56 protein-coding genes and 1 pseudogene (2 of these 57 cut by a window edge) are annotated in these 54703 nt (G+C 68.2%); 27 read left to right on the top strand and 30 right to left on the bottom strand.

Translation table 11 applies throughout. The annotated features are described in order from the left end of the window. The 11 genes from ACQW02_RS19440 to ACQW02_RS19390 all read right to left on the bottom strand — a co-directional run. Positions 1 to 405: the start of a caspase family protein gene (locus ACQW02_RS19440; RefSeq protein ID WP_431281565.1), read on the bottom strand. Its footprint begins 861 nt before the window's first position; 405 of the gene's 1266 nt are visible here — the first part of the coding sequence; the start codon lies at positions 403 to 405; its stop codon lies off the left edge, out of view. A gap of 56 nt (positions 406 to 461) precedes the next feature. Beyond that, positions 462 to 1250: an ABC transporter ATP-binding protein gene (locus tag ACQW02_RS19435; protein ID WP_431281564.1), complete on the bottom strand. Its 789-nt coding sequence runs from the start codon at positions 1248 to 1250 to the stop codon at positions 462 to 464. After that, a complete protein-coding gene (locus ACQW02_RS19430; RefSeq protein WP_431281563.1) occupies positions 1250 to 2023 on the bottom strand; it encodes an ABC transporter permease in 774 nt (257 codons plus the stop codon). The genes ACQW02_RS19435 and ACQW02_RS19430 overlap by 1 nt, the downstream gene beginning before the upstream one ends. Next, positions 2023 to 2973: an ABC transporter substrate-binding protein gene (locus ACQW02_RS19425; protein WP_431281562.1), complete on the bottom strand. Its 951-nt coding sequence runs from the start codon at positions 2971 to 2973 to the stop codon at positions 2023 to 2025. The genes ACQW02_RS19430 and ACQW02_RS19425 overlap by 1 nt, the downstream gene beginning before the upstream one ends. Before the next feature lie 139 nt (positions 2974 to 3112). Further along, positions 3113 to 3322, bottom strand: a complete 210-nt coding sequence (locus ACQW02_RS19420) for a hypothetical protein (protein ID WP_431281561.1) — start codon at positions 3320 to 3322, stop codon at positions 3113 to 3115. 127 nt (positions 3323 to 3449) lie between these two features. Continuing rightward, positions 3450 to 5117: an MFS transporter gene (locus ACQW02_RS19415; RefSeq protein ID WP_431281560.1), complete on the bottom strand. Its 1668-nt coding sequence runs from the start codon at positions 5115 to 5117 to the stop codon at positions 3450 to 3452. A gap of 461 nt (positions 5118 to 5578) precedes the next feature. Then, on the bottom strand, positions 5579 to 5986 hold the full coding sequence (locus ACQW02_RS19410) for a MarR family transcriptional regulator (protein ID WP_431281559.1): 408 nt from the start codon (positions 5984 to 5986) through the stop codon (positions 5579 to 5581). Positions 5987 to 6114: 128 nt separating this feature from the next. Then, on the bottom strand, positions 6115 to 7491 hold the full coding sequence (locus tag ACQW02_RS19405) for a leucyl aminopeptidase family protein (protein WP_431281558.1): 1377 nt from the start codon (positions 7489 to 7491) through the stop codon (positions 6115 to 6117). A 193-nt stretch (positions 7492 to 7684) separates the two neighbouring features. Further along, positions 7685 to 8476 (bottom strand): SGNH/GDSL hydrolase family protein, encoded by a 792-nt coding sequence (locus tag ACQW02_RS19400; protein WP_431281557.1) that lies wholly within the window; start codon positions 8474 to 8476, stop codon positions 7685 to 7687. Positions 8477 to 8550: 74 nt separating this feature from the next. Beyond that, positions 8551 to 9006, bottom strand: a complete 456-nt coding sequence (locus ACQW02_RS19395; protein ID WP_431281556.1) for a MaoC/PaaZ C-terminal domain-containing protein — start codon at positions 9004 to 9006, stop codon at positions 8551 to 8553. Continuing rightward, positions 9003 to 9890 carry an alpha/beta fold hydrolase gene (locus ACQW02_RS19390; RefSeq protein ID WP_431281555.1) on the bottom strand — a complete coding sequence of 296 codons (888 nt, stop codon included), beginning with the start codon at positions 9888 to 9890 and terminating at the stop codon, positions 9003 to 9005. Before ACQW02_RS19390 ends, ACQW02_RS19395 begins: the two co-directional genes overlap by 4 nt. 149 nt (positions 9891 to 10039) lie before the next feature. Here ACQW02_RS19390 and ACQW02_RS19385 point away from each other — a divergent pair, with 149 nt between their 5' ends. The 9 genes from ACQW02_RS19385 to ACQW02_RS19345 all read left to right on the top strand — a co-directional run bounded on the left by ACQW02_RS19385 (position 10040) and on the right by ACQW02_RS19345 (position 18058). Continuing rightward, a complete protein-coding gene (locus ACQW02_RS19385; protein WP_431281554.1) occupies positions 10040 to 10495 on the top strand; it encodes an SUF system Fe-S cluster assembly regulator in 456 nt (151 codons plus the stop codon). Between the two features lie 12 nt (positions 10496 to 10507). Beyond that, positions 10508 to 12001 carry a Fe-S cluster assembly protein SufB gene (gene sufB / locus ACQW02_RS19380; protein WP_431281553.1) on the top strand — a complete coding sequence of 498 codons (1494 nt, stop codon included), beginning with the start codon at positions 10508 to 10510 and terminating at the stop codon, positions 11999 to 12001. A 1-nt stretch (position 12002) separates the two neighbouring features. Then, complete coding sequence (gene sufC / locus ACQW02_RS19375; protein WP_431281552.1) at positions 12003 to 12752, top strand: Fe-S cluster assembly ATPase SufC; 750 nt, start codon at positions 12003 to 12005, stop codon at positions 12750 to 12752. Continuing rightward, the gene (gene sufD, locus ACQW02_RS19370) at positions 12749 to 13996 is read left to right on the top strand and encodes a Fe-S cluster assembly protein SufD (protein WP_431281551.1); all 1248 of its coding nucleotides are present in this window, start codon (positions 12749 to 12751) and stop codon (positions 13994 to 13996) included. The genes sufC and sufD overlap by 4 nt, the downstream gene beginning before the upstream one ends. Next, entirely contained in the window at positions 13996 to 15243 is a 1248-nt protein-coding gene (locus tag ACQW02_RS19365; protein ID WP_431281550.1) for an aminotransferase class V-fold PLP-dependent enzyme, read from the top strand. The genes sufD and ACQW02_RS19365 overlap by 1 nt, the downstream gene beginning before the upstream one ends. Next, a complete protein-coding gene (gene sufU, locus ACQW02_RS19360) occupies positions 15243 to 15710 on the top strand; it encodes a Fe-S cluster assembly sulfur transfer protein SufU (protein WP_431281549.1) in 468 nt (155 codons plus the stop codon). The genes ACQW02_RS19365 and sufU overlap by 1 nt, the downstream gene beginning before the upstream one ends. Then, positions 15703 to 16071, top strand: a complete 369-nt coding sequence (locus ACQW02_RS19355; RefSeq protein WP_431281548.1) for an SUF system Fe-S cluster assembly protein — start codon at positions 15703 to 15705, stop codon at positions 16069 to 16071. Before sufU ends, ACQW02_RS19355 begins: the two co-directional genes overlap by 8 nt. 15 nt (positions 16072 to 16086) lie before the next feature. Beyond that, complete coding sequence (locus ACQW02_RS19350) at positions 16087 to 16455, top strand: HesB/IscA family protein (RefSeq protein ID WP_431281547.1); 369 nt, start codon at positions 16087 to 16089, stop codon at positions 16453 to 16455. A 112-nt stretch (positions 16456 to 16567) separates the two neighbouring features. Next, the gene (locus tag ACQW02_RS19345; protein WP_431281546.1) at positions 16568 to 18058 is read left to right on the top strand and encodes an MFS transporter; all 1491 of its coding nucleotides are present in this window, start codon (positions 16568 to 16570) and stop codon (positions 18056 to 18058) included. A gap of 6 nt (positions 18059 to 18064) precedes the next feature. Here the strand turns inward: ACQW02_RS19345 and ACQW02_RS19340 are convergent, their stop codons facing one another. Beyond that, positions 18065 to 18388, bottom strand: a complete 324-nt coding sequence (locus tag ACQW02_RS19340; RefSeq protein ID WP_431281545.1) for an NIPSNAP family protein — start codon at positions 18386 to 18388, stop codon at positions 18065 to 18067. Positions 18389 to 18495: 107 nt separating this feature from the next. On the opposite strand from ACQW02_RS19340, the gene ACQW02_RS19335 reads away from it, so the two are divergent. Genes ACQW02_RS19335 through ACQW02_RS19310 form a run of 6 tightly spaced genes read left to right on the top strand, consistent with a single transcriptional unit; the run spans position 18496 to position 24659 of the window. Further along, entirely contained in the window at positions 18496 to 19167 is a 672-nt protein-coding gene (locus tag ACQW02_RS19335) for a FadR/GntR family transcriptional regulator (protein WP_431281544.1), read from the top strand. A gap of 31 nt (positions 19168 to 19198) precedes the next feature. After that, entirely contained in the window at positions 19199 to 20338 is a 1140-nt protein-coding gene (locus tag ACQW02_RS19330; RefSeq protein ID WP_431281543.1) for a mandelate racemase/muconate lactonizing enzyme family protein, read from the top strand. Positions 20339 to 20340: 2 nt separating this feature from the next. Further along, on the top strand, positions 20341 to 21324 hold the full coding sequence (locus ACQW02_RS19325) for a hydroxyacid dehydrogenase (protein ID WP_431281542.1): 984 nt from the start codon (positions 20341 to 20343) through the stop codon (positions 21322 to 21324). Further along, positions 21321 to 22490, top strand: a complete 1170-nt coding sequence (locus ACQW02_RS19320) for a mandelate racemase/muconate lactonizing enzyme family protein (protein WP_431281541.1) — start codon at positions 21321 to 21323, stop codon at positions 22488 to 22490. The genes ACQW02_RS19325 and ACQW02_RS19320 overlap by 4 nt, the downstream gene beginning before the upstream one ends. After that, positions 22487 to 23629: a mandelate racemase/muconate lactonizing enzyme family protein gene (locus tag ACQW02_RS19315; RefSeq protein WP_431281540.1), complete on the top strand. Its 1143-nt coding sequence runs from the start codon at positions 22487 to 22489 to the stop codon at positions 23627 to 23629. The genes ACQW02_RS19320 and ACQW02_RS19315 overlap by 4 nt, the downstream gene beginning before the upstream one ends. Positions 23630 to 23678: 49 nt before the next feature. Next, on the top strand, positions 23679 to 24659 hold the full coding sequence (locus ACQW02_RS19310) for a Bug family tripartite tricarboxylate transporter substrate binding protein (protein WP_431281539.1): 981 nt from the start codon (positions 23679 to 23681) through the stop codon (positions 24657 to 24659). Here ACQW02_RS19310 and ACQW02_RS19305 read toward each other — a convergent pair whose 3' ends face one another. Together ACQW02_RS19305 and ACQW02_RS19300 are read right to left on the bottom strand one after the other, a co-directional pair. Next, on the bottom strand, positions 24660 to 26225 hold the full coding sequence (locus ACQW02_RS19305; protein ID WP_431281538.1) for an ABC transporter substrate-binding protein: 1566 nt from the start codon (positions 26223 to 26225) through the stop codon (positions 24660 to 24662). Next, the gene (locus ACQW02_RS19300) at positions 26222 to 27007 is read right to left on the bottom strand and encodes an alpha/beta fold hydrolase (protein ID WP_431281537.1); all 786 of its coding nucleotides are present in this window, start codon (positions 27005 to 27007) and stop codon (positions 26222 to 26224) included. The genes ACQW02_RS19305 and ACQW02_RS19300 overlap by 4 nt, the downstream gene beginning before the upstream one ends. Before the next feature lie 135 nt (positions 27008 to 27142). On the opposite strand from ACQW02_RS19300, the gene ACQW02_RS19295 reads away from it, so the two are divergent. The 8 genes and pseudogenes from ACQW02_RS19295 to ACQW02_RS19260 all read left to right on the top strand — a co-directional run bounded on the left by ACQW02_RS19295 (position 27143) and on the right by ACQW02_RS19260 (position 34224). Continuing rightward, positions 27143 to 28012 carry a helix-turn-helix domain-containing protein gene (locus ACQW02_RS19295; RefSeq protein ID WP_431281536.1) on the top strand — a complete coding sequence of 290 codons (870 nt, stop codon included), beginning with the start codon at positions 27143 to 27145 and terminating at the stop codon, positions 28010 to 28012. Between the two features lie 91 nt (positions 28013 to 28103). Then, positions 28104 to 29120 carry a branched-chain amino acid ABC transporter permease gene (locus ACQW02_RS19290; RefSeq protein WP_431281535.1) on the top strand — a complete coding sequence of 339 codons (1017 nt, stop codon included), beginning with the start codon at positions 28104 to 28106 and terminating at the stop codon, positions 29118 to 29120. Then, positions 29120 to 29959, top strand: a complete 840-nt coding sequence (locus ACQW02_RS19285) for a branched-chain amino acid ABC transporter permease (RefSeq protein ID WP_431281534.1) — start codon at positions 29120 to 29122, stop codon at positions 29957 to 29959. Before ACQW02_RS19290 ends, ACQW02_RS19285 begins: the two co-directional genes overlap by 1 nt. Then, positions 29949 to 30722, top strand: coding sequence for an ABC transporter ATP-binding protein (locus ACQW02_RS19280; RefSeq protein WP_431281533.1), 774 nt, complete (start codon positions 29949 to 29951; stop codon positions 30720 to 30722). The genes ACQW02_RS19285 and ACQW02_RS19280 overlap by 11 nt, the downstream gene beginning before the upstream one ends. Further along, positions 30712 to 31137: pseudogene (locus ACQW02_RS19275) on the top strand (ATP-binding cassette domain-containing protein); the annotation flags it as partial. The gene ACQW02_RS19280 and the pseudogene ACQW02_RS19275, both read left to right, overlap by 11 nt. A gap of 299 nt (positions 31138 to 31436) precedes the next feature. Next, the gene (locus tag ACQW02_RS19270) at positions 31437 to 32624 is read left to right on the top strand and encodes an ABC transporter substrate-binding protein (RefSeq protein ID WP_431281532.1); all 1188 of its coding nucleotides are present in this window, start codon (positions 31437 to 31439) and stop codon (positions 32622 to 32624) included. Continuing rightward, the gene (locus ACQW02_RS19265; RefSeq protein WP_431281531.1) at positions 32621 to 33355 is read left to right on the top strand and encodes an SDR family NAD(P)-dependent oxidoreductase; all 735 of its coding nucleotides are present in this window, start codon (positions 32621 to 32623) and stop codon (positions 33353 to 33355) included. Before ACQW02_RS19270 ends, ACQW02_RS19265 begins: the two co-directional genes overlap by 4 nt. Further along, the gene (locus ACQW02_RS19260; protein WP_431281530.1) at positions 33352 to 34224 is read left to right on the top strand and encodes an MBL fold metallo-hydrolase; all 873 of its coding nucleotides are present in this window, start codon (positions 33352 to 33354) and stop codon (positions 34222 to 34224) included. Before ACQW02_RS19265 ends, ACQW02_RS19260 begins: the two co-directional genes overlap by 4 nt. Here ACQW02_RS19260 and ACQW02_RS19255 read toward each other — a convergent pair. The 9 genes from ACQW02_RS19255 to ACQW02_RS19215 form a co-directional block, all read right to left on the bottom strand. Then, positions 34194 to 34928 (bottom strand): maleate cis-trans isomerase family protein, encoded by a 735-nt coding sequence (locus ACQW02_RS19255; RefSeq protein ID WP_431281529.1) that lies wholly within the window; start codon positions 34926 to 34928, stop codon positions 34194 to 34196. The genes ACQW02_RS19260 and ACQW02_RS19255 overlap by 31 nt on opposite strands. Continuing rightward, on the bottom strand, positions 34925 to 35893 hold the full coding sequence (locus ACQW02_RS19250) for a phosphoglycerate dehydrogenase (protein ID WP_431281528.1): 969 nt from the start codon (positions 35891 to 35893) through the stop codon (positions 34925 to 34927). Before ACQW02_RS19250 ends, ACQW02_RS19255 begins: the two co-directional genes overlap by 4 nt. After that, entirely contained in the window at positions 35883 to 36296 is a 414-nt protein-coding gene (locus ACQW02_RS19245; protein ID WP_431281527.1) for a VOC family protein, read from the bottom strand. The genes ACQW02_RS19250 and ACQW02_RS19245 overlap by 11 nt, the downstream gene beginning before the upstream one ends. Then, on the bottom strand, positions 36296 to 37264 hold the full coding sequence (locus tag ACQW02_RS19240) for a Bug family tripartite tricarboxylate transporter substrate binding protein (RefSeq protein ID WP_431281526.1): 969 nt from the start codon (positions 37262 to 37264) through the stop codon (positions 36296 to 36298). The genes ACQW02_RS19245 and ACQW02_RS19240 overlap by 1 nt, the downstream gene beginning before the upstream one ends. 11 nt (positions 37265 to 37275) lie before the next feature. Continuing rightward, a complete protein-coding gene (locus tag ACQW02_RS19235; RefSeq protein WP_431281525.1) occupies positions 37276 to 38181 on the bottom strand; it encodes a hypothetical protein in 906 nt (301 codons plus the stop codon). Positions 38182 to 38326: 145 nt separating this feature from the next. Next, the gene (locus ACQW02_RS19230) at positions 38327 to 39292 is read right to left on the bottom strand and encodes an MBL fold metallo-hydrolase (RefSeq protein ID WP_431281524.1); all 966 of its coding nucleotides are present in this window, start codon (positions 39290 to 39292) and stop codon (positions 38327 to 38329) included. A gap of 50 nt (positions 39293 to 39342) precedes the next feature. Continuing rightward, positions 39343 to 40623, bottom strand: coding sequence for a class I SAM-dependent RNA methyltransferase (locus ACQW02_RS19225; protein WP_431281523.1), 1281 nt, complete (start codon positions 40621 to 40623; stop codon positions 39343 to 39345). A gap of 5 nt (positions 40624 to 40628) precedes the next feature. Continuing rightward, positions 40629 to 41846, bottom strand: a complete 1218-nt coding sequence (locus ACQW02_RS19220) for an acyl-CoA dehydrogenase (protein WP_431281522.1) — start codon at positions 41844 to 41846, stop codon at positions 40629 to 40631. Positions 41847 to 41923: 77 nt separating this feature from the next. Beyond that, the gene (locus ACQW02_RS19215) at positions 41924 to 43846 is read right to left on the bottom strand and encodes a DEAD/DEAH box helicase (RefSeq protein WP_431281521.1); all 1923 of its coding nucleotides are present in this window, start codon (positions 43844 to 43846) and stop codon (positions 41924 to 41926) included. 336 nt (positions 43847 to 44182) lie between these two features. Here ACQW02_RS19215 and ACQW02_RS19210 point away from each other — a divergent pair, with 336 nt between their 5' ends. The 3 genes from ACQW02_RS19210 to ACQW02_RS19200 all read left to right on the top strand — a co-directional run bounded on the left by ACQW02_RS19210 (position 44183) and on the right by ACQW02_RS19200 (position 47400). Then, the gene (locus ACQW02_RS19210) at positions 44183 to 44902 is read left to right on the top strand and encodes an alpha/beta fold hydrolase (protein ID WP_431281520.1); all 720 of its coding nucleotides are present in this window, start codon (positions 44183 to 44185) and stop codon (positions 44900 to 44902) included. A gap of 66 nt (positions 44903 to 44968) precedes the next feature. Continuing rightward, a complete protein-coding gene (locus ACQW02_RS19205) occupies positions 44969 to 45358 on the top strand; it encodes a PH domain-containing protein (RefSeq protein WP_431281519.1) in 390 nt (129 codons plus the stop codon). 191 nt (positions 45359 to 45549) lie between these two features. Next, positions 45550 to 47400 carry a hybrid sensor histidine kinase/response regulator gene (locus ACQW02_RS19200; protein WP_431281518.1) on the top strand — a complete coding sequence of 617 codons (1851 nt, stop codon included), beginning with the start codon at positions 45550 to 45552 and terminating at the stop codon, positions 47398 to 47400. Positions 47401 to 47406: 6 nt separating this feature from the next. Here ACQW02_RS19200 and parE read toward each other — a convergent pair whose 3' ends face one another. Further along, complete coding sequence (gene parE, locus ACQW02_RS19195) at positions 47407 to 49374, bottom strand: DNA topoisomerase IV subunit B (RefSeq protein WP_431281517.1); 1968 nt, start codon at positions 49372 to 49374, stop codon at positions 47407 to 47409. A 141-nt stretch (positions 49375 to 49515) separates the two neighbouring features. On the opposite strand from parE, the gene ACQW02_RS19190 reads away from it, so the two are divergent. Next, complete coding sequence (locus ACQW02_RS19190; protein ID WP_431281516.1) at positions 49516 to 49842, top strand: NIPSNAP family protein; 327 nt, start codon at positions 49516 to 49518, stop codon at positions 49840 to 49842. Positions 49843 to 49864: 22 nt separating this feature from the next. Here ACQW02_RS19190 and argB read toward each other — a convergent pair whose 3' ends face one another. The 6 genes from argB to ACQW02_RS19160 all read right to left on the bottom strand — a co-directional run. Continuing rightward, positions 49865 to 50749, bottom strand: a complete 885-nt coding sequence (gene argB, locus ACQW02_RS19185) for an acetylglutamate kinase (RefSeq protein ID WP_431281515.1) — start codon at positions 50747 to 50749, stop codon at positions 49865 to 49867. Positions 50750 to 50876: 127 nt separating this feature from the next. Continuing rightward, entirely contained in the window at positions 50877 to 52064 is a 1188-nt protein-coding gene (locus ACQW02_RS19180) for a M20 family metallopeptidase (protein ID WP_431281514.1), read from the bottom strand. Positions 52065 to 52080: 16 nt separating this feature from the next. Beyond that, positions 52081 to 52995 (bottom strand): cysteine synthase A, encoded by a 915-nt coding sequence (cysK, locus tag ACQW02_RS19175; RefSeq protein WP_431281513.1) that lies wholly within the window; start codon positions 52993 to 52995, stop codon positions 52081 to 52083. A gap of 71 nt (positions 52996 to 53066) precedes the next feature. Beyond that, positions 53067 to 54116, bottom strand: a complete 1050-nt coding sequence (locus tag ACQW02_RS19170; RefSeq protein WP_431281512.1) for an extracellular catalytic domain type 1 short-chain-length polyhydroxyalkanoate depolymerase — start codon at positions 54114 to 54116, stop codon at positions 53067 to 53069. A 16-nt stretch (positions 54117 to 54132) separates the two neighbouring features. Next, entirely contained in the window at positions 54133 to 54294 is a 162-nt protein-coding gene (locus ACQW02_RS19165; protein ID WP_431281511.1) for a hypothetical protein, read from the bottom strand. A gap of 85 nt (positions 54295 to 54379) precedes the next feature. After that, positions 54380 to 54703, bottom strand: partial view of an MBL fold metallo-hydrolase RNA specificity domain-containing protein gene (locus ACQW02_RS19160; protein WP_431281510.1) — the 3' portion only. 1281 nt of this gene lie beyond the right edge of the window; 324 of the gene's 1605 nt are visible here — the last part of the coding sequence; its start codon lies off the right edge, out of view; its stop codon occupies positions 54380 to 54382.

Below are 54703 nucleotides of genomic sequence, written 5' to 3'. Positions count from 1 at the left end.
ACCCTGCATCGCCCGCAGCACCGATGTCACGGCGATGGCCTGGAAATCCAGGTCGTTGACGGAGCCGAGGCGTGCCTCGACCGGGATGAGGAAGTTCTCGCCCCGCGCCTCGATCCCATGTCCGGCGAAGAAGAAGGCTGCGATCTCAGCCCCGGCGGCGGCGCGGCTGAAGCGTTGTAGAGCGGCCTCCACGGTCGGACGGTCGGCGTGTTCCAGGATCTGGACGGAGAAATCGAGAGATCGCAGGACGCGCGCCACATCCTGCGCGTCGCGGCCGGGATTGGGCAGTCGGGGGACGGCCTGGTAGGCGCCGTTGCCGACCACGAGAGCGACGCGCCGGGCGGTCTGCGCGTTTGTGGGCAGCGCGATCATCGCCAGCAGGAGGACCAACAGGACGCGCCGCATGGGGCTTGCTCCGTTCCGGCACGGACCTAACCGCAGGCGCTGCGATGGCGCAACAACTACCCGGCGGCCGCCTTGCGCACTTCCTCCCTGATCTCCCCCATCAACCTTGCCTTCAGGCTGGCGAATTCCGGTGACGTCTTCACGGTCCAGTCGCGCGGATAGGGCAGGGGCACATCCACCACGGCCTTCACCCGGCCGGGGCGGGCCGACATGACCAGGACGCGGGTGGCGAGGAAGACCGCCTCGTCGATGTCATGTGTCACGAAGAGCACGGTCTTGCGGTCGCCCTGCCAGATTTCCAGCAGCAGTTCCTGCATCAATTCGCGGGTCTGGTGGTCGAGCGCGCCGAAGGGCTCGTCGAGCAGCAGCATCTCGGGGTCGTTGGCGAGGGCGCGGGCCAGGGCGGTGCGCTGCTGCATCCCGCCGGAGAGTTGCTTGGGCCAGTGCCGTTCGAAGCCGCGCAGCCCGGTGCGGGCGATCAGGCGGCCGGCGATCTCGGCCTGTTCGGCTTCCGGCACATCGCGTTCGCGCAGGCCGAAGCGGATGTTCTGTTCGACCGTCAGCCAGGGGAACAGGGTGTAGGACTGGAACACCATGCCACGGTCCGGCCCTGGGCCGGTGACGGGCACGCCATCCAGCGTGACCTGGCCCGCGGTCGGGCGGTCCAGCCCCGCGACGATGCGCAGCAGGGTGGATTTGCCGCAGCCGGAGGGGCCGAGGATGGCGACGAATTCGCCGGGGGTGATGGTCAGGTCGGTGGGCTGCAACGCCAGGGTCGGCGTGCCGCCGCCCTGGGCCGGAAAGGTGCGGGTGACGCCGGCGATGGAAAGGACCTTGTCCGACATCAGATCACCGCCCAGGGGAAGAGGCGGCGGTTCAGCGCCTTGACCAGGAAATCGGTGACGAGGCCGATGGCGCCGATGGTGACGATCCCAAAAATCATCTGGCCGGTGTCGAGCAGTCTTTGGCTGTCCATGATCATGTGGCCGATGCCGGATTGCGCGCCGATCAATTCGGCGACGATCACGTAGGTCCAGGCCCAGCCGAGGACGAGGCGCAGGGTCTCGGCCACCTGGGGGGCGGCGGAGGGGATGATGACCCGCAGCACGATGCCGCGGGAACGGGCGCCGAGGGTGCTGGCGGCTTCGACCAAATCGCGCCTTGTGGCTCCAGCGACGACGGCGACCATGATGATGATCTGAAAGACGCTGCCGATGAAGATGACGGCCAGTTTCTGAGCCTCATCCACCCCTGCCCAAAGGATCAGCAGCGGGATGAAGGCGGAGGCGGGCAGGTAGCGGGCGAAGGAGACGAAGGGTTCGAGCAGGGCCTCGATGGGTTTGAAAGCGCCCATGGCGAGGCCGAGCGGCACCGCGATCACGGCGGCCACGACAAATCCGCCGACGACGCGGAAAATGGTGATCGCGATGTCGCCCGCGAAACCGAACTGGGTGAAGAGCGCCCAGCCCGCCTCCAGGGTCTTGCCCGGCGAGGCCAGGAACAGCGGCGGCACCAGCCCGCCATAGGTCACCACCGACCAGGCCGCGAGGAAGGCGGCGAAGAAGGCGATGCCAAGGGCGATCCGGGTCGGCTGGCCGACCGGGCGAAGTGGCTGCATCAGGCCCGGATGAAACGGTCGTCGAAGAGCGCCGGCACGTTCACATCGGCGCGCAACACGTTCACCTCGCGCAGCACGGTATGCGCCTTGTTGGCGAAGGGCAGCAGCCCGCCGGACCAGTATTCGCGGTTCTTCGCCTGGTCCAGCCATTCGATATACTGGGCGGATGCGGCGAAGGCTTCCGGGGTCTGGTTGACGCGGCGGCCCATGATTTCATTCGACCGGGTGGGGTCGCGCTGGATCATGTCGAGCGCGGCGAACCAGGAGGCGACGACACGGCGCACGGCATCGGCATTGGCGGCGATGAAGGCGGGCTGGAAGGCCAGGGTATCGACGACGCAGGGGTAATCCAGCGTGGTCGCCAGGATTTTTCCGCTGGGGCCCATGCCGCGGACCTGGGAGAGGTAGGGCTCGTAGGTCGAGCAGCCATCGAACTGCCCGGCGACAAAGGCCTGGGCGGCGGGCTGCGGGGCCAGGGTGGGGGTCTGGACGTCGCGGATGCTCATGCCATTTTCGCGCAGCATATAGGCCAGCACGAAATACGGCGTGGTGCCGGCGCCATCGACCGCGATGGTCTTGCCGCGCATGTCGGCCCAGGTGTTGATCGCCGGGCGCACCGCGACGCCGTCGCCGCCGCGCGAACGGTCCAGCACCAGCACCTGCACCAGCGGGATGGCGCTGGACCACTGGATCATCGTGTCCACGGTGGTGACGACGCAGTTCAGCGCGCCGGAGGCAAGCGCCAGGTTGCGTTCGCGCTGGGGGACGAAGCGGGTGGTGACCTCGACGCCATTGGCTTTGAAGATCTCGGCGCCCTCGGCCAGGGTCAGGGGGGCGAAGCCGGTCCAGCCGCTCATGCCGATGGTGATGCGGGGCAGGGCCTGGGCGCCGACGAGGGCCGGGGTGGCGAGCACGCCGGCGGTGCTGGCGAGGATGGTGCGGCGAAGCATCGGTGGTCTCCTTCGGGCATGACCCGAGGAGGATCATGGGCGGTTGGCCGTATGACAAGCAAAAGCCGGACCGTTGCCGATCCGGCCTTGGCTGGTTCCGGACGTTACGCGCAGGACAGGCGCGCCGCCAAGCGGTGGTTCAGCGGGCGGTGACCGCGCCGATGGCCGCGCCGCCGGCGCCGCCGAGCAGGGCGCCGGTCAGCAGCGAGCCGCCGGTCAGCGCGCCGACGGCGGCACCGCCGGCCGCGCCGATCGCACCACCCGACAGGGCGCGTTGTTGCGTGCGGTTCATGTTGGAACAGCCGGCCAGGAGCAGGGCGGCGAGGGCGAGGCTGAGCGTGACGCGCATGAAAGCATCCCTTGATGTGACCCGGAGACGTTCGGCGGCGCATGTGGCGACCTTGCGGCGGGAACAAGACGCAAAACGGCGCCGGGGTTGCCCCCGGCGCCGCCGTGTTGGTCTGGTCGCGGTGGGATCAGTGGCGCGCGGGCGCCGGCTCCCCCGCCAGGGTGGTCACGTCATCGTTGAAGATGTCGCGCTTGTAGGTCTCGGGCACCATGAAGATGCCGATCACCACGGTGCCGAGCGCCACCACGATCGGATACCAAAGCCCGAAGTAGACGTCGCCCGTCTGCGCGATCATGGCGAAGGCCGTCGCCGGCATCAGCCCGCCGAACCAGCCATTGCCGATATGATAGGGCAGCGACATCGACGTGTAGCGGATGCGCGTGGGGAAGAGTTCCACCAGCGCCGCCGCGATCGGGCCGTAGACCATGGTCACGTAGATCACCATCAAGGTCATGATGGCGATCAGCACGGCCGGCTGTTCGCGGAAGATGTCGAAGGGCGAATTCATCTTCACGACAGTCGGGTTGGACGCCGCCGGATAGCCTGCGGCGGTGAGCGCCGACGCGAGTTCGGCGGCAAAGGTCGGCGTGCCGGCCACGATCGGCGCGCCGCCCGCGATGCGGATCGAGGCGACGGTGCCCTGCGGGACCGGTTCGACCCGGTAGTTCACCGAGGCCCGCGCCAGCGCCGCCTTGGCGACGTCGCAAGGCTTGGTGAAGGTCACCGTGCCGGTCGGGTTGAACTGGAACGAACAGTCGTTCGAGTTCGCGAGGACCCGCACTTCGATGTTCGCATGCGCCGCGGCGAGGGCGGGGTTCGCCTCCGCGCTGAGCAGCTTGAACAGTGGGAAGTAGGTCAGGGCGGCGATCAGGCAGCCGCCGAGGATGATCGGCTTGCGGCCGATCTTGTCGGACAGCCAGCCGAAGAAGACGAAGCCGCCCGAACCGAGCACCAGCGACCAGGCGACCAGCATGTTCTGGGTGAAGGGATCGACCTTCAGCACCTGGCCGATGAAGAACAGCACGTAGAACTGGCCCGTGTACCAGACCACGGCCTGGCCGGCGACGAGGCCGAGCAGGGCGAAGAGCGCGATCTTGGCGTTCTTCCACTGACCGAAGGCCTCGCTGATCGGCGCCTTGGAGCCGGTGCCCTCTTCCTTCATCTTCTTGAAGGCGGGGCTTTCCTGCATCTGCAAGCGGATCCAGACCGAGACGCCGAGCAGCACGATCGACAGCAGGAAGGGCACGCGCCAGCCCCAGGCGCGGAAGTTGTCGGGACCGACGGCGATCTGGGTGAACAGGATCACGATCAGCGACAGGAAGAGGCCGGCCGTCGCGGTGATCTGGATGAAGCTGGTGTAGAAGCCGCGCCTTCCATTGGGCGCGTGTTCCGCGACATAGGTCGCGGCCCCGCCGTATTCACCGCCGAGCGCCAGGCCCTGCAACAGCCGCAGCACGATCAGCACGACCGGGGCGATGATGCCGATCTGTTCGGAGGTGGGCAGGATGCCGACCAGGAAGGTCGAGGCGCCCATGATCACGATGGTGATGAGGAAGGTGTACTTGCGGCCGACGAGGTCACCCAGGCGGCCGAAGACCAGCGCGCCGAAGGGCCGCACCAGGAAGCCCGCGGCGAAGGCCAGCAGGGCGAAGACGTTGCGCGTCGATTCCGGGTACATGCCGAAGAAGTTGGCGCCGATGACGGCTGCCAGCGACCCGTAGAGGTAGAAGTCGTACCACTCGAACACCGTGCCGAGCGAGGAGGCCAGGATGACCTTCCGTTCCTCTTTGGTCATCGGGGCTGTCTTGACGGCCCTTTTTGTCATTGTCCCCGACATGCGCCGGTCTCTCCCCTTATTGTGTTTCTTCTGCTCGTCCTACGCGCATGGCGGACCTGCGCCTGACACAAGCGTCATAAACGCTTATGAAAAGAATACGAAGGGGAGCGTTATGGGGAGGATGGCCTGACGTGAAATCGTTGCAACCAGACCTGTCGAAAACATAACATATTAGACATGTTTTGACGACGCCCAGCCGCGGACGGCAAGGGGCGCTTGGGTGGTGCTGTCGGGGGCCGTTGGGTTTTCATGGCCAGGCCATAGTCCGGCACAGCCGGCCGGTGATCGCCCGTCGTGAGCGTGGCCAAGAGACTGACGCCGCACGGTCAAAACATGACAGAACGGTAACTTTACGGTATGAAAAACCCCGCCAGCGGGGCAGCCTGCGCATGGCCGGCTGCCCGCTGTGGCTGGATGGGTCAGACCGCCTTGCGGGCGCGCGCTTCCGTATTCGCCGGCAGGCCAGGCACCACGCCGCCGGTCCGGATCGCCTGTTCGGCATCGGCCATCGTCGTGCGCAACTCCTTCAGCAGGGCGGACCCCTTGACGGTGCGCTGCACCAGGACGCTGCGGCGATCGGCGGGGTCGGTCTTGCGGCGGGCCAGGTCCAGGTCGCCCAGGCGGTCGAGGGCGCGGGTGATCGCCGGCTTGGACACATTCAGCGCCGCGGCCAGGCCACGCACCGTATGCGGACCCTCATCGAGGTAGACGGTCAGGAACACGGCCTGCTGCCGGGCCGACAGATCCGGGCCATCGCGGCGGACGAGTGCCACTGTGGTGTCCCTGAGGACGGTGACCAACTGGTCGGGGGAGAGAATGACGGTCATTCGACATGTCCTTTTCTTGTTGTTCGGCGTGGCGTAGCGCCTTTGCCGAGGCTTGAGAAGATTGTTGTCATGCGCCCTTTACGGCACATTCGGGGCTGATTGCCACCAATGTCTGGAAAACTATCCAGTTACTTGTCACGCGACTGGTGCGTAACGCTTGCGCTATTTGCTCCGGATCTGTCACGGCCTGTTGACAGCCACGCCGTGACGCCATCGAGCAGTGTGCGTAGCCCGGGACACTCGCCACCCTCGGGTCGTCCGGCACGTGATGTATCGTTCCATGCATAAGTATCAATATGCGCCCAGGGAACCCCCTCTGGCACAAACCTGCGAAGGAACAGGGCCGCGATAACAGCGCCGGCCATCGGTTTAGACGCGACGTTATTCATATCTGCTACCGAACTGTCCAGCCACGAATCGTAACTGGAATGCAAGGGTAGCTGCCACACGGGATCGTGGACACGTTTTGCACTGTCAAGCAAGCATTGCAACAATGGCGCATCATCTGTGAACAATGCCGGAAGGTCGGGCCCGAGCGCGACCCGGGCGGCCCCCGTCAGGGTCGCCGCGTCGAGGAGCAGCGCCGGCCGTTGTTCGGCCCCATAGGCAAGAAGATCGGCCAGAACCAGGCGACCTTCCGCGTCTGTATTGCCCACTTCGACAGTCAACCCGAGGCGGGTGCGCAACACGTCGCCGGGGCGGAAGGCATCCGGGCCGACGCTGTTTTCGACCGCGCCCACCAGCAGCAGCAGCCGCAGGCGGGTCTTGGCCGCCATCAGCACATCGGCGAGCGCCAGCATCATGGCCGCCCCACCCATGTCCTTCTTCATCCGGCGCATGCCCTCGGCCGGCTTCAGATCAAGCCCGCCGGTGTCGAAGCACACGCCCTTGCCGCACAGGACGACAAGCGGATCGGCTGGATCGCCGCCTGGGTGACTCCAGCGCAGCATCGCGACGCGCGGTTGCCGGCCGGGGGCCGCGGCACGCCCGACGGCATGCAGCGCGGGAAAGCCGGTGGCGACCGCATCGCCTTCGATGAGGTCAAACTGTGCGCCGTGCCGGGCGGCGACCGTGGCGACGGCATCGGCCAGGGCGGCGGGGCCGCCATCCTCGGCCGGGGTGTTGATCAGGTTGCGCGCCATGCAGATGGCGTGGGCCTGGGCGACCGCCGCCTCGGTCCCCGGGGGGATGGCCAGAAGGGCGGGGGTGGCGGATTTTCGGCTGCGGTACCGGTCGAAACGATAGGCGCCGAGCAACCAGCCGAGCGTTGCCGCCATCGGATCGGCGCCGGAGGCCAGGCGCCACACGCTGGCCTCCGGCAGTGCCAGCGGCAGGCCGCCATAGGTCCAGGGGCTGTCCAAGGCGGCATCATCCAGGCCCAGCACGGCGCCGGCGACCCCGCCGGGGCCGGGCAGCAGCATCACGCTTCCGGCCTTGGCCGCGAATCCCGCCGCGCGCAGGAAACCGGCCTGGTCCGGCGGCAAGCTGTCGAGGAATGCCGCCAACCCGGCTGGCGCCACGGCATGCAATGGCCGTGCAACGGAACCCGCAGCCGCCAGGCCCGGCGTCTGGACGGGCTGTGCCGTGTCAGCATCGTTGCAGTTGAGTTGTAATGACATTTTACAGGACTAAATTTACACCACTGATTGCGTCAAGTGCGAATGCAAGGGGGAATGAATATAATGCTTGTAGCGGCCGTTACGGCATGCGCGACGCCATTGGTGTCAAAGCCGCCGGCTGCGGCGGCAGGCCCTGCACGATGGCCACTGTGATTGCCGCGGCCAGGCAGGCATAGCCGCGGTCATTGTGATGCAGCGCGTCGGCGGTCAGCATTGCTTCGGGCGGGGTGCCGCGCGCGGCCCAGGCATCCATCAGCGCGCCACGGCGGAACAGGGCCACGCCTGGGCGATTCGCCAGGTCGGCCAGCACCTGGTCGAAGGCGGCGCGTTCGGGGGCGGCGTGCGACCAGGCGCCGCGCTGGCTGTCGACCAGCAGCACATTCGCGCCGGCGGCCACGGCGCGCTCCACGCCGACGGTCATCATCTCGCGGAAACGGTCGGGCGAATGGCGGCGCAGGGCGCCATTGGTGCCGACCTGCCAGATGATCAGCGCGGGGTCGTGGGCCAGGGCATCGGGCTCCAGCCGCAGCAGCATTTCGGCCGCGTCCTGGCCGCCGATGCCCTTGTTCAGCACGGTGATCTCGCGCCCCGGCAGGGCGGCGCGCAGCCCCGCCTGCAAACGGGCCGGGTAGGTCGCATCCGGCCCCGAGGCGCCGCTGCCCTCGGTCGAGGAGGAGCCGAGGGCGACGATGGTGATGGGGCGCCGGGCGGCGAGGTCGGCGGCGAGTTCGGGCAGGCGCACCGGTTCGGGCGCGGTGGCCGGGCAATCATGCGCCATTGTCGGCCCTGCCAGGCCGGCAATCAGGGCCAGGGCCAGGGCCAGGGCCAAGCCGAGGCGGCGCCGGCGGCTGGCCGGTGCGGTCTGTGTCATGGCGTCAGGATCCGGGGGAAGCGCATGAGGGGAAGATCATGCAAAGATAGGGCCGTTGCGGCCACGTCATAGCCCTAGCGCTTCAAAAAATGGGTGCCGGTCGCGTCCAGCACGATCACCCCATCGGCCGTCCGCGTCGCGACATAGCGCAGCCGGGCGATGCCCAGGCTGGCGCGGCTGGCGGAGGGCCGCAGGTCCAGCACCTCCACCCGCACGGCCACTTCCTCATCCGGGCGGAGGGGGGCGGGCCATTTCACATCCATCTGGTTGCCGCCGAGGGAGACGTCGGCGATCAACCCCGAGGTGATCAGCCGGCCAAAAACCGCCGAAAGCGTGTGCAGGCCGGAGGCGACCAGTGTGCGGAAGATGCTCTCGGCCGCCGCCGCGTCATCAAGGTGGAAGGGCTGCGGGTCGAAGCGCGTGGCGAAGGCCAGCACCTCTTCCCGCGGCAGCGACAGGGTGCCGAGGTCGAAACTGTCCCCCGGCGCCAGATGGTCCAGCGAGGCGATGCGCGGGACCGTGCCGCTCACTTCTGGCCGCCGCCCAAGATCCCGCCGGCCTGGGTGCTGGGGTCGCGCAGCGGCCAGCGGCCGGCATCGACCATGGTGACGAAATCCAGCACGGCGCGGTTGAAGGCGTCCGGGTCCTCCAGGTTCATCGTGTGCCCGCAATGCGGCATGACCAGCAGCGCCGCCGAGGCAATGGTGCGCTTGAGGAACAGGGCCGGTTCCAGGGTGGGGTCGTCCTCGTCGCCGGCGATGATCAGGGTGGGCACCTTCATCGCGGCGAAACCGGCTTCCAGGTCGCCCAGGGCGGGGCGGACGCGCTGGACGCCCAGCATGGTATTGGTGCTGCCCAGGGTCGAATGTTCGGCCAGTTGGGCGATGAATTCGGCGAAGCCGCGCGGGTCCTTGCGCTCGTATTGCAGGCGGGTCGGGCCGCGGCCGTAGATGTCGGCCATCTTGTCCATGCCCTGGTCGCGGATTTTTCCGGCGGTGATTTCGACCTCGGCCTGGAATTGCTCTCGCTTGCCGGGGGCGGCGCCATAGCCGACGCCGGCGGCGACCAGGCTGCGGGCGAGCGGGGCGTGGCGCAGGCCGAGATGCAGGGTAGCAAAAGCGCCCATGGACAGGCCGACGACATGAGCGGGGGCCAGGTTCAGGCCCTTGATGATGGCGGCGATGTCGTCGGTCGCGCGGTCCTGGCTGTAGGAGGCCGGGGTGGGCGGCACATCCGACGGCAGATAGCCCCGCGCGTCGAAGGCGATGCAGCGGTAGCGACGGGAGAAGAAGCGCAGCTGCGGCTCCCAGGACCGGTGGTCGCCGGCGAATTCATGGACGAACACCATCGGCGTGCCTTCGCCGACATCCTCGTAATGCAAGGCAACGCCATCATCGGTGGTCAAGTAAGGCATGTGGCTCCGTCCGGTCTGGGTTGCGCGCATCCTGTTCGCGGTGACGCGATGCGGCAAGACGCGCTGCTTGACGTAGCGGGGGGGCGGGCGCATTTGCCACCCATACGGGACTATTGCAGTCCGGTATCATTCGAGAGGATATTGGTGCGGTGTTGCGCCTGTCGAAACTGACGGATTACGCCGTGGTGGTGATGACCCGGCTCGATGATCTGGGCGGTGCGGCTTCGGCCCCCGGGCTGGCGGCGGCGACCGGGATCGCGGAACCGACCGTGGCCAAGGTGCTGAAGGTGCTGGCGCAGTCCGATCTCGTCATCAGCACGCGCGGTGCCCAGGGCGGCTATCGCCTGGCGCGGCCGCTGTCGTCGATGCCGTTGTCGGATGTCATCGTCGCAGTGGATGGGCCGATCGCGTTGACCGCCTGCGTCGATGGCGCCATTGGCGGCTGCGATGCGGAGGCGACCTGCCCGGTGCGTGGCCGGTGGGACCCGGTGAACGCGGCCGTACGGGCGGCCCTGTCAGCCATCACCCTGGCCGATCTGCAACGCCCGGCACCGACCCCGCACAAGACTGCCCACATCGCCGCCAGTTCGCTGGCCGCCGAGTAGGACGACAAAGATATGCCCGCTGTCGCCGAGACCCTCGAAACCGTCCAGACCGTCAATGATGGCGGCTACAAATGGGGTTTTGAGACCGACATCGAGATGGAGTTCGCCCCCAAGGGGCTGAACGAGGACATCGTTCGCTTCATCAGCGCCAAGAAGGAGGAGCCCGAGTGGCTGCTGGAATGGCGGCTGAAGGCGTTTGCGCTCTGGAAGACGATGGAGGAGCCGCGTTGGGCGGCCGTCGGCTACCCCAAGATCGACTACCAGGATGCGTACTACTACGCCGCGCCGAAGACCAAGTCCGCGCCGAAAAGCCTGGAAGAGGTCGATCCTGAACTGTTGAAGACCTACGCCAAGCTGGGCATTCCGCTGCGCGAGCAGGAATGGCTGCAAGGCATCGCGCCGAGCCCGGACGCCGAGACGGGGCGAATGCCGGTGGCGATCGACGCGGTCTTCGACAGCGTGTCGGTGGCGACATCCTACAAGGAACGCCTGGCCAAGGACGGGATCATTTTTTGCGCGATCAGCGAGGCGGTGCGTGAGCATCCCGAGTTGGTGCGGAAGTACCTAGGGTCCGTGGTGCCGCAGGGCGACAATTTCTTCGCGGCGCTGAACTGCGCGGTGTTTACCGATGGGTCGTTTGTCTACATCCCCAAGGGCGTGCGCTGCCCGATGGAGCTGTCCACCTACTTCCGGATCAATGCCAAGAGCACCGGCCAGTTCGAGCGGACCTTGATCATCGCGGATGAGGGCAGCACGGTTTCCTATCTGGAAGGCTGCACCGCGCCGATGCGCGATGAGAACCAGTTGCACGCCGCGGTGGTGGAACTGGTCGCGCTGGATGATGCGACGATCAAGTACAGCACGGTCCAGAACTGGTATCCCGGCGATGCCGAGGGCAAGGGCGGCATCTACAATTTCGTCACCAAGCGGGCGGCCTGTCGCGGCGCGCGCAGCAAGGTGTCATGGACGCAGGTGGAAACCGGCAGCGCCATCACCTGGAAGTATCCTTCATGCATCCTGCAGGGCGAGGGTTCGGTCGGCGAATTCTATTCGGTCGCCATCACCAACAACCGCCAGCAGGCCGATACCGGGACAAAGATGTTCCACATCGGCAAGAACACCAAGTCCACCATCGTGTCGAAGGGCATTTCGGCCGGGCATGGGCAGAACACCTATCGCGGGTTGGTGCGGATCGGCGCCAAGGCGACGGGCGCGCGCAACTACACCCAGTGCGACAGCCTGCTGATCGGCGACCAGTGCGGCGCGCATACCGTGCCCTATATCGAGAACCGCTGTCTGACGGCGAAGGTGGAACACGAGGCGACGACCAGCCGCATCGCGGAAGACCAGTTGTTCTACTGCCGCCAGCGCGGGCTTTCGCAGGAAGACGCGGTCGGCATGATCGTGAACGGCTTCTGCCGCGAAGTGCTGAAGGAATTGCCGATGGAATTCGCCGTCGAGGCCCAGAAACTGTTGCAGATTTCTCTTGAAGGAAGTGTTGGCTGACATGTTGCGGATCGAAAATCTCCACGTCGAGGTCGAAGGCAAGCGGATCCTCAACGGGCTGACCTTGACCGTGCCGTCGGGCGAAGTGCACGCGATCATGGGCCCGAACGGGTCGGGCAAGTCCACGCTGTCCTATGTGCTGGCCGGGCGCGGCGGGTATGAGGTGATCGAGGGTACCGCCACCTTCGAAGGCCAGGATTTGCTGGCGATGGAGCCGGAGGAGCGGGCGGCGGCGGGGTTGTTCCTGGCCTTCCAGAGCCCGGTGGAACTGCCGGGTGTCGGCAATGCGACCTTTCTGCGCACCGCGCTGAACGCGATCCGTCGCGGCCGTGGTGAGTCCGAATACGACGCCATGCAGTTCCTGAAGATCGTGCGTGGAAAAATGGCGGCGCTGGGCATGAAGGACGAGATGCTGAAGCGCGGCGTCAACGAAGGCTTTTCCGGCGGCGAGAAGAAGCGCAACGAGATGCTGCAAATGGCGCTGCTGGCGCCGAAATTCGCGATCCTGGATGAGACGGACAGCGGCTTGGACATCGATGCGCTGAAGCTGGTGTCTGATACGGTGAACATCATGCGCAGCCCGGCGTTCTCGGCGCTGGTGATCACGCATTACCAGCGCTTGCTGGACCATATCGTGCCGGACCGGGTGCATGTGCTGTCGGCCGGGCGGATCATCACCTCGGGCGGGCCGGATCTGGCGAAGAAGCTGGAAGTGGAAGGCTATGCCGGCGTGGTGAAGGCGGCGGCATGAGCGCGATGGCGACGGGGGCTGCGGGGTTCCTGGGGCGGTATGAGGGCCTGCGGGAGCAGTTGCCGGGTGGGCGGATGGTCGCCGTGGCGCGGCTGCGCGCGGCGGCGGCCGAGACCTTCCGCACCCTGGGCTTCCCGACCCGCCGCGCCGAGGCGTGGAAATACACCGACCTGAACGCCATCGCCCAGGCGCCGTTCCACGAACCGCTGACCGCCGTGGATGGCGCAGTGGCGCTGCCACCGGAGACGGGGGCGCAGCGGGCGGTGTTCGTCGATGGCCGGTTCCGCGCGGATTTGTCCACGCACCAGGCGACGGTCGGGGCCGATCCGCTGGCCGCGACATCCGGCATCGCCGATGCCGCGCTGCCGATGGTGGCGCTGAACAGCATGCTGTTCGAGGACGGACTTTTGCTGGACCTGCCGGCGGGGACCGATGGCGGCACGCTGGATCTGATTTCGGCGTCGGATGCGCATCCGGTGGCGTTTCATCCGCGGCATGTGATCCGGCTGGGGGCTGGGGCGAGCCTGTTGCTGGTGGAGCGGAATATCTCCGCCGCCGGGGTCGCCGTGCTGCACAACCCGGTGTTCGAGATCGACCTGGGGCCGGGGGCGCGGCTGACGCATTTGCGGCTGAATACCGAGGCGCCGGAGGCCTTTCACCTGGCGAATATCGCGGTGCGCTGCGCGGCGGGTGCGACCTATGACAGTTTTGCCCTGAACCTGGGCGGGCGGATCACGCGCAATGAATTGCATGTGGCGCTGAACGGGACCGGGGCGGCGGCGCATCTGAATGGCGCGCAATTGCTGGATGGGACGCGGGTTTGCGATACCTCGACCTACCTCGACCATGCCGCACCAGGCTGTGCGAGCCGGCAGACGTATAAGACCGTCCTGGCCGGGCGGTCGCGGGGGGTGTTCCAGGGCAAGATCCTGGTGCGCCAGATCGCGCAGAAAACCGATGGCTACCAGATGAACCAGGCCCTGCTGCTGAGCGAGGAGGCGGAGATGGACGCCAAGCCGCAGTTGGAAATCTACGCCGATGACGTGAAATGCAGCCATGGCGCCACCATCGGCGCGCTGGACGAGGAAGCGCTGTTCTTCCTGCGCAGCCGCGGCATCCCGCAGGCGGAGGCGCGGATCCTGTTGGTGGAGGCCTTTGTGCAGGACGCCATTGCCCAGATGCCGGAAGAGGCCGCGCGCGACGCCGTGCGCGATGTGCTGGCACGTTCATGGAAGGCCGCGTGATGGACGGCGCGCTGCACCCCGGCCTGGACGTCGCGCGCATCCGCGCCGACTTCCCGATCCTCGGCACCAGCTCGCCGCGCGGCAAGCCGCTGGTGTTCCTGGATTCCGGGGCCAGCGCGCAAAAGCCGCGGCAGGTGATCGCGGCGATGACGCGCTGCATGGAAACCGCTTATGCCAATGTGCATCGCGGTGCCTACAACCTGTCGGAAGTGGCGACGGAGGCTTTTGAGGCGGCGCGGGTGGCCGTGCAAAAATTCATCAATGCCGCGGATAGCCGGGAGATCGTCTTCACCCGCAACAGCACCGAGGCGATCAACATGGTCGCCCATGGGTATGGGCGTGGCGTGATGACGCCGGGCCAGGCGGTGGTGGTGTCGGAGATGGAGCACCACGCCAACCTGGTGCCCTGGCAGATGCTGCGGGATGCGGGGCGCGGGATCGAATTGCGCGTCTGCCGCATCACCGATGCGGGCGAGTTGGACCTGGGCCATCTGGAGGAATTGCTGGCCGATGGGCGGGTGGGGCTGGTCGCCGTCACCCATATGTCCAACGTGCTGGGCACCGTGGTGCCGGCCGAGCGGGTGGTGGCGCTGGCGCATGCGAAGGGTGCCAAGGTGCTGCTGGATGGCAGCCAGGCGGCCGTGCACCGGCGGCAGGATGTGCAGGCCATCGGCTGCGATTTCTATGTTTTCACCGGGCACAAGCTGTATGGCCCCACCGGGATCGGCGTCTTGTGGGGGCGGCTTGGGCTGCTGGAGGCGATGCCGCCGCTCTATGGCGGGGGCGATATGATCGCCGAGGTCACGCTTGAAAAATCCACATGGGCGCCGGTGCCGGCCAAGCATGAGGCGGGGACCCCCGCGATCATCGAGGCGGTGGGCTTGCATGCCGCCATCGACTACGTGAACGCCATCGGCTTCGACGCGATCGAGGCGCATGAGCGCATCCTGACCGACCATGCCATGGCGGTGCTGTCGGCGGTGCCGGGGTTGTCGATCCTGGGGCGGGCGCAGGACAGGGGGGGCGTCTTCGCCTTCACGCTGGAGGGTGCGCATCCGCATGACCTGTCCACATTGCTGGATCGCGCCGGGATCGCGGTACGCGCGGGGCGCCATTGCGCGGAGCCGTTGCACGCACGACTTGGGGTGGATGGGTCCTGCCGCGCCTCCTTTGGCATGTACACGACCTTGGCCGAAATCGACTTTCTGGCCGAGGCCCTGGGTCATGCCCGAAAGTTTTTTGCCTGATGTTCGATGACCTGCGCGACCTCTACCAGGAGGTCATCCTCGACCACGGTCGCCGCCCGCGGAATTTTCGCAGGCTGGAGAACGCGACGCGTCACGCCAAGGGCGACAACCCCCTGTGCGGTGACCGTATGGAGCTGTTCCTGGCTCTGGGCGAGGACGGGCGCATCGCCGATGCTGCCTTCCAGGGGCGGGGCTGCGCGATCAGCGTGGCCAGCGCCAGCCTGATGACGGAAACCGTGCGCGACAAGACGCCCGACCAGGCGCGGGCGCTGGGGGCGGCGTTTCGCGAATTGGCGATGACCGGCGCCTGCCCCCATTGCGATCCGGCGCTGGCCGATGACATGGAACGGTTGTCGCCGCTGTCCGGCGTGCATGAATTCCCGTCGCGGGTGAAATGCGCGACCCTGGCCTGGCATACGCTGAACAACGCGCTCGACGGCAGCGCCGAGGAGGCACGCAGTGAGTGAGAACCCCGTGACGGCCCCAGTGCACGCGACCTGGACACCGGAAGGCGAGGCCCTGCCGCGCGTGCCGGAAGTCGCGGTGATCGACATGATCAAGACCGTTTTCGACCCGGAGATCCCGGTCGATATCTATGAACTCGGCCTGGTGTATGCGGTCGAGATCGGCGACGACGGGAAGGTGAAGGTGGAGATGACCTTGACCACGCCCTCCTGCCCCTCGGCGCAGGAATTGCCGCAGATGGTCGAGGAATCGGTGCGGATGGTGCCGGGCGTGACCGATGTGACGGTCGAGGTCGTCTGGGATCCGCCCTGGGATGCGACGCGGATGAGCGAAGACGCGCGCCTCGCGCTCAACATGTTCTGAGGGGGGTTTCGCACGATGAGCACCACCACCACCGAAACCCGCGCCCGCCGCCCGCTGCCGCCCCTGATGCGGATCAGCGATGCCGCCGCCGAACGGCTGCGCGCGCTGTATGACAAGGCCGAGGGCGGGCAGTTGCTGCGCATCGCGGTCAAGACCAAGGGCTGTTCGGGCATGTCCTACGACCTGAACTGGGTCGATGCGCCCGGTGCGGGGGATGAGACGGTGACCGACCAGGGGCTGACTATCCTGGTGGACCGCAAGGCGACCCTGTTCCTGATCGGGACGGTGATGGATTATGAGGTCAAGGCGATGAGCGCCGGCTTCACCTTCATCAATCCGAACGAGAAGGGGCGGTGCGGTTGCGGGGAGAGTTTCCACGTCTGACCCCCGCGGTTGACGGACCCCACTGGCCGCGCGACAGACTTGCCGGCGACGCGATAGGGGAAAGTCCAATGACGCTCGGTTCCAGCATCCCCTCGGTCGTGGCGTAGCCCGCGTGGCGGAGGGCGGCGGCGACCAGGTTCCGCGCGCTGTCTTTTTCCGCCTGTTTCCCTCCATCGCCGTGCCGATGTTCCTGGCCGCGGTGGACCAGACCATCGTGGCGACCGCATTGCCGGCCATCGCGGCCGATCTGGGCCAGGTGGAGCGTGTCCCCTGGGTCGTTGTCTCCTTCCTGATCGCGACCAGCGTCTCGGCGCCCATCTATGGGCGGCTGGGCGATGCCTATGGGCGGCGGCGGATGCTGCTGGGGGCGCTGGCGATGCTGCTGGTCGGCAGCGTGCTCTGCGCCTTTGCCCAGAGCATCGAGACGTTGTCGGCCGCGCGCGCGATCCAGGGGTTTGGCGGCGGCGGGTTGATGACCCTGTCGCAGGCGCTGATCGGGGAGACGATTCCGCCGCGCCAGCGGGGGCGGTTCCAGGGTTATCTGGCGGCGATCTTCCTCTGTGCCTCGACCATCGGGCCGTTGCTGGGTGGGTTGCTGGCGGAGAATTTCGGCTGGCGGTCGGTGTTCCTGGTCAACCTGCCGCTGGGCGTGCTGGCGGTGCTGCTGGCCTTGCGGCTGGAAAAGGGGCGGGCGCCGGGCGGGCGGTTTGGCGCGGTGCTGGATCTGCCGGGGGTGGCGATGTTTGCCGTGGCGGCGCCGGCGGCGCTGCTGGGGCTGGAATCGCTGCGGCATCCGACATCGTCGCATTTGATCACCGCGGCGGTGCTGCTGCCGCTGTCGGTGGTGCTGGTCTGGCTGCTGCTGAAATGGGAAGCCCGCGTCACAGCGCCGCTGCTGCCGATCGCGCTGCTGCGCAAGCCGGCGGTCTGGATGGCCGATGGGCTGGCGCTGTGCCACGGGGCGACGATGATCTCGCTGATCGCCTTCCTGCCGTTTTACTTGCAGGTGGTCCGGGGGGCGACGCCGGCGGAATCGGGCTTGATCCTGTTGCCGATGACCGGCGGCATCGCGGTGGGCGCGCTGATCGCGGGGCGGATCATGAGCCGGACGGGCGGGTTGATGACCCTGCCGAGTGTCGGGATGTCGTGCTTCGCGCTGGGGCTGTTCGGCTTGGCGGTGGCGCTGCCGGTGGTGCCGACGAATTGGTTGCCGGTCTGGTTCGCGGTCTTGTCGCCGATGCTGGGGACGGTGATGCCTGCGGTGCAGACCACGGTGCAGATGGCGGCTGGGGGCGCGCAACTGGGGGCCGCCGCGTCGTCGGTCGCGCTGGCGCGGTCGCTGGGGGCGGCGGTGGGGGCAGCGTTGACGGGCACGATCCTGTTCGCGGCGGCGGCGCTGATCGCGGGGCCGGGCGGGATGGCGGCGGTGGTGACCCTGTTGGAATCGGGACCGGCCGGGGCCGCGACCCTGAGCGAGCAGGCGCTGGCGGTGGCGCGGGTGGACCTGGCCAGCGCCTTTCGCGTGGCGCTGGCCGCGATCGGCAGTTATGCCGCGATCGCGGCCGTGCTGGCCTGGCGCAACCCGCAGCGGCGGGTGGAGTAGACCCGTCTACGGCGCCCAGGCGAGCGTCATGAAGGGCGCGGGGAGCAGCAGCTTGTTCTCCTGCGTCAGCACAAGCGGCTGGACCTTGGCGATGTAGCCCTGCCATCCGGCATCGGCCATCAGCCGCGCACGGCGTTCGGTGCGCTCGGCCAGGCTTTCATAGGCCCACATGTGGATGACCTGGTTCAGCGGGCCGAATTCGGTCGAGTAATACCCGACCAGGCGCCCCAGGATGGGTTTCTGGATGGCGATGCCCTCCGCCTCGTAGAGCTTGAGGTAGGCGCCCACCTTGCCGGCGTGCAGCGTGTAGGTGCGTTGTTCGACGATCATCGTGACGTCTTCCTTGATGGCCCTTGCCAGGGCCGTTGGGTTGGTATTACCAATCTGGTATGACCAGTTCGGCGCCAAGTCAAAACTCGACCCATCTGATCGGCCGGTTGCTGCCCTTCATCGTGCATCGGCGGTTGGAGGCGGGGGACCGTCTGCCGTCCGAACGCGAATTGGCCGAGCGGTTCGGCGTGGGTCGGGGCGCGGTGCGGGAGGCGCTGGCGGTGCTGGAGGCGTTGCGGATCGTCGAACGCCGGCCGAATTCGGGCATCTACCTCTGTGCCGTGGCGCGGCAGGGGTCGATCGAGGCGATGGTCTTGCAGGCCGAATTGGGCGTGCCGCTGGCCGAGGCGGAGGTGCGCGAGGTCGTGGAACTGCGCCGCATCATGGAGATGCAGGCCGTGCGCCTGGCCGCGGAACGCCGGCACGAGGATGACATCGCCCGCATCGACGCGATCCTGGCCGAGGGCGAGGCGGCGATCGCGGCCGGCAAAAACCTGGCCGACAATGACGCGGCGTTTCACCTGGCGATGGTCGAGGCGACGGGGAACCATGTGTTCCTGCGCGTGGTCAACGCCTTCTACCTGATGTCGCGCAACCGGCGCCGCGCCTATTTCGCCGATGGCACGCGCGCGCCGCTGTCGCAGGCGCAGCATGTCGCGATGCGCGATGCCGTGGCGGCGGGGGACCCTGACCGGGCTGAGGCCGCGATGGGTGGGCATTTGCGCGGGGTCGAGGGCTATTGGCTGGAATTGCTGAAGCGACGACCGCGCGAGGAGTGAGTTTTTTCGCCTGGGGGGAAAGCAAAGAAAAATGAAAGTCACTGACGTCATCTGCCATGTGTTGCAGTCGAAGGTGGAGCAGCCCTTCACCTCCGCGCGCGGCTGGCTCTACACCACGCGCGCGTCCTGCATCGTCGAGATCCTGACCGATGAGGGCATCACCGGCTGGGGCGAATGCTATGGCCCGGCGGCGGTGAACAAGACGATCATCGAGACGCAGTATCGCAACCGCGTGATCGGCCGCGATCCCTTCGATGTCGAGGTGGTGTGGGAAGACCTGTACAACCGCATCAAGGATTACGGCCTGACCGGCATGACCATCGCGGCGCTGTCGGGCATCGACATCGCATTGTGGGACATCATCGGACGTGCGGTGAAGAAGCCGATCCACAAGCTGATCGGCGGCGCGCATCGGACGGAAGTCACGGCCTATGCGACGGGCCTGTATTTCATCGACATGGACCGGTTGGTGGAGGAAGCGGTCGAGGAGGCGGAGAAATACGTCGAGCAAGGGTTTCGCGCGATCAAGATGAAGATCGGGCTGGGGGACCCGAAACTCGATCTTCGGCGCGTGGCGGCGGTGCGCGAGGCGATTGGGCCGGATGTGAAACTCGCCGTGGATGCCAATCACTGTTTTACCGTGCCGCAGGCGATCCGGCTGGGTCGCGCGATGGAACCGCTGGACCTGTTGTGGTTCGAGGAACCGATCAGCCCGGAGGATCACGAGGGCTATATCGAAGTGACACGCGCGCTGGATATGGCCGTGGCCGGTGGTGAGAATGACTTTACCCGCTGGGGTTTCCGCGACGTGATCGCGCGCAAGGCGATGGATATCGTGCAGCCGGATGTCTGTGCCGCGGGCGGCATCAGCGAATGCCGGAAGATCGCGGCCATGGCATCCGCGCATGGGGTCGAATGCGTGCCGCATGCCTGGGGCTCGGCGATCGGGCTGGCCGCGACGGTGCAGTTTTTGGCTGCCTTGCCGGATACGCCGCCGGCCTTCCGCCCCATGCCGCCGATGCTGGAATTCGAGCAGACGCCAAACCCCCTGCGCGACCATCTGGCCCAGAATCCGATTGTGCAGAACAGGGGAATCGTGCGCGTGCCGGATGGGCCGGGCCTGGGGATCGAGGTCGATCGCGCCGTGCTGACGCAATACAAGGTGGCGTGACGATGCTGGTTGCCCTGACCGATCCCATCGATCCGGCCGGCGAGGCCTTGTTGCGCGCCGCGGGCCATGACGTGCAACTGCCCGGCGCCGATGGGTTGGATACGCTGTTGAAGAAAGCCGATGCCGTGGTGGTACGGCGCAAGCTGCCGGACGACCTTGCCGCGCGGGCGCCGCGTTTGCGGGGGGCGATCCGCCAGGGCGTGGGGCTGGACATGATCCCGGTGGGGGATTGCACCGCGCATGGCATCCTGGTCGCCAATGTGCCGGGGGCGAATGCGGATTCCGTGGCGGAGTTTGCGATCGCGCAGATGCTGGCGATCCTGCGCCATGCGGAGGCGATGCATGCGGCGCTGCTGACCGACGGCTGGGAGTCTTCCCGCGCACGTACCGCCACGGCCAGCGAATTGCGTGGGCGCACACTTGGCATCGTGGGTGTCGGTGCCATCGGGACGCGGCTTGCCGAGATCGCGAAGCATGGGTTCCACATGCGCGTGCTGGGGTATCGGCGCGACCGCGCATCGCTGCCGCCGGAGGTCGCCTATGCGGCGCTGGACCCGCTGTTTGCCGAGAGCGATTTCATCGTCCTGGCCTGTCCCTTGACCGAGGAAACCCGAGGCCTGGCATCGGCCGCGCGGATTGCCCGGATGAAGCCGAAGGCGTGGATATTGAATGTCGCGCGCGGGCCGGTGATCGATGGCGATGCGCTGCTGGCGGCGCTGCGCGAAGGCCGTATCGGCGGCGCCGCGCTGGATGTGTTTGATGTGCAGCCTTTGGCCGCCGACCACCCGTTGCGTTCGCTGCCGAATGTGCTGCTGACGCCGCATGCTGCGGGGCTGAGCCAGGAGGCCGTGGTGCGCATGAGCACTGGGGCCGCCGAGGACACCATCCGTATCCTGGCCGGCGAGCGGCCCAAAAATTTCGCCAACCCCGAGGCCTGGGACGCATCGCGAACGCGACGCCAGGCGCTGGAGGCCGCAGGTCCATGAAGATCACCCATGTCCGCGCCACCTGGTGCCGCGTGCCGATCCCGTATGAACGGCAGCACACCAGCGATTTCGGCCGCGTCACCACCTTTGATTCCGTCATCGTGCGGATCGACAGCGATGCCGGCCTGACAGGATGGGGCGAGGCCAAGGCGGGAGTCGGCAGTGCGGCGGCCTGTGCCGGCTTGGCGGCGATCATCAATGATGACTACGCGCCGCTGCTGATGGGGCAGGACCCGCGCGATATCTCGCGGCTGTGGGACACGATGTACAATACCCCGCGTGAGGGGTTTGCCATCGCCAATGGACACGGCCTGCCGCAACTGGGGCGGCGTGGCCTGTCGATCGCCGCCATCGCGGGGGTGGATGTCGCGCTGTGGGACATCCTGGGCAAGTCGCTGGGCGTGCCGGTGTGGCGGCTGTTGGGCGGGCGCCGGGTGGAACGGATGCCGGCCTATGCCTCGGGCGGCTGGGCGGATGCGGGGACTATCGGCGCGCAGCTGCAGGGGTATTGCGACAAGGCGGGCTTCCGCGCGGTAAAAATGCGGGTGGGGGTGATGGATGGATCGCCGGCGCGATCCGCGGCGCGGGTTCGTGCGGCCAGGAAGACGCTGGGACCGGACATCAAGCTGATGGCCGATGCGCATGGCACCTGGACCGTCGCGGAAGCCCGCGCCTTCTGCCGCATGGTCGAGGATGAGGATCTGTTCTGGTTCGAGGAACCGGTCAGCAGCGACGACAAGCAGGGGTTGGCGGAGGTGCGGCGCTGTTCGACCGTGCCGATCAGCACGGGCGAAAGCGAATTCACCCGGCATGATTTTCGCGAGATCGCGGAACTGCGCGCGGCCGATGTGCTGCAACCGGATCTGGCGATCGCGGGCGGGCTGACCGAGGGGTTGCGGATTTCGGCGCTGTGTTCGGCGTTCAACCTGCGCCTGGCGCCGCATCTGTGGTCGGGGGCGCCGGCCTTTGCCGCGGGGATGCATCTGGCCGCGACGCAGAGTGCGGGGTTCATCCTGGAATATTCGCTGGGTCACAACCCGATGCTGCATGATTTGATCGAGGAGGATTTCCCTGTCGTGGACGGGCATGTCGCAATTCCGGACCGGCCGGGGCTGGGCATCACGGTGCGTGACTCCTTCCTTGAACAATATGGGGTGCGCGCGTGAGCAGGATCGCGAATATCGAGGCGTTTCCGACCTCCTTCCCGGTGCCGCCCGGTGGTGGCGTGGCGCTGGGTGTCGGGCGGGCGGTGAAGCGCGATGCGGTGGTGGTGAAGGTGACCACCGAGGATGGGCTGGTCGGCTGGGGCGAAAGCCATCACGGCCGCGCGCATACCGCCGTCGCGGCGCTGTTGCAGACCACGCTGAAGCGCCTGGTGCTGGGCATGGATACGACGGATACTGTGGGTGTCTGGCAGAAAATCTATCGCGGGCAATTGGCGAGCCATGGCATGGGCGCGGGATGTGCCCTGGCCATGTCGGGGTTGGACATGGCCTTGTGGGATATCAGGGGCAAGGCGGTTGGCTGGCCCTTGTATCGGCTGCTGGGCGGCGCGGCGCGGGCGGTGCCGGCCTATGCCGGTGGCGTGGCGCTCGGTTACCAGCCGCCCGATGAATTGGTGACGGAGGCGCGGCCGCATGTGGAGGCGGGGTATCGCGCGGTGAAACTGCGCATCGGCGATACCGTGAAGAACGACATCGCGCGGATGGAGGCGGTGCGCGAGGCCTTTGGCGATGGACTCGATATCCTGGCCGATGCGAACACCGCCTATCGCCTGGATGACGCGCGGCGGGTGATGCCGGCGATGGATGCGCTGAACATGGGCTGGCTGGAAGAGCCCTTTCCGCCGCACGACCGGCGCGCCTATGCCGAGGCGCGCAGCTATGGCCATACGCCATTGGCGGCCGGGGAGAATCATTTCACCCGCTATGAATTCGCGCCGCTGCTGGATGATGGCGCGATCGGCATCTGGCAGCCGGATTTGTCGAAATGCGGTGGGATCACCGAGGCCTTGCGGATCGCGGCCATCGCATCCGCGCATAAGATCCCGGTGCATCCGCATTCCTCGATGACGGGGCTGAACCAGGCGGCGTCGATCCACTTTTTGTGCGCCATCGACAATGCCGGGTATTTCGAGGCTGACGTCTCGGTCGGCAACCTGTTCCGCGATGCGCTGGTCAGCGAGCCCTGGCGCATCGGCGCGGATGGCTGCGTGCGACCGAACGAAGGCCCCGGCATCGGCGTGGATGTAGATGAGGAATGGCTGCGCGCGCATCCCGCGATCGAGGGCCCCGGATACGTTTAACCACGACCGCCCCGGCACGAGGGCGGCGCTCAACAGACAGGAGGCGTCCATGAAGACCATCACCCGCCGCATCGCCGCGATGGCGTTGCTGACCGGCGCGTTGCTTGCCGCACCCGCGCAGGCGCAGGAAGCGGCCTTTCCCAATCGTGGGGTGCGGTTCCTCAATCCCTTCGCGCCGGGCGGCACGTCGGATCTGATCGGGCGGATTCTGGCGGATCAATTGAGCCAGCAGATCGGCCAGCGCGTCGTGGTCGATACCAAGACCGGCGGCGGCGGCGTGATCGCGACGCAGGAATTGGTGCGCAGTGCGCCGGATGGCTACACGATCCTGCTGGCATCGATGGGCATCATGACCATCACGCCGCAGATGCAGACGGTGCCCTATGACGTGGCGACGGATATCGTGCCGGTGGCGTCGATTGCCTCGGTCTACAATATCCTGGTGACGGGGCCGCAATCGCCGATCCGCACCTGGCAGGACCTGGCGCGGCTGGGGCGGGACCGGTCGCGCACGACCACTTGCGCGACGGTGGGCGCGGGGTCCAGCCAGCAATTGTCCTGCATCCTGTTTTCCGCGCTGACCGGGGCGCAGATCACGCAGGTGCCGTATCGTGGCGGGGCGCCGGCGATCCTGGACATCACCTCGGGCCGGGTCGATGTGATGTTCGGCAATATGCCGGAGTTTCTGGGCCAGATCCGCGATGGTGGGCTGCGGGCCGTGGCCTATGGCGCGGCCGCGGCATCGCCCTTGATGCCGGAACTGCCGGTGATCTCGACCGATGGCTTGCCGGGTTTCGTGATCCCGAGCTGGTTTGCCGTGGTGCTGCCGGGCCGCACGCCGGATGCGATCACCGACCGCTGGAACACCGAGTTGAACCGGGCGCTGGCGGCACCCGATGTGCAGCGCCGTTTTGCCGAGAACGGGCTGCAGCGCCTGGGCGGCACGCGGCAGGATTTCCAGCGGCAGATCGAGGCGGACCGGGTGCGCTGGGGTGCGATCATCCGGGAACACAATATCCGCCCGGACTGATCACTCGATCCGCGTCAGGTAGAGCTTGATGACGTTGTCGGGCATCAGCGGCGTGGTCACGTTGCTCCGCGCCCCCCAGGCCAGGAATTGCTGGTGCAGGGGAATGTGCCCGACCTCGTCGCGATGGATGCCCAAAACTTCACCGATCATCGCGCGGCGGGCGGTGGGGTTGGTTTCCTGTTGGATGCGCGGGATCAGGGCCTCGATCCGCGCATTCTCATAGCCGCCGGAGTTGAAGGTGCCGCGACCGTCGCGGGGCGCCGCCAGCAGCGACACGATGGGGTTGAAGGCGTCGTAGGTCGGCGTGGACCAGGATTGCAGGTAGAAGCTGGTGTTGCGCGACAGCACCTTCTGGCCCCATTGCGCGCGGGGGCGGATGTTCGGCACCACGCGGATGTTGATCCGCGCCAGCATGGACACGAGCGAGGTGCAGATCGCCTGGTCGTTCACCAGGCGGTCGTTGGGGCAATCCAGCCCGACCTCGAACCCGTCCGCCAGCCCCGCTTCCGCCATCAGGCGCCGTGCCTGGGCGATATCGACGGCGGGGCGGGTGTCGAGGGCGGAATCGTAGCCCTCCACCCCCGGCCCGAGGATCAGCCCCGCGACGCGCGATTGGCGGCGCATGATGGTCTGGTGGATCGCCTGGGCATCGGTCGCCAGCAGCACGGCCTGGCGCACGCGCAGATCCTGGAACGGGTTGCGGCCGCGCAGAGGGCTGTCGGTCAGTTCGGCGCGGGACTGGTCCATGCCGAGGAAGACGGTGCGCATCTCCGGCCCTTCCAACACGCGCAGGCCGGGGGTGGCGCTGACGCGGGGGATGTCCTGCACCGGGACGGGTTCCATCAGGTCCAACTCGCCCGACAGGAGGGCCGCGACGCGGGTCGGCGCATTGGCGATGGGGCGGAAGATGACTTCGGTCAGGTTGTGCCGGGGCGTGTCCCACCAGTCGGGGTTCACGGCGAAGACCGTGCGACTGTCGGGTTCGCGCAGGGCCAGGCGGAAGGGGCCGGTGCCATTGGCGTTGCGGGTGGCGAAGTTTTCCCGCTGCTGGCGGATATCGACGGGGGCGGTGGCGCCGACACGTTCGGCCCAGGCGCGAGACATCATGCCGAGGAAGACGATCTCCCGCGGCAGGATGGGATTGGGGCCGCGGGTGGTGATTTCGACGGTCAGGGGATCGACGGCGCGGACCTCGCGCACCGTCGCGACGGGGACTTTCAGGTCGCTGCCCTCGGTGGCGGCGCGGGCGAAGGAGAAGACGACGTCATCGGCGGTGAAGGGCGTGCCATCCTGGAAGCGCACGCCGGGGCGCAGGCGGAAGCGCCAGAGCTCGGGTTCGGGGTTTTCCCAGGACAGGGCGAGGGAGGGTTCCAACTCCAGCCGCTCGTTCATCCGCACCAGGCCTTCGTAGATGGAGGCGAGGGTGGCCTGGGTGAAGGTTTCGTAGAGCCCGTGCGGGTCCATGGTCCGGACATCGCCGACCGAGGCGTAGCGCAGGGTGCGGGCCTGGGCCGGCAGGGTCGCGATGGCGGCGGCCAGGACCAGGGGGGTGAGTTGGCGGATCATGCGGCGTCTCCGATGCGGGCCAAAAATTCGGCCAGGGCCGCCTGGAAGGCCGCGGGCGCCTCCCACATCGGGGCGTGGCCGGAGGTTTCGAACAGGGCGAGGCGGGCGCCCGAAATGCCGGCCAGCAGGCGTTCGGCATGGTCCATGGTGCGGCCATGGTCGCGGGCGCCGTGCAGGACCAGGGTGGGGCAGGCGATGCGGGGTAGCAGGGGTTCCAGGTCGGTCGCGACCAGGCTGCGCTGGGCGGCCAGCATGCCGTCCAGAGGGGCGCGGGTGGCGGTGTCCACATAGGCGTCGAACTGCGCCTGGTCGGGGATATGGGCGAACCAATGGCGGCTGATGGCATCGAGGTTCTGCCGCGTCGCACCCCCGGCTTCGAGGTCGGCCAGGACCTGCAAGGCGATGCCGTGGTTACGGATGGAGGGGCCGGTGGCGACCAGCGCCAGCCCGGCGACGCGGCCGGGATAGGTGATCGCGGTCTGCTGGCAGACCACGCCGCCCATGGAATGGCCGCAGATCACCGCGCTGGGCAGGCCGAGGGCGGCGATGAAACCATCCAGCCGCTGGGCGAAGGCGGGGATGGTGTAGCCGTCGGGCGGTGGATCGGACTCGACGAAATTGTTGATGGCATAGCCACGCCAGCCCGGCGGCAATGCTGCCATGGTGCTGGCCCAGAGGCCGGAGGAGGAGCCGAAGCCGCCATGCACGAAGACGATGGCGCGGGGGCCGGCCCCGGCTTCGGTATAGGCGACGCGGGCGCCGTCGATGGTGATGTGGGTCATGCTGCACATGGCCTGAGCATTTCGGAAGGCGGGGGCGCGCTCAAGCCACGAGTTTGAGCAGGGTGGCCGATTTGCGGCACGAAATGGGTAATTTGGGATTATGTCCCGAAAACGGGACGGCGTTAGGATCGCCGGATGAGTGACGACGACCTCGACCGGTATCCGGGCATTGGCGAGAGGCTGCGGGCGCATCGGCTGGGCCTTGGGCTGTCGGCCGAGGCGATGGCGGAGCGGCTGCGTGTCTCAAGGACCGCGCTGTATCGGTATGAGCGGGGCGAGCCACCAAAGCTGCCGATGCTGGAACGGGCGGCGGCGGTGCTGGGGCTGCCGCTGGGCACCTTGCTGGGGGTGGGGGTGGAGTGGTTCGCCTCACCGCTCGCCTTCTTCGAGAGGCTGCGCCAGGTCGAGGAGGTCGCCGAGCAGTTGTTCGTGCTCTTCGGGCCGCTGTCCTTGTTGCTGACATCCGACGACTACGACGCGCTGATGCCGGAACTGGTGGCCGAGGCGCTGCCGCCGGGGCAGGACCCCGCGCCGCTGCTGGCGACCCTGCGCCGGCGCAAGGCGACCTGGGAGAGGCGCCGGCCCGGGGTGATCAGCATGCTGTCCCTGCCGGAGGTGGAACGGACCCTGGCCGATGGGATCGCCGCGCGGCACGACCTGCCGCCGGCGGTGCAAGCGGCACGGCGCGCGGCCGCGCGGGCCGAGATCCTGCATGTCGCGCGGCTGGCCGAGGCGCCGCCGCGTGGGGTGCAGATCGGCTTACTGCTGCAATCGGTCCCGACGACGGGGTTTTCGCTGGCGCGGGCGCGGCGGGAGACGGCGCTGGCGGTCAGCCCGTTTCGCCTGGGCGGGCAGTCGAACCTGGCGACCGGGATCGCGCTGGTGACGAGCGCGCCGGATGCGGTGCGGCTGCATGATGATGTGGCGGAAAAACTGTGGCGGGAGTCGATCAAGGGCGACGCGGCGGCGGGGATTTTGCGGCGTGCGGTCGCGGCGGCGGAATGACCGAATGTGGGCTTGCGCGCGGCAGGGAAATCAAGACCTGATGGCGTCAGGATTCGTGGGAGATGTCGTTGCTGCGCCATAGGCATATCCCGTGACGGGCGTGATCCGCGCCGCGCATCCGCTGTTGCTCAGCGCAGGTGCTGCCGCCCTGTGCATCGCGCTGATCGCGGCCATCGCGGCGCTGCCCGGGGGCAGCACCCTGGCGCAGCAGATCGTCTCCGGCCTGATGCTGGGGGGCATCTATGTCGCGGTCGCGGTGGCCTTCACCCTGACCATCGGCGTGTTGAATTTTTTGAACTTCACCATTCCCACGATGTTCATGTTGACCGGCATGGTGGCCTGGGGCCTGGCGAGATACGGCCTGCCCTTTGGCCTGTCGGGCGGGGTGCATTGGGCGCTGGCGCTGCTGGGCGGGATCCTGGTGGCGATCCTGGCGTCGCTGGTGGTGGAGCGTTTCACCTTTCGCTACCTGAAGACCCGGCATGGCGATGCGACGGAACATGCGATCCCGCTGGTGTCATCGCTCGGCTTCATGCTGATCTTCGAACACTTGGTGCTGATCGTATTGGGGTCGGAGGCGCAGAGCTTTCCGGTGCGGTTCCGGCTTGACCTGCATATCGGCCCGCTGGTGGTGGGGATGCCGCAACTGGCGTCCTTGCTGATGTCGCTGGCGATCGTGTTCTGGCTGTCCTGGCTGCTGAAGACGACGCAGATCGGCCGCGCGCTGCGCGCCATCGCGGAAAGCCCGGATACCGCGACCCTGCTGGGGGTGGAGGTGTCGCGCATCGTGCCGGTGGTGTTCGTGTTGAGCGGCTTGCTCTGCGGCGTGGCGGGGGCCTTGTTCGTCGTGAACTACAGCGATGTCTCGCCCTTCATGGGCGATCATGTCGGGACCAAGGCGATCGCGGCGATGGTGCTGGGCGGGATCGGTTCGATCTGGGGTGCGATCGCCGGGGGCTTGCTGGTCGGGTTGCTGGAAACCCTGGGCATCCATTTCTTCGGTGGCGACGCGGCGCAGGTGGTGGTCTGGACGGCGCTGCTGGCGGCGATCGTGCTGCGGCCGCAGGGGCTTTTTGGCGGGTCGCGCATCGGCAAGGGCAAGCTGTGATGTCGGGGTATTGGTCGGGCATTCTCGCGATCCTGGCGATCAACGTGATCTTCGCCTACGGCATCTTCGTGACCGCTGCGGCGGGGCAGTTGAACCTGGGGGGCGCGGGGTCAATGGCGATCGGCGCCTATGCGGCGGCGATGCTGGGCGATCATATGGGCTGGTCGCCGGCGCTGACGATTCCGGCGGCGACCTTGATCACGGCGCTGGTCGGGTTTGCCATCGCCTTCCCGGTGTTGCGGACGCGGGGCGTGTACATGGTGCTGGCGACCTTCGCCTTTGCACAGGTCGTCACGGGTATCATCCTGACGCAGCCGGCGCTGGGCGGCGCGATGGGGCTGGTCGTGGTCGAATATGTCGATCTGCCGGTGCTTCTGATGGCGGCGGGCGGGACGGTCGTCTTCGTCTTCTGGCTGATGGCGACGCGGTTCGGGCTGGCGATGCGGGCGCTGCATGATGATGAACTGGTATCGACCCTGATGGGCGTGCCGGCGCGCGGCGTGCAGGTCGCGAGTTTCGCGATTGGCGCCGGGTTGGCGGGGCTGGCGGGCGGGCTTTACGCGCATCATTTCTCGTTTGTGGAGGCGCAGTATTTTTCGCCGCTGCTATCGACCTATGTGCTGCTCTTCGTGCTGATCGGTGGCACGCAGACGGCCTGGGGGCCGCTGGTCGGGGCGACGTTTTTTACCTTGGTGCCGGAGATGCTGCGTATCGGCGGTTCCTGGCGCTATGTCGTCTTCGGCGCCATCATCGTCGCCATGATGATTGTCCGGCCCGAGGGCATCGTGACGCGCACCTTGCTGGCCCGCCTGCGTTGGCGGCGCGCCGATGCCCGCTGACGCGCTGCTGGCCCTGGAGGGGGTGCAAAAATCCTTCGGCGGGTTGAAGGTGGTCGATGACGTCAGTTTCGCCGTGCCGCGCGGTGGGCGCTTCGGGTTGATCGGGCCGAATGGCGCGGGCAAGACGACGGTGTTCAACCTGATTTCCGGCGTCTATCCGATCGATGCGGGCGACATCCGGCTGGATGGGCGGTCCATCGCGACGCTGCCGCCGCGGGAGCGGGTGCTGGCAGGGCTGGCGCGGTCGTTCCAGAACATCCGGCTGATGCCGCATCTGTCGGCGGTGGAGAACGTCATGCTGGGGCAGCATGCGCGCGCGTCGGGACTGGGCGCGCTGCTGACGCCGATCGGCTGGATGCCGCGCGGGCGCTGGCGGCGGGCGGCCGAGGCGTTGCTGGCCGAGGCGGGGCTGGACATCGACCCGGGTGAGGTCGTCGCCAACCTGCCCTATGGCATCCGCAAGAAGATCGAGGTCGTGCGTGCGCTGGCCAGCAACCCGACCCTGCTGCTGCTGGACGAACCCGCGGCGGGGCTGAACCCGAGCGAGACGGCGGAACTTGCGCGCTTCCTTGGCCGCATCGCCGATGGGGGCACGACCTTGCTGGTGGTCGAGCACGACATGGGCTTCGTCAACCAGGTCTGCGACCAGGTGGTGGTGCTGAATTTTGGCGCCAAGATTTTCGAAGGCACGCAGGCGGAGGCGCGGCGCGATCCGCTGGTGCGCGAGGCCTACCTCGGGCAGGAGCAGACCGATGCTGCTTGATGTCGAGGCGCTGGATGTCCGCTATGGCCGCACCCATGCCGTGCGCGGCGTGTCGATCGGTGTGGGCGCGGCGGAGATCGTCACCGTGCTGGGCGCGAATGGCGCCGGCAAGTCCACGCTTCTGAAGGCGATCCAGGGCGCCGTGCGGCCTGGCGCCGGGCGGGTCGTGCTGGATGGTGCGGATATCACCGCGCTGAGCGCACCCGAACGGGTGCGGCGCAAACTGGTGCTGGTGCCGGAGGGACGGCAGATCCTGGTCAGCATGACGGTGCATGACAACCTGCTGATGGGTGCCTATGGCCGGCGCGATGCGGCGGTCGCGGGCGATATAGAGGCAATCTACGCGCGGTTTTCCAACCTGGCGGCCCGGCGCGACATGCCCGCGTCGATTCTTTCGGGTGGGGAACAGCAGATGCTGGCGATCGGCCGCGCGCTGCTGGCGCAACCGCGCGTGATGATGCTGGACGAGCCGTCGCTCGGCCTGTCGCCGCTGCTGGTCGGGCGGTTGTTCGACCTGATCCGCGAATTGAACCGCGACGGGTTGGCGATCCTGCTTGTCGAACAGAACACGCGCATGGCGTTGCGGACCGCGGCGCGTGGGTATGTGATGGAACTCGGCCGCGTCGTGCTGGAAGGCCCGGCGGCGTTGCTGGCGGATAATGAGGCGCTGGCCGCGGCCTACCTCGGCGGTCACTGATGACAGGAGACAGGACGATGCTGCGCAGGACCATCCTTGGGGCCGCCACCGGCGTGCTTGCCGCACCCGCCGTGCTGCAGGCGCAGGCGGGGGAGATTGTCATCGGCCTGACCATGGTGAAGTCGGGGCCGCTGAAGTCGCCGGGGGAGGCGACGGAGACCTCGGTCGATCTCGGCGTCGCGGAGGTCAATGCCGCCGGCGGGATCAACGGCAAGCCGATCCGGCTGGTGAAGTTCGACACCGGCTCCGACCCGCGCCAGGCGGCGACGGCGGCCCAGAAATTCGCGCGGGACGACAATGCGCTGGCGATCATCGGGCCGTTTTCTTCCGGTGAGGCGGCGGTCGCCTTTCCGGTCGGGGAACGGCTGGGCATCGTGCAGATTCCGAATTCCGCGACGCAGCCGAATTTGACCGGGAATTTTACCTACGCCTGGCGGCTGACCGAGGATGAGGGCAAGCAGTTCGGGCGGCTGCTGACCTCGCTGGAACGCAAGCAGATCCCGATGAGCCGGGCCGAGATCATCTATGTCTCGGATGAGCGGATTTCGAACATCACCGCGACGATGTTCTATCCGGGGCTGCTGCGCGCGCGGAACGTGACGTTTGGCGAACCGGTGTCCTTCCAGTATCGCACCTTCGACGTGGCGCCGCAGGTGACCCAGATCATGCAGCGCAACCCGCAGGTCGTGGCCATGGCGGCGACGCCGGATTCGGCGGGCAAGGTGCTGCGCGAATTGCGCCGCCAGGGGTTCGCCGGGCGCGTGATCGGATCGCAGATCTTTGCCGATCCCAACTCGGTCGAATTGTTCGGGCCGGAGGGCGATGGGATGCTGATCGTCGCCGGGTTCTGGTGGGACCGGAACGATGCGACGCGCGAATTCACCCGCAAATACGCGGCGGAGAACGCGCGCCGTGGCCTGCCGCAAAAACGCATCCCGCATCACAGCGACGCCCAGGCCTATGACATCGTCTTCCTGATGAAGCAGGCGATGGAACGAGCGCGCGTCACCGGCGATCCGGCGCGGGTGGTGGCCGAACGCACCGCCATCCGCGATGCGCTGCAAGGCATCCGCTTCACCGGGGTGAGTGGCGAGAACACCTGTTTCGACGCGGCGCGCGATGCGGAATTGCCGGGCTTCATCATCGAAATCCGCAACCAGCAATGGTCGCTGTTCGACAGCTTTCCTGCCGACAATTGCACATGACGGCGCGGCGCCTGGCGGTGCTGGGCGGGGCGGGCGGCATCGGGCGGGCCTTGGTCACGCGGGCGGTGGCCGAAGGGTGGCGGGTCAGCGTGCTGGACCTGCCGGCCTCGCTGGCGCGGCATCGGGTGCCGGATGGGGTCACGGCGATTCCGGTCGATGGCACCAACGTGGAGTCCGTGCAGGCGGCCTTTGCCGAATTGGGCGGGTTGGAAGGCTTCGTGAACCTGGCGGGCTTCCTGATCGAGATGCGCCGGATGGAGGACGTCGATCCGGTGTTCTGGGATGAAGTCGTGGCGGGCAATCTGCGCACCGCCTTCCTGACCGCGCGCGCGGCGCTGCCATTGCTGGCCAAGGGAAACGCGCCGGCCATGGTGCAGATGGTGTCGGGCCTGGCCGCCCATACACGGCCCGGCTATGGCCCCTATGCGGCCTGCAAGGCGGCGATGGTGTCGATGACCAAAACCCTGGCGCTGGAGGCGGCGCCGGCCATCCGCGTCAATGCCGTTGGGCCGGGGGCGGTGGACACCGCGTTTCTGCGCGGCGGCACCGGGCGGTCGGATGAGGCGGCGACACAGCACCTCGATGCCGCGGCCTATGGCGCGATGATCCCGTTGGGGCGGATCGCGGTGGCCGAGGATGTGGTGGGGCCGGTGATGTTCCTGCTGGGACCGGACAGCGGCTACATGACGGGCCAGACTCTTTGGGTGAATGGTGGAGCCTATATGCCATGAGTGACTGGCGTCTGGACCTTGGCGGCATCGTGCTGCGCGGGGTGGCGGATGAGGATCCGTTTGCCGTGCCGCGGCAGGTGATTTTTCCGGAGGCAGAGCCTGGGTTGCTGGCGCGGTCGCTGGCGCTGGATCCGCTCGGCGGCGATGTGGCCGCCGATGATGTGCTGCTGCGGGTGCAGGTGTTTGCCATCGAGGCCTTTGGCCGCACCGTGCTGGTCGATGGCGGCATCGGCGATGACAAGGAACGCCCGGTGCGCGCGGCCTGGCATCGGCGGCACACGGATTTCCTGGATCGGCTGGGCATCGCGCCGGAGGATGTGGATGCGCTGCTGTTCACCCATCTGCATGCCGACCATGTCGGCTGGGCGACGCGACTGATCGATGGCCGCTGGGTGCCAACCTTTCCGCGTGCGCGGCATATCGTGGCGGCGGGGGAATACGCATACTGGGCGGCGCGGGATGCGGTGGCGCCGGTCAACCATGGGTCCTTCCGCGACAGCGTGCTGCCGCTGATGGAGGCGGGGTTGCTGGACCAGGTGCCGGATGACCACGCGCCCTTTCCGGGGCTGCGGTTTCGCCCGCTGCCGGGGCATTGCCCGGGGCAGGTCGGCGTGATGCTGCAAGGCACGCGTCAAAGCGCGCTGATCGCCGCCGATGCGGTGCATCATCCGATGCAGTTGCTGGATCCGTCGCTGGTCTCGGCCTTCTGTTCCGATCCGGCGCAGGCGCGGGTGACGCGCAAGGCGCTGCTGGAGGAAGCCGTGAGCGAAGGCCTGGCGCTGGTACCGCACCATGCGCGGGGGCGGTCGCTGTGGCACATCACGCGCGATGGCGATGCCTATGGGCTGGCCGCGAACAACCGTCCGTAGGGCAGGCGGTCCGTCACGCCGGCGCGGCGCAAGGCGGACCAGAGCAGGGCCTGGTTGCTGCTGACCACGGGGCGGTCGATGCGTTGTTCCAGCGCCTCGATCAGTGGGAAGGTGATCAGGTTCGTGCCGCTGAGCATCACGGCGTCGGCGCGATCGACCGGCAGGGGGGCGAGGGCGGCGTCGATCACCTCCGGCCCGATCATGTGGATGCCGAGCTTGCGGCCCGGGGCGTAGGTCTGGTGGCCGAGGGAGGCGACGGCGATGACCTCGATCCCCTCGCCGGAAAGGAAGGCTGCTTCGTGCCGCGTCACGGCGTCGGAGAAGGGGGATAGCAGCACCACGCGGCGCCCGCCGACCGCGAGCAGCGCATCGGCCATGGCGGCCCCTGCCGTGACGCCGGGGCGGCCGGCGGCTTCGGCGATCAGGGTTTCCATCTCACGCCGCGGATTGACCGCGGAGGGCGCGGTGCAGCCGAAGGCGACCACATCGACGCCGGCTTCGGCGACCAGGGCCGCGGCTTCGCGCAGGTCGGCGCGCAGCACCGTCATTTCCTCGGGTGAGCGCGCGAGGGGGTTCAGGCGCATGCGGGTGGCGTGGAGCGAGACGCCGGGGGGAAGGGCGGATTGCCATTCCGCCTCGTTCACCGTGTTGTTTGGCGGCACGATCAGGCCGAGTTTCGCGCGGCTGCTCAAGGGATGGGTCATGCGATGTTCCAGGGCGGGACGCCGGGTTCGGGCAGGGCGTTGTGCAGGATGCCGTCGATGGCGATGCGGCCCATGGCCAGGCGGGCTTCCTCCGCGCTGCCGCCGATGTGCGGGGTCGCGAAGAAGTTCGGCAGGTCGATGAGCGCCTGGTCGATCTCGGGTTCCGTGGCAAAGACATCGGCGCAGGCGGCGGCCAGGCGGCCGTCGCGCAGGCGGTCGGCGAGGGCGGCTTCATCCACGATCTCGCCGCGCGCGGTGTTGATCAGCACGCAATCGGGGCGCAGGCGGTCGAGCAGGGCGGGGCCGTAAAGGCCGCGCGTTTCCGGCGTCAACGGGATGTGCAGCGACAGCACTTCGGATCGCGCCAAGAGTTCGTCGAGGCTGACGGCGGTGACGCCATGGGCATCGAAAAAAGCGCTGCGGTCCATGATGTCGTGGGCCAGGACCGTGCAACCAAAAGGGGCCAGCAGGCGCACGACATGCTGGCCGATATGGCCGCAGCCATGCAGCCCGACGACGCGGCCCGACAGCAGCCGCCCCATACGCTGGGCTGGGCGTTCGCCACGGCGCAGCGCCGCGTTCAGCGCGCCCATGTGGCGCAGCGACACGAGCGCGAAGGCGATGACCAGTTCGGCGATGGCCAGTGCGTTCGCGCCCGGTGCCCAGCCCAGGCGGATGCCGCGCCGGCGCATGGCGGCCAGGTCCAGCATGTCGGTGCCGGTGCCGAGCTTGGCGACGATGCGCAACTCCGGCAGGCGGGCGATGATCTCGGCGGTCAGGTGCTCCAGACCGACGACGGCGACGTCATGGCCTTGCAGGAAGGCGACCAGCGCATCGCCTTCCAGCCGGTAGGGGGACTGGTGCAGTTTCGCGTCGGGGTAGAGCGCAAGTAGTTCGGCGCGCAGCAGCGGGTGCTGGCAGAAGGACGGCGAGGCGACGGCGATGCGCGGCGTGTCAGCCGGCATGGGCTTGTTGCAGCAGTTCGAACAACACGCCGCCCGTGGTGGCGGGGTCGAGGAAGGCGACGCGGGTGCCGGCATGGCCCTGCATTGGCGCTTCGGTGCGGAAGCGCAGGCCCTTGGCGCGGAGTTCGGCCATGGCGGCGTCGATGTCCTCGACCTCCAGGCAGATGTGGAACAGGCCCTCGCCCTTCTCGGCGATGAAGGCGGGGACCGAGGAGCCGGGGCCTTGGGGCCGCAGCAATTCCACGGCGCTTTCACCGATGGGATAGACGGCGATGTCCAGCGACGAGGCCGCGCGGTGTTCGCGATGCGGCGCCGGTAAGCCAAAAGCATCGCCGAGGATGGCGTCGAGCGGGCCCATGTCGCTGACGGCGATGGCGACGTGATGCAGGCGGGTGATGCGCATCAGTCCAGCCGGAAGCCGGATTGCTGCACGACGTCGCGCCAGACGGGGGCTTCGGCCTGCATCTGGGCGGCGAATTCCGCCGGTGAGTTGCAGACCGCTTCGGTCCCGAGGCGGCGCAGCCCCTGTTGGACCTCGGGCTCCTGGCAGGCTTCGCGGAAGGCGGCGGCGACGCGGGCGATGGCGGCGGGGGGCGTGCCGCGGGGGGTCAGCAGGCCGTTCCAGGTTTCGAAGCGGAAGCCCGGGAATCCTTGCTCCGCGACGGTCGGCACCTCGGGCGCCATGGTGGAACGCGCGGCGCCGGAGGTCGCGATGACCCGCACCTCACCGCTGGCCAGGAAGGGCGCCATGTCGGAGGGGTTGCCGAAATAGGCCGCGGTGCGGCCGACCAGCAGGTCCTGGATCGCCGGCGCGCCGCCGCGATAGGGAATGTGCTGGATGTCGAGGTTGGCGCGCATCGCCAGCATGATCATCACCAGATGCGTGCCCGATCCGGCGCCGCCGCTGGCATAGTCCAGCGCCCCCGGCCGCGCCCGTGCCGCCGCGACGAAATCGCCGAGGGTGCGGAAGGGCGATGCGGCGGGAACGCCCAGGAAGAACGGATTGGCCGCGAGGTTCACCGTCGGGACCAGATCCGTCATCGGATTGTAGGACAGCCGCATCAGCACCGGCAGCACCATCAGATGCGACGGCGAGAGCATGATGTAGGAATAGCCATCGGGCGGCGCGCGCGTGATGAAATCCCCGGCGACGGCGCCATTCGCGCCACTGCGGTTTTCGATCACGATGGGCTGGCCGAGGCGCGGCCCGGTGCGATCGGCGAAGAGCCGCGCCAGGCTGTCGGAAATGCCGCCCGGCGGGAAGGGCACGACGATGCGCACCGGGCGATTGGGCTGCCAGGTGTCCTGTGCCGAGGCGGTGAAGGGGGCGAGCAGCAACCCGCACAGCAAGGCCAGTTTGCGTAGCGTCATGGGATCACCTTTCAGCCGATGTGTTCGGCGTGGTGCTGCAGATACCATTCGGCGATTTCTTCCCGCGTGGTCCACCACACATCGGGAAATGTCTTGGCGTAGTCGATGAAGTCGCGCAGCGCGCGGATGCGGAAGGGCTGGCCGATGACATGCGGATGCAGGCCGATGTTCATCAACCGGCCGCTGGTCGCGCCCTCCCGATACAGCTCGTTGAACTGTTCGCGGAAGACAGCGAAGGCGCCGTCGACATCCTTGCCCTGGCGGAGGAAGACGGTGAAGTCGTTGACCTCCGACGTATAGGGGATCGACACCATCGGCTTGCCGCTTTCGGTATGGATCAGATAGGGCTGGTCGTCGTTCAGCAGGTCGGTGAAGCAGATCAGCCCTTCCTCGGCCAAAATATCGGCGGTGTTGGGCGTGGAGCGCAGCGAGCAGGACAGCCAGCCGCGCGCGGGCTTGCCGACGACATCCTGGTAGACGCGCAGCGTGTCGCGGATCACCGCGCGCTCGCCTTCGATGTCGAACTGGTAGTTGGTCAGCAGGTCGGTCTGCACGTAGTTGTGCGCCAGGATTTCCCAGCCGCGATCCATCGCGTGCTGCACGACCTCCCGCCGTTCCAGCCCCATCTTCGCGTTCATGGTGCAGGAGGTCGGCACGCCCGCGCGTTCGAAGGTTTCGAACATGCGCCAGACGCCGACGCGCTGGCCGTATTCGCGCCAGGTCCAGTTCGGATTGTCGTAGACATTGCCGGGCAGCATGTCGGTGATGATGGAGGGACCGCCGGGATAGAAGGGTTTCTCGGTGTCCTTCACCTGGTCCCAGTATTCGAAATTGGTCGTCAGCAGCATGGCGATCCGTGCGCCATTCGGCCAGCGCAGCGGCTTGCGGAAGGGCATCGGAACGAAATCATATCGCATCGGGCTTGCTCTCCGAATTTGGAGGAAGCCTAACGCGCGTTGGGCACCGTGACGACGCCCAATCGGCGCGGCCCGAAGACCGGTTGCGCCGCGTTTGCCTGGCCTTGCGGCAGGGCTGCACCGCCCTGCCGCAATGGCGGTGGGGTCAGCCCGCGCTGGACCAGGTGGCCGGCACCAGGCGGTAGCCGTCGGCGGTCTTGACGATGTAGCCGTTGGCCGGGAACGGGAAGTGATAGCCGACGCAGCGCGTGCGGTCGGTCGCGACCTGGTCGAACAGCCGGCGGCGGGTGGCCTCGGCCATGGTGGCGTCCATGTCGAAGCCGATGTGCCAGCCCGGATTGGCCAGGTTGATCGCGGGGTGGTTGGTCACGTCGCCCAGGATGACCAGGCTGTCGCTGCCATCGGCCACGATGAAGGAGGTATGCCCCGGGGTATGGCCCGGGGTCGCGATGGCGCGCACGCCCGGCGCGACCTCGGCCCCCGCGGCGAAACGTTCGGTCTTGGCGGCATAGGGGCCGAAGCGGCGGCGGACATTGGCGAAGGCGCCGCGCATCGCCTCGGGCGCGCGGCCCATCGTCGCGTCATCCATCCAGAAGGCCCATTCGGCTTCGGGCACCAGCACCTGGGCATTGGGGAAGACCGCGCTGTTGTCGGCATTGGTCAGGCCGGTGATGTGGTCGCCGTGGAAATGGCTGATGACGACGCGGGTGACGGCGGCGGGGTCGATGCCGGCGGCGCGCATATTGGCGGTGATCAGCCCGGCGTTCGGGCTGCCCAACTGGCCGCCGGTGCCGGTGTCGAAGACCACGAGGCCCGTGGGGGTTTCGAGGAAGGTGATGGAGAAGGGGATGTCCAGCGCCGGCGGGGCCAGGAAGGCATCGCGCAGGGCGGTGGTCACGGCCTCCGGCGTCGCGTTGCGGACGAAGCCATTGGTGATGTTCGGCGCGCGGTTGAAGCCGTCATGCACGATCGTCGCGGTCTGGCTGCCGACTTTCAGCCGGTAGAAGCCGGGCGCCTGGGCGGCGGGCGCCTGGGCCAATACCATGCGAGGTGCGGCCAGCGCGGTGCCAAGGACGGCGGCGCTGGCAGCAAAAATCTGACGACGTTCCATGACAACTCTCCCTGGGTGGCTGGCAGCATGTCGTGCCGCGCCGCCAGGGATCAAGCCCGCGAAAAAACCAGCACGGATTCGACCTGCGACGACCAGAGGAACTGGTCCACCAGGGTCGCGGCGGTGATGCGGAAGCCGCCCTGGAGCAGGATCTTGGCATCCCGCGCCAGCGCGGTCGGGTTGCAGGAGACGTAGATCACGCAACGGCCCTTGCTGCGCGCCAGCATGGCGCATTGTTCGGCGGCACCGGCGAAGGGCGGGTCCAGCACCACGGCCACGAAGCGGTCGATTTCGGCGGGCAGCAGCGGCTGGCGGGCCAGGTCGCGCTTTACGGCGGCGATGCGCGCCCCGGCACGGCCGGCAGCGGCGGCCAGGGTGGCGACGGCCTCGGCATCGCCTTCATAGGCCGCGATCGAGGCGCGGGTGGCCAAGGGCAGGGAGAGAGTGCCGACGCCAGCATAAAGGTCGGCGATGCGAGATTTTCCGGTCAGCTTGCGCGGCAGGCCGGCGAGGACGGCAGCGATGATCGCGGCCTCGGCGCCGGGGCTTGCTTGCAGGAAGGCGCCGGGCGCGGGGGCCAGCATGGCGCCGGACAGCGACAGGCCCACGGTGCCGGTCTGGGCGGCCATTTCCGGCGGCGCATTGCCCATGGCCCAGGCGATGCGCGGGATCGCGTGCTCGTTGGCGAAGGCGGCGATCAGCCCGCGACCCGGCGCATCCAGCGGCCCATCGGTGCGCAGCAGCAGGTCGGGCCCGGTGTCGAGCAGGTTGACGATGGCGCTGCCGGCGCGGCGCAGCGCCGACAGGCGTTTCAGCATGGCGCGCAGCGGTTCGAACAGCGCGACCAGCCGCGGGTCCAGCACCAGGCAGGTGGACAGGTCCACGACGGCCTGGCTGCCGCGCGCATGCAGCCCGACCGCGACCGAGCCATCGGCGCGGCGCAGCAGGGCGAGGTCGGCGCGGCGGCGGGTGCCGGGCAGGGTCGGCGGGGCGATGGCGATTTCGGGGGTGGCGCCGGCGCGGGACAGCGCCTCGGCCAGGCGGTCGCGTTTCCATTCCAGCCCGGCGGGGATCGACAGGTGCTGCACGGCACAGCCGCCGCAGAGATCCGCGACATGCGGGCAGGGGGGTGTCACGCGGTCGGCGCTTGGGGTGTGGACCGTGATCAGGTCCGCGACCATCGCGTCGCCGCGATGGCCGGTGAAGCGGGCGGTGATGGATTCACCCGGCAGGGCGCCCGCCACGTAGCAGGCCTGCCCATCGGCGCAGGCGCCCACGCCGTCGCCGCTCGCGCCAAGACGCGAGACGGCCAGTTCAACCGTCTCGCTCATGGTTGTCAGCCGAACGCGTTCAGGCCCGTCTGCGCACGGCCGAGGATCAGCGCATGCACATCATGCGTGCCTTCGTAGGTGTTGACGGCCTCAAGGTTCATCGCATGGCGAATGACGTGGTATTCGTCCGACACGCCGTTCCCGCCGTGCATGTCACGCGCCATGCGCGCGATGTCGAGCGACTTGCCGCAGGAGTTGCGCTTGACGAGGGAGATCATCTCCGGCGCCACGCGATGTTCCTCGAACAGCCGGCCGACGCGCAGCACGGATTGCAGGCCGAGGGTGATTTCGGTCTGCATGTCGGCCAGCTTCTTCTGGATCAACTGCGTCTGCGCCAGCGGCTTGCCGAACATCTTGCGGTTCATCGTGTAGTCGCGGGCGGCGTGCCAGCAGAACTCGGCCGCACCCAGCGCGCCCCAGGCGATGCCGTAGCGGGCGCGGTTGAGGCAGGAGAAGGGGCCGGCCAGCGATTTTACACCCGGCAGCATGTTCTCGGCGGGGACGAAGACGTCATCCATCATGATCATGCCGGTGATGGAGGCGCGGAGGCTGAACTTGCCCTCGATCTTGGGGGCGGTCAGGCCCTTCATGCCCTTTTCCAGCAGGAAGCCGCGCAGCACGCCGGCGTCATCCTTGGCCCAGACGACGAAGACATCGGCGATGGGGGAATTGGTGATCCAGGTCTTCGACCCGCTGACGAGATAGCCGCCGTCCACCGACTTGGCGCGGGTGCGCATCGAAGCGGGATCGGAACCGGCATCGGGCTCGGTCAGGCCGAAGCAGCCGACGAATTCGCCGGTGCGCAGCTTGGGCAGGAACTTGTCCTTCTGCGCTTCGGAGCCAAAGGCGTGGATCGGATACATGACCAGGGACGACTGCACGGAAAACGCCGAACGGTAGCCGCTGTCGACGCGCTCAACCTCACGCGCCATCAGCCCGTAGGAGACATAGCCGACGCCGGCGCAGCCGTGGCTGTCGAGCGTGGCGCCCAAGAAGCCTTGCTCGCCAAACTCGTTCATGATTTCGCGGTCGAACGTCTCGTGGCGGTTGGCCATCAGCACGCGCGGCATCAACCGGTCCTGGCAGAAGGCATGGGCCGCGTCGCGGATCATGCGCTCGTCTTCCGTGAGCTGGTCGTTCAGCAGCAGCGCGTCATCCCAGACGAAGGGGGAGGCGGCTTTCTTGGCCGGCGCGGAATCGGGGATCGGGGTCAGGACATTCATGGTGTCGTTCCTCGTTTTGCTACGTCCGATGGCGCGGCAGGGTGGCCCCTGCCGCGCTGCAAGTCACGCCCGCAGTCTCAGGCGGCTTGGGCGGCGGCGGGCGGCGGCGCGTCGGGTTCGGCCGAACGGCGCGGCTTGGGCGTGGGCAGCAGCATGAAGGCAGGGGTGCTGTCGCCAAAGCCCAAGACGCTGGGGCCGAGGTCATCCTGGCGGCGCCGGTCGTCACGGCTGGCGTCGCGGTAGCCTTCGCGCGGTGCCGCGCGGGGCTCGTCGCGGGGCGGGCGGGCGCGGTCGTCGCGGCGGGGCGGGCGGGCCTCCTCGGCGCGGGGCGCGTCGTTGCGCGGCGGGCGGACGGCTTCGGCGCGCAGACGGTCTTCGCGGGGGCGGTCCTCGCGGGGCCGTTCGTCGCGGCGGGGGGCGCGTTCCTCGCGGCGGGGGCGGGGTTCGGCGCCATCGGCCGGGCGGGGCGGGGCGGCTTCGCTGTGGTCGCGCGGCGGGCGAGCCTCGCGGCGCGGGGCGGCCTCGCGGCCGCGGCCACGGGGTGCATCGCGCCCACCGCGGGCGCCGCCGCGGCGGTCGCGGGCGGCGTCGATGTCCTCCTGGGTCGGGGCCTCGACGCCCTCGATCACCAGGGGCGGGATCGGCGCGCCGGTCAGCTTTTCGATGGCGGCGACGTTCTTGGCATCGCCGGGGCCGGCGATCGAATAAGCCTTGCCTTCACGCCCGGCGCGGCCGGTGCGGCCGATGCGGTGGACGTAGTCCTCGGCATGGAAGGGCACGTCGAAGTTGAACACATGGCTCAACCCGCCGATGTCCAGCCCGCGGGCCGCGACGTCGGAGCAGACAAGCAATTGCAACTCACCCGCCTTGAACTTGTTCAAGGTGGCGAAGCGGGCCGACTGGTCCATGTCGCCATGCAGGGCGCCGACGGAAAAACCGTGGCGCTTCAGCGACTTGTAGAGGATATCCACCTCAACCTTGCGGTTGCAGAAGATCAGCGCGTTCTGCACCGTCTCACGCCGCAGCAACTGGCGCAGGACGTCGCGCTTCTCGGCGTCCTTCACCCAGATCACGCCGGCGGTGATGGTCGTGGCGACCGAGGCCGGCCGGCTGACCGTGATCTCACGCGGGTTGCGCAGGAAGGCATCGGCCAGGCGCCGGATTTCCGGCGCCATGGTCGCGGAGAAGAACAGCGTCTGGCGCAGCGGCGGCAGCAGCGAGACGATGCGTTCGACATCGGGGATGAAGCCCATGTCCAGCATGCGGTCGGCTTCGTCGATCACCAGCACCTTGCAATCGGCCAGCAGGATGCGCCCGCGCTCGAACAGGTCCAGCAAGCGGCCCGGGGTGGCGATCAGCACGTCGACGCCGCTGTTCAGCACCGCCTTCTGCTCGTCCATGCTTTCGCCGCCGATCAGCAGCGCATGGACCAGCTTCAGGTGCTTGCCGTACTTCACGAAGTTCTCGGCGACCTGCAGCGCCAGTTCGCGGGTCGGTTCCAGGATCAGGCTGCGCGGCATGCGCGCCTTGGCGCGCGATCCGGTCAGGATATCCAGCATCGGCAGCACGAAGCTGGCGGTCTTGCCCGTGCCCGTCTGGGCGCAGCCGAGCACGTCGCGGCCCATCAGCACGACGGGGATCGCCTGCTCCTGGATCGGGGTCGGGTGCAGGTAGCCGCTGTCGGTGACGGCGCGGACGATTTCGTCGGACAGGCCGAGGTCGGCGAAGAAGACGGTGGGGGCGGTTTCGACCGCCAGGGGCTCGGGGGCCTCCTCTTCCTCGTCATCGGGCAGGTCGGCGGCGAGGGCGTCGATCGTGTCCTGCCCGTCCAGGTCGGCGTCGATCGCGGGGGCGGCAACCTCGGCCACAGTCGCTTCGATGGCTGTCTCTTCGATGGCTGTCTCTTCGACCGCTGGGGCTTCAGCGGCGGCGGCTTCCACGATCGGGGCTTCCGCGGCAGGGGCCTCGGCCTCGGCAGCCGCCTCGATCGGGGTGGGCATGGTCTCGGGAAGCGTCTGCTCCCCTGTCGGAGGCGCTACCTGGGGCGTCGCGTCGTGGGGCGCCGTGGCATCCGCGTCCTTGATGTCGGTCAAATCCGTGTGTCCAGTCGATGAAAGGCGGGCGGGGCGATTGTGACGACCCGCCGCCGGGCCAGGGGTTCCGGGATGGATCCCGGCGCATGGGTGCCAGCGACAAGCAGCCTGCCGCCCTGCGGCGGCGGCCTGACCCATCGGCACACCGGGCGGCATATGCGCCGTCCCCCGCGCAGGCGCAAGTTTTCATGCGCGTTCCGCAAGCGGTTTCCCGCAACAAGGAAGCGTTATAGGCAGGACGCCATGCCAGACCCCATCCCCCTGCTGCTGCTGCCCGGCCTGTTGTGCGATGCCGCCCTGTGGCAGCCGATCCTTCCCGGCCTGTCCGACCTGGCCGAACCGATGGTCGCCGACCTGACGCAGGATGCCTCGGTCGCGGCGATGGCGGCGCGGGCGCTGGCCGCGGCGCCGCCGGTCTTCGCGCTCGCGGGGCTGTCGATGGGGGGGTATGTGGCGCTGGAGATCCTGCGCCAGGCGCCGGAGCGGGTGCTGCGGCTGGCGTTGCTCGATACCTCCGCCAGGGCCGATACCGCCGAACAGTCGCGCCGGCGGCGTGGCTTGATCGGGTTGGCGCGGACCGGGCAGTTCAAGGGCGTGACGCCGCGCCTGCTGCCGCAACTGATCCATCCGCGCCACCAGGGCGGGCCGATCGCGGCGGAGGTGATGGCCATGGCCGACCGGGTGGGCCGCGATGCCTTCCTGCGCCAGCAGGAAGCCATCTTGGGCCGCCCCGATTCCCGCCCGATGCTGCCCGGCCTGCGGATGCCCGTGCTGGTCGGCGTCGGCGCCGAGGACGTGCTGACCCCGCCCCCGCTGGCCGAGGAGATGGCCGGGCTGATCCCCGGCGCGCGGCTGGCGGTGATCCCGAACGCCGGCCACCTGCCGCCGATGGAGGAGCCGGCGGCGATGGCGGCGGTGTTGCGCGACTGGTTGCACGCCTCCCCTTTGCTCCCCGGGGCGTGACCCGATGGGGGCTGGCGCCGGATCGTCACGCCGGAGATAATGCGCCGCACCCAGAAGGAAGCGACGATGTCCGAGGCGGCTGTGGCAACGGCGATGGAAACCAAGCGGTCCTACGGCCCGTTGTGGATGTTCCTGTCGGTCCTGATGCTGGGGCTGCCGTTCCTGGGCCGGCAGAAGATCACGGTGACCAACGAACGCATTGTCATCGAACAGGGCTTCTGGACCAAGGTGCGCGACGATATCGAGGTGTTCCGCATCCGCGACGTCGTGGTGAAGCAGAGCCTGTATCACCGCATGATGGGCATCGGTGACATCGTGATCGGCAGCATGGAAGGCCGCACGTCCGAAAGCCACACGCTGAAGGGGGTCGCCGATCCCGTCGCGTTCAGCGAGACGATCCGCAATGTCTGGAACCATGCGGCCCGGCCCAAGGGGCCGACATCGACGATTGATTGACGCTGCTTGCGGGTGTGCGTCGCGCCACAACCACCCCGCGATAAATTGACCTAATCCACATGATTCGCGTCTATTCGCTCCTGACCATCCGCTGCTAGCCATCATCACGTCGCAGGCACAGCGGGCCGGGTTCAGCCGGGGGGCGAGCAAAACGCAGCCAGTACAACCCACCGCGACGGTGGAGAGGCGTCTTGCACACACCCGCGATCGCACTCTTTGCCATGTCCACCGCGCTGTCGCTGGGCGCCGTGCAGCTTTGGCTCTGGGCCCGGAACCGGGACCAGCGCTGGCTGGCCGACTGGGGCATCGCGCATGTGATCGGCGCCGTCGCCATGCTGCTGCTCGGCGCGCGCGGCGCGATCCCTGACCTGGTTTCGATCAGCATCGCCAATGCGATGCTGCAATTCGCCGCCAGCCTGCTCTACGTCGGCGCCCGCCGGTTCGAGGACAGGTCCGCCGGCCTGGCGGTCGCGGCGATCGGGCCGGCTGTCTGGCTCGCCGCCTGTTCGTCCGACACCTTCATGGCGAGCCTGGAGGCGCGGGCGTTTCTCGCCTCGGCGATCGGGGCGATCTACACAGGGCTGGCGGCCTGGGAATTCCTGCGGCCGCGGGCGGGGGCGGTGTTGCCGTCGCGCGGCGCCGTCGGCCTGGTGCTGGCGGCCGCGGCGGCGGTCCTGGCGGGGCGCGGGCTGGCCAGCATCGCCATCCCGTTGCAGCAGTTGGAGAATGGCTTGCCCGGGGCGGATTGGTTCACCATCGCCACGGCCGCGCAGCTGATGATGCGGACCGCGGCGTCGCTGCTGCTTGTCTCGCTCGCGGCCGAATTGGCCGAAGCGCGGGCCTCGGCATCCCTTGCCGCCAACACCGCGCGCGCCGAAGAAGCGAATGCGCAGAAGACGCTGTTCCTGACCCATATGAGCCATGAGTTGCGCTCCCCGCTGAATACGGTGCTCGGCCTGGCGCAGGTGCTGGCGCGGGACGCGGCGCTTGGCGATGCGCAGCGCGCCCAGGCGCGGGTGATCGAACAGGCCGGGCGGCATGTGCTGGCCATCACCAACGACCTGCTGGACCTGGCGCGGGTCGAGGCGGGGCGGATGGAACTGGCGCCCACTGCCGTGGATACCCGCGTTTTCCTGGCCGATACCGTGGCGCTGATCGCCCCCCAGGCCACGGCCAAGGCGCTGACGCTGTCGGTCGACCTGGCCGATGGCCTGTCGCCGATGGTGCGGGCCGACCCGGTGCGGCTGCGGCAGATGTTGCTGAACCTGCTGGGCAATGCGGTGAAGTTCACCCCCACCGGCGGGCGGATCGCCCTGGCCGCGACATCCTGTGCCGGGCGCATCCGCATCGACGTCATCGACACTGGTCCCGGGGTCGCCGCCGAATTGCAGGCGCGGCTGTTCCAGGATTTTGCCCGTGGGCGCGGCACCGCCGGGATCGAGGGCAGCGGGCTGGGTCTGGCCATCACCGCCGGCCTGGCCAGTGCGATGGGGGGGGATGTGACGCATGGCCCGGGGCCGGGCGGCCAGGGCAGCGTCTTCACCCTGTCGCTGCCGCTGCCCGCCGTGCCGCTGCCGCCTGTACCGCTGCCGCCCGCGGCGCCGGCGCCAGTGCCGGTGGCCGAGGCCGCGCCGGCCGGGCCGCTGCACATCCTGATCGTCGATGACCTGGCCAGCAATCGCCAGGTGCTGGAGGCGCTGCTGATGCTGGCCGGCCACAGGATCAGTCTGGCAGCCTCCGGCGAGGCGGCGCTGGCGATGCTGGCGGGGGGCAACCGCCCCGACGTGGTCCTGATGGATGTGAACATGCCCGGCTTGGGCGGCTGCGCCACCGCCGCGCGCATCCGTGCCATGCAAGGGCCCATCGGCCAGGTGCCCATCATCGCCGTGACCGGGCATACCGATGCGGCGGAGATCGCGGCCTGCCGTGCCGCGGGGATGGATGGGCATGTCGGCAAGCCGGTCGATCTTGCCCTGCTGCGGGCGGAGATCGAAGCGGCGATGACGCGCCCCCCCGCGCCGCCGATGGCGCTGGCGGGCTGAGCGCCGTCAGGCGTCCACCGCCTCCATATCCACGCTGGCCGCATTGTCCTGGATGAAGCGGAAGCGCAGTTCGGGCTTGCGGCCCATCAGCGCCTCGACCAGTTCATTGGTCGTCGCGCGATCCTCGGGGCGCAGCACCACCTGCAACAGGCTGCGGCGGGCGCGGTCCATGGTGGTTTCCTTCAAGGTCGCGGCGGGCATTTCGCCCAGGCCCTTGAAGCGGCTGACTTCCACCTTCTGGTTCGGCTTGAAGGCGGATTTGATCAGTCGTTCGCGGTCAGCGTCGTTCATCGCATAGACCGACTTGCCGCCCGCCTGCAGGCGGAACAGCGGCGGCATGGCGAGGAAGACGCGGCCCTGTTTCACCAGTTCGGGCAATTCCCGGTAGAAGAAGGTCATCAGCAAGGCGGCGATATGCGCGCCATCCACGTCGGCGTCGGTCATGATGACGACGCGGCCGTAGCGCAGCCGGGCGATGTCGAATTTATCCCCCACGCCGCAGCCCAGGGCCTCGATCAGATCCTTCAATTCCTGGTTCTGCCGCAGCTTTTCGGTGGTGGCCGAGGCGACGTTCAGGATCTTGCCGCGCAGGGGGAGGACGGCCTGGGTTTCGCGGTCGCGGGCCTGCTTGGCGGACCCGCCGGCGCTATCGCCCTCGACCAGGAAGAGTTCCGTGCCGTCGATGCCTTCCTTGGCGCAATCGGCCAGTTTGCCGGGCAGGCGCAGTTTGCGGGTAGCGGTCTTGCGCGGGGTGTCGCGGGATTCCTTGCGGCGGATGCGTTCTTCCGCGCGCTCCATCGCGAAGGCCAGGAGATTGTCGGCGGAGCCGGGGTCGCCGGTCAGCCAATGGTCGAAGCGATCGCGCAGCGCGGCCTCGACATATTTGGTCGCGTCGGCGCTGGTCAGCTTGTCCTTGGTCTGGCCCTGGAACTGCGGGTCGCGCAGGAAGACCGACAACATACCGGCCAGGCCACCAAAAAGGTCCTCGGCGGTGATGGTGGCGGCGCGCTTTTCCTTCTTGAGTTCGCCATAGGCGCGCAGGCCCTTGACCAGGGCCGCGCGCAGCCCGGCTTCATGCGTGCCGCCCTGCGGCGTCGGGATGGTATTGGCGTAGAGGTTCAGGAACCCCTCGCCCTGGTCCAGCCAGGTCATCGCCCATTCCACGCGGCCCTGGCTGTCGGGGAAATCCGCCTCGCCAGCCCAGGGGGAGGGCACGACGCCGCGGCGGCTTTCGACCGCGGCGGTCAGGTAGTCCAGCAGCCCGCCGGGGAAATGCAGTTCGGCATTCGCCGGCACCTCCTCCGTCGCCAGCGAGGGGTCGCAGGCCCAGCGGATGGTCACGCCCTTGAACAGATAGGCTTTTGACCGGCACAGGCGGAACAGGCGCGCGGCCTTGAAGGGCTGCGGGCCAAAAATCTGTTCGTCGGGGTGGAAGCGGATGGTGGTGCCGCGGCGGTTCTGCACCGGGCCGGCGTTCTTCAGCGGGCCCTGCGGCTTGCCGCGGGAGAAACCCATGGTGAAGAGGGTGCGGTCGCGGGCGACCTCCACCTCCATCGTGTCGGACAGGGCGTTGACCACGCTGGAGCCGACGCCATGCAAGCCGCCGGATGTCGCATAGGCCTTGCCGGAGAACTTGCCGCCCGAATGCAGGGTGGTGAAGATCACCTCCAGCGCCGATTGCTTCGGGAACTTCGGGTGTGGATCGGTCGGGATGCCGCGGCCATTGTCGCGCACGGTCAGCCAGTTGCCGGCGTCGAGCGTCATCTCGATGCGGCTGGCATGCCCGGCGACGGCCTCGTCCATCGCATTGTCCAGGATTTCGGCGGCCAGATGGTGCAGCGCGTTTTCGTCGATGCCGCCGATATACATGCCGGGGCGGCGGCGCACGGGTTCCAGACCCTCCAGGACCTCGATGTCCTTGGCGGAATAGGCTTCCTCGGCGGCTTTCTGGGTGCGGGCGAAAAGGTCGCTCATAGGTCCATGTTCATGCTGTGTTCTCGCTATCGGGGGGAGGATAGCGACCGGGCGCGGGGCGGACAACCACGCCGGCGAGTCGCGCCGGGGCATTCTGCGGGGCGCGGCGGCGTGTTACGCCAAGGGATCGGAGGACACGCCATGCTGCACGAACTGCGTATCTACACCTGCCTGCCAGGCCGCCTGCCGGCGCTGTTGCAGCGTTTCGAGAAGGCGACCCTGGCGATCTGGGCGCGCCATGGCATCCGCCAGGCGGGGTTCTGGACGGTGGAGATCGGGCCGTCGAACCTGGCGCTGTACTACATGCTGGCCTGGGACTCGCTGGCCGAGCGGGAGCGGCTGTGGGGCGCCTTCCAGGCCGATCCGGAATGGATCGCAGCCCGGGCCGCGAGCGAAGCCGATGGGCCGATCCTGGCGAATGTCGCGAGCTCGATCCTGCGGCCGACGGGGTTTTCGTCGGTGCGGTAAGGGTCGGGGGCGCCCCGCGGCCTCAGGGCCGGATCAGGGTGCCCGCGCCGCCATCGGTGAAGAGTTCCGCCAGCACGGCATGGGGCACGCGGCCGTCCAGGATGACCGCGCCCTTCACGCCGCGTTCGATCGCGTAGATGCAGGTTTCGACCTTGGGGATCATGCCGCCCGAGATCATGCCGCTGGCGATGCCGGCATGCGCCTCGGCCACCGTCATCTCGGGGATCAGGCGCTTTTCGCCATCCAGCACGCCGGCGACATCGGTCAGCATCAGCATGCGTTCGGCGTTCAGCGCCCCGGCGATGGCGCCGGCGACGGTGTCGGCGTTGATGTTCCAGGTCTGGCCATCGTCGGAAATGCCGACCGGCGCGATGACGGGCACGATATGCGCGCCGATCATCAGGTCCAGCACGCGCGTGTCCACATGTTCGGGTTCGCCGACGAAGCCGAGGTCGAGGACCTGTTCGATGTTGCTGCCCGGATCGCGCAGGACACGGGACAGTTTGCGGGCGCGGATCAGCCCGCCATCCTTGCCGGAAATGCCCACGGCAATGGCGCCGGCGCGGGTGATCGCCTCGGCCACCTGTTTGTTGACGGGGCCGGCTAGCACCATTTCCACCACGTCGAGCATGGCCGCATCGGTGACGCGCAGGCCCTGCACGAAGGTGGATTTCACATCCAGCCGCTTCAGCATCGAATTGATCTGCGGCCCGCCGCCATGGACCACGACGGGCTTGATGCCGACCTGTTCCAGCAGCGCGATATCGCGGCCGAAGCGCAGGGCGGTTTCTTCCTCACCCATCGCGTGCCCGCCGTATTTCACCACGACGATCTTCTCGTCGTAGCGCTTCAGGAAGGGCAGGGCTGCGGCCAGGATGGTCATGCGGTCGCGCGCTTCGTCGGTCATGGCAATCCTTCTCCCAGCCCCCGCGGGGAGGTGGCGTGGTGGTAGGGCGGGGCTGGCGTGGGGGTCAAGCGGGGGGGCTGTGTGCTTCACCGGCCTGTCACAAGGTGCTGTCGTCCGGGCGGGCGGGCTACAGCCCCGCCGCCTCCAGCCCGAAGATCGCGCGGGCTGCCGCCTGGGCGCGGGGCACCATGCTGGCCACGACCATGAATTCATCGGGGCTATGCGCCTTGCCGCCGACCGGGCCGACCGAACACAGGGTCGGTGCGCCGACCGCGGCGGTGAACCCGCTGTCGGCGCAGCCGCCGGAGAATTCGCCGGCCGCCGTAAAGCCGGTGGCCTCGGCGGCCGCCTGGTAGGTTTCGAACAGTTTCTTGGCCGCCGGGCTTTGGGTCAGCGGCAGGAATTCCCCGCGGATGGTCAGGCGGGCCTTGGTGCCGGGGATGAAGGATTTTTCGACGATGGCGGCGATCGCGGCCATCACCTCCGCCCGGTCGTCGGGGTTGATGTAGCGCAGGTCGATCTGGCCCTGGGCGGAGGGGGCGACGGTGTTCACGCTCTGCCCGCCGGTGATGAGGCCGACGTTCAGGGTGATGCCACGCGCGAGATCGGTCAGCGCGTGGATGGCGGTGATCTTTTGGGCCAATTCGCCGATGGCGCTGATCCCGTATTCGTAGTTGCCGCCGGAATGGGCGGCGCGGCCTTCGATATCCATCGCCATGAAGACGCCGCCCTTGCGGCCGGTCACGACCGCGCCCGTCGGGCGGCCGGGTTCGCTGTTCAGGACGACGCGGGCGGACCGGGCCTCGGCCTCGATCACGCGGCGGCCTTCCGGCGATCCGATTTCCTCATCGCCGGTGAACAGCCCGACCAGCGGGCCGGGGGCGCCGCCGTGCTTGTGGAAGGCGGCGAGCAGGAACAGGTTCATCACCAGCCCCGCCTTCATGTCGCAGACCCCGGGGCCGGAGGCGATGCCGTCGACGATGGTGAAGGGGCGGCGGTTGGGCTCGCCCTTGGGGAAGACCGTGTCGCGGTGGCCCATCAGCACGATGTTCTGCTGGCGGTTGCCGCTGGACAGGGCGGTGCCGCCCGCCACCGTCGCCCGCAGGCAGTCGCCATAGAGCGTGCCGGGCACGGTCTCCACGGGGATGCCGTGCTCGGCGCAGAAGGTTTTCACGATCCCGCCGACCGCATCGACCCCCGCCTTGTCGTAGCTGCCGCCATCGGTGTTCACCATGCGGGCGAGCAACTCGATCATGGCGTCGCCCTGGGTCGCCAGCCAGGCGGTGATGGCGGCTTCGGGCGCTTGCGTGTTCATGGCGGGGGCCTTTTGGCTATTCGGGCAGGAAGTCGGGGACGGAAAGGTAGCGCTCCCCGGTGTCGTAGTTGAAGCCCAGGACCCGCGCACCCTTCGGCAAGTCCGGCAGTTTCTGGGCGATGGCGGCCAGGGTGGCGCCGGAGGAGATGCCGACCAGGATGCCTTCCTCCCGTGCCGAGCGGCGGGCGTAGTCCTTCGCATCATCGGCGCTGACCTGGATCACCCCGTCCAGCAGCGCGACATGCAGGTTGGCCGGGACAAAACCCGCGCCGATGCCCTGGATCGGGTGCGGCGTATGCACCCCGCCCGAGATGACCGGCGATGCGCTGGGTTCCACCGCAAAGACCTTCAGGCCCGGCCAGAGGGGTTTGAGCACCTGCGCAACCCCGGTGATGTGCCCGCCGGTGCCGACGCCGGTGATGATCGCATCCAGCCCATCCGGGAAATCGGCCAGGATCTCCTGGGCCGTGGTGCTGGCGTGGATGGCGATATTGGCCGGGTTGTCGAATTGCATCGGGATCCAGGCGCCGGGGATGGTGGCGGCCAGTTCCTCGGCCCGCGCGATCGAGCCCTTCATGCCGAGTGCGCGCGGCGTCAGTTCGAAGGTGGCGCCATAGGCCTGCATCAGCCGGCGCCGTTCGATGGACATGCTGTCGGGCATGACCAGGATCAGCGTGTAGCCCTTCACCGCCGCGGCGATCGCCAGGCCGATGCCGGTGTTGCCGGAGGTCGGTTCGATGATGGTCCCGCCTGGCTTCAGGCGCCCATCGGCCTCCGCGGCCTCGACCATCGACATCCCGATGCGGTCCTTGATGGAGCCACCGGGGTTGCTGCGTTCCGACTTGATCCAGACCTCCGCCGCGCCGAACAGGCGGTTGATCCGGATATGCGGCGTATTGCCGATGGTGCCGAGGATGTTCTGGGCCTTCATGGCGGGCGGACCTCTTCTTGGGGGCGTCGGGGCAGGCTAGCGCGGTTTTGCGCCACTGCGATCCCGCACTGTCAGCCCATCGCCGGGTCGATGCCCCAGAAGGCCGCGATGTGGCGGGCGGCGGGCAGGCCCGCTTCCAGCACCCAGGGGCCCGGACGGCCGCCGCCCGGGGCGGCCTGCTGGATCGGGAAGCCATGCCCCAGGCCGGCGATGGTCCAGAGTTCGACGGCCGGCCGCGCCGCGCGGCCCCATGTGCGGCGACGGATGCCGGGGGCCACGGCCGCATCGGTGGCGGGATCGGGGTCGAGCCCGTGCAGACCGCTCCATTGCGCGGCCAGGACCTCGGCATTGGCGGGGTTCACCGTGCGGTCCTGCTCGCCCTGCCAGATCGACAGGCGGGGCCAGGGCTGTTTTCCGCGTGGTGGGGCCGAGGCATGGACTGCCGCGACCAGGCCGGCGCGGCTGCGGTAGGGGTCGGCGCGGTGCATCCGCAGCAGCGCCATCGGCCCCGAACTGGCTGTCCCAGCCGGCATGCCCGCCACGCAAGCACCGCCGGCAAAAACCGCCGGATAGGCTGCCAGCATGGCCACCGCCATGGCCCCGCCGGCGGACAGGCCAACGATGAACAGGCGCCGCCGGTCGGTGCCAAAATGCCGGGTCGCGGCGCGCACCATCTGGCGGATCGACATCGCCTCGCCCCCGCCACGGCCGGTGTCGCTCGGGCGATACCAGTTGAAGCAGCGGTGGCGGTTGTTCAGCGTGCTCTGTTCCGGCAGCAGCAGCGGGATCCGCAATCGATCCGCCAAGGCCAGCCAGCCGGCATCCGTGGCAAAAGCCTCGGCCCCCTGGCGGCAGCCGTGCAGCACGACGATCAGCGGCGCGCCCGGCCTGGGCGGCCGGGCGGGGGCGTAGACCAGCATACGCAACCCGCCGGGATTGCTGCCGAAGGCCGGAATCTCGGTGATCCGCCCGGGCGGGATGGACGCCTTGGGCACCGCCCGTGGCGGCGCGCGCAAAGGCTTGGGCGGTGGTGCCCAGGCCAGCGACGCCAGGCGGGTGGCCACCCTCCCAAAGCTGCTCAGCATCCCCGCGGCCGAGGACGGCTTCCTTGTCCAGATCATGGCTTGCGCCCGGCCGTCACCGCCCCTTCGGCCCCCGGAACAGTGCGCGTGTCCAGAAGCTGGTGACGGCGCTGGCGGCCTTCTTGGTCGCCGCGGCCTGCTGGCGGCGCGCGGCCGACATCGCAAGCCCCCGGCCGGTATTGGCGACGCGGTTCGCGGTGCTGAGCCAGAGGCTCATGAATGGATTCTTGCGGGGCAAGATGGTGTCCCTTTCGACTGAGCAGGTGCAGCATAACGCCCCCACGGCCGACGCGGTTGCCTTGTTACCGGCCCCGGTTCAGCAGCGCCTGGCGCAACCGGTCCAGCACCGCGGCGCGCGTCGTGTCGTCGTGGGCGTCGTCCAGCGCTTCCTCGATGCCCAGCAGCAGGGCGGCACGGTCATTGTGCCAATCCGGTTGGCCGAGCTGTTCGCGCCGCGCGCGGCGGGCGGGGGCGGCGGGGTCGCGCGTGGCGACGGCGCCGGGTTCCAGGTGGAAGACCTCATCCAACAGCGGGCGGATCACCGCGGTATCGGGCAGCAGGCCGCGGCCGGTGATGCGCTGGGCCAGGCCCTCGATCGCCTCCTCCTCGCCATGCACGAGGAAGGC

The organism is Humitalea sp. 24SJ18S-53 (assembly GCF_050632385.1).
Classification (GTDB): Bacteria; Pseudomonadota; Alphaproteobacteria; order Acetobacterales; family Acetobacteraceae; genus Humitalea.
Note: the sequence above shows the minus strand (reverse complement) of the source record. Positions and strands in the feature narration are given on the sequence as shown.

Bases quoted from the DNA above. Each gene is read 5' to 3' on its own strand.
- ACQW02_RS19170 (WP_431281512.1), bottom strand. From the start codon at position 54,116: ATGATCTGGACAAGGAAGCCGTCCTCGGCCGCGGGGATGCTGAGCAGC.
- ACQW02_RS19425 (WP_431281562.1), bottom strand. From the start codon at position 2,973: ATGCTTCGCCGCACCATCCTCGCCAGCACCGCCGGCGTGCTCGCCACC.
- ACQW02_RS19350 (WP_431281547.1), top strand. From the start codon at position 16,087: ATGAGCACCACCACCACCGAAACCCGCGCCCGCCGCCCGCTGCCGCCC.
- ACQW02_RS19420 (WP_431281561.1), bottom strand. From the start codon at position 3,322: ATGCGCGTCACGCTCAGCCTCGCCCTCGCCGCCCTGCTCCTGGCCGGC.
- ACQW02_RS19270 (WP_431281532.1), top strand. From the start codon at position 31,437: ATGCTGCGCAGGACCATCCTTGGGGCCGCCACCGGCGTGCTTGCCGCA.
- ACQW02_RS19205 (WP_431281519.1), top strand. From the start codon at position 44,969: ATGTCCGAGGCGGCTGTGGCAACGGCGATGGAAACCAAGCGGTCCTAC.
- ACQW02_RS19180 (WP_431281514.1), bottom strand. From the start codon at position 52,064: ATGAACACGCAAGCGCCCGAAGCCGCCATCACCGCCTGGCTGGCGACC.
- ACQW02_RS19295 (WP_431281536.1), top strand. From the start codon at position 27,143: ATGAGTGACGACGACCTCGACCGGTATCCGGGCATTGGCGAGAGGCTG.
- ACQW02_RS19245 (WP_431281527.1), bottom strand. From the start codon at position 36,296: ATGCGCATCACCCGCCTGCATCACGTCGCCATCGCCGTCAGCGACATG.
- ACQW02_RS19400 (WP_431281557.1), bottom strand. From the start codon at position 8,476: ATGACACAGACCGCACCGGCCAGCCGCCGGCGCCGCCTCGGCTTGGCC.
- ACQW02_RS19410 (WP_431281559.1), bottom strand. From the start codon at position 5,986: ATGACCGTCATTCTCTCCCCCGACCAGTTGGTCACCGTCCTCAGGGAC.
- ACQW02_RS19430 (WP_431281563.1), bottom strand. From the start codon at position 2,023: ATGCAGCCACTTCGCCCGGTCGGCCAGCCGACCCGGATCGCCCTTGGC.
- ACQW02_RS19215 (WP_431281521.1), bottom strand. From the start codon at position 43,846: ATGCCCACCCCGATCGAGGCGGCTGCCGAGGCCGAGGCCCCTGCCGCG.
- ACQW02_RS19165 (WP_431281511.1), bottom strand. From the start codon at position 54,294: ATGAGCCTCTGGCTCAGCACCGCGAACCGCGTCGCCAATACCGGCCGG.
- argB (WP_431281515.1), bottom strand. From the start codon at position 50,749: ATGACCGACGAAGCGCGCGACCGCATGACCATCCTGGCCGCAGCCCTG.
- ACQW02_RS19300 (WP_431281537.1), bottom strand. From the start codon at position 27,007: ATGACCCACATCACCATCGACGGCGCCCGCGTCGCCTATACCGAAGCC.
- ACQW02_RS19280 (WP_431281533.1), top strand. From the start codon at position 29,949: ATGCCCGCTGACGCGCTGCTGGCCCTGGAGGGGGTGCAAAAATCCTTC.
- ACQW02_RS19225 (WP_431281523.1), bottom strand. From the start codon at position 40,623: ATGAGCGAGACGGTTGAACTGGCCGTCTCGCGTCTTGGCGCGAGCGGC.
- ACQW02_RS19190 (WP_431281516.1), top strand. From the start codon at position 49,516: ATGCTGCACGAACTGCGTATCTACACCTGCCTGCCAGGCCGCCTGCCG.
- ACQW02_RS19265 (WP_431281531.1), top strand. From the start codon at position 32,621: ATGACGGCGCGGCGCCTGGCGGTGCTGGGCGGGGCGGGCGGCATCGGG.
- sufB (WP_431281553.1), top strand. From the start codon at position 10,508: ATGCCCGCTGTCGCCGAGACCCTCGAAACCGTCCAGACCGTCAATGAT.
- parE (WP_431281517.1), bottom strand. From the start codon at position 49,374: ATGAGCGACCTTTTCGCCCGCACCCAGAAAGCCGCCGAGGAAGCCTAT.
- cysK (WP_431281513.1), bottom strand. From the start codon at position 52,995: ATGAAGGCCCAGAACATCCTCGGCACCATCGGCAATACGCCGCATATC.
- ACQW02_RS19330 (WP_431281543.1), top strand. From the start codon at position 19,199: ATGAAAGTCACTGACGTCATCTGCCATGTGTTGCAGTCGAAGGTGGAG.
- ACQW02_RS19325 (WP_431281542.1), top strand. From the start codon at position 20,341: ATGCTGGTTGCCCTGACCGATCCCATCGATCCGGCCGGCGAGGCCTTG.
- ACQW02_RS19305 (WP_431281538.1), bottom strand. From the start codon at position 26,225: ATGATCCGCCAACTCACCCCCCTGGTCCTGGCCGCCGCCATCGCGACC.
- sufC (WP_431281552.1), top strand. From the start codon at position 12,003: ATGTTGCGGATCGAAAATCTCCACGTCGAGGTCGAAGGCAAGCGGATC.
- ACQW02_RS19210 (WP_431281520.1), top strand. From the start codon at position 44,183: ATGCCAGACCCCATCCCCCTGCTGCTGCTGCCCGGCCTGTTGTGCGAT.
- ACQW02_RS19415 (WP_431281560.1), bottom strand. From the start codon at position 5,117: ATGACCAAAGAGGAACGGAAGGTCATCCTGGCCTCCTCGCTCGGCACG.
- ACQW02_RS19390 (WP_431281555.1), bottom strand. From the start codon at position 9,890: ATGCCTTACTTGACCACCGATGATGGCGTTGCCTTGCATTACGAGGAT.
- ACQW02_RS19230 (WP_431281524.1), bottom strand. From the start codon at position 39,292: ATGGAACGTCGTCAGATTTTTGCTGCCAGCGCCGCCGTCCTTGGCACC.
- ACQW02_RS19435 (WP_431281564.1), bottom strand. From the start codon at position 1,250: ATGTCGGACAAGGTCCTTTCCATCGCCGGCGTCACCCGCACCTTTCCG.
- ACQW02_RS19250 (WP_431281528.1), bottom strand. From the start codon at position 35,893: ATGCCGGCTGACACGCCGCGCATCGCCGTCGCCTCGCCGTCCTTCTGC.
- ACQW02_RS19240 (WP_431281526.1), bottom strand. From the start codon at position 37,264: ATGACGCTACGCAAACTGGCCTTGCTGTGCGGGTTGCTGCTCGCCCCC.
- ACQW02_RS19260 (WP_431281530.1), top strand. From the start codon at position 33,352: ATGAGTGACTGGCGTCTGGACCTTGGCGGCATCGTGCTGCGCGGGGTG.
- ACQW02_RS19310 (WP_431281539.1), top strand. From the start codon at position 23,679: ATGAAGACCATCACCCGCCGCATCGCCGCGATGGCGTTGCTGACCGGC.
- ACQW02_RS19320 (WP_431281541.1), top strand. From the start codon at position 21,321: ATGAAGATCACCCATGTCCGCGCCACCTGGTGCCGCGTGCCGATCCCG.
- sufD (WP_431281551.1), top strand. From the start codon at position 12,749: ATGAGCGCGATGGCGACGGGGGCTGCGGGGTTCCTGGGGCGGTATGAG.
- ACQW02_RS19285 (WP_431281534.1), top strand. From the start codon at position 29,120: ATGTCGGGGTATTGGTCGGGCATTCTCGCGATCCTGGCGATCAACGTG.
- ACQW02_RS19235 (WP_431281525.1), bottom strand. From the start codon at position 38,181: ATGCGATATGATTTCGTTCCGATGCCCTTCCGCAAGCCGCTGCGCTGG.
- ACQW02_RS19220 (WP_431281522.1), bottom strand. From the start codon at position 41,846: ATGAATGTCCTGACCCCGATCCCCGATTCCGCGCCGGCCAAGAAAGCC.
- sufU (WP_431281549.1), top strand. From the start codon at position 15,243: ATGTTCGATGACCTGCGCGACCTCTACCAGGAGGTCATCCTCGACCAC.
- ACQW02_RS19255 (WP_431281529.1), bottom strand. From the start codon at position 34,928: ATGACCCATCCCTTGAGCAGCCGCGCGAAACTCGGCCTGATCGTGCCG.
- ACQW02_RS19340 (WP_431281545.1), bottom strand. From the start codon at position 18,388: ATGATCGTCGAACAACGCACCTACACGCTGCACGCCGGCAAGGTGGGC.
- ACQW02_RS19365 (WP_431281550.1), top strand. From the start codon at position 13,996: ATGGACGGCGCGCTGCACCCCGGCCTGGACGTCGCGCGCATCCGCGCC.